The sequence below is a fragment of the Gammaproteobacteria bacterium genome, from assembly GCA_011682695.1.
Lineage (GTDB): Bacteria > Actinomycetota > Acidimicrobiia > Spongiisociales > UBA4744 > BMS3Bbin01.
Genome location: JAACED010000009.1, coordinates 1 through 57,671, shown reverse-complemented (window position 1 = coordinate 57,671; position 57,671 = coordinate 1). Strand labels below are relative to the sequence as shown.

At 64.2% G+C, this 57,671-nt stretch carries 55 protein-coding genes and 1 tRNA gene (1 of these 56 running past the window's edge); 13 read left to right on the top strand and 43 right to left on the bottom strand.

The features are described from left to right. A protein-coding gene (locus tag GWP04_02885; GenBank protein NIA24495.1) for an acetoacetate--CoA ligase crosses the window boundary here: on the top strand, nt 1-1,492 show its 3' portion. 422 nt of this gene lie to the left of the window's left edge; 1,492 of the gene's 1,914 nt are visible here — the last part of the coding sequence; its start codon lies off the left edge, out of view; its stop codon occupies nt 1,490-1,492. On the opposite strand, the gene GWP04_02880 is transcribed toward GWP04_02885, so the two are convergent. Beyond that, entirely contained in the window at nt 1,452-3,119 is a 1,668-nt protein-coding gene (locus tag GWP04_02880) for a hypothetical protein (GenBank protein ID NIA24494.1), read from the bottom strand. The genes GWP04_02885 and GWP04_02880 overlap by 41 nt on opposite strands. 51 nt (nt 3,120-3,170) lie before the next feature. Beyond that, nucleotides 3,171-4,085, bottom strand: coding sequence for a hypothetical protein (locus GWP04_02875; protein ID NIA24493.1), 915 nt, complete (start codon nt 4,083-4,085; stop codon nt 3,171-3,173). A gap of 133 nt (nt 4,086-4,218) precedes the next feature. Between GWP04_02875 and GWP04_02870 the strand changes: the two genes are divergently transcribed. Both GWP04_02870 and GWP04_02865 read left to right on the top strand, forming a co-directional pair. Beyond that, a complete protein-coding gene (locus GWP04_02870; GenBank protein NIA24492.1) occupies nt 4,219-6,906 on the top strand; it encodes an HAD-IC family P-type ATPase in 2,688 nt (895 codons plus the stop codon). Between the two features lie 127 nt (nt 6,907-7,033). Then, nucleotides 7,034-7,657 carry a YbhB/YbcL family Raf kinase inhibitor-like protein gene (locus tag GWP04_02865; protein NIA24491.1) on the top strand — a complete coding sequence of 208 codons (624 nt, stop codon included), beginning with the start codon at nt 7,034-7,036 and terminating at the stop codon, nt 7,655-7,657. A gap of 5 nt (nt 7,658-7,662) precedes the next feature. On the opposite strand, the gene GWP04_02860 is transcribed toward GWP04_02865, so the two are convergent. Together GWP04_02860 and GWP04_02855 are read right to left on the bottom strand one after the other, a co-directional pair. Next, nucleotides 7,663-8,301, bottom strand: coding sequence for a methyltransferase domain-containing protein (locus GWP04_02860; protein ID NIA24490.1), 639 nt, complete (start codon nt 8,299-8,301; stop codon nt 7,663-7,665). Between the two features lie 13 nt (nt 8,302-8,314). Next, nucleotides 8,315-8,403, bottom strand: a tRNA-Leu gene (locus GWP04_02855). A 119-nt stretch (nt 8,404-8,522) separates the two neighbouring features. Here GWP04_02855 and GWP04_02850 point away from each other — a divergent pair. Together GWP04_02850 and GWP04_02845 are read left to right on the top strand one after the other, a co-directional pair. Further along, complete coding sequence (locus GWP04_02850; GenBank protein ID NIA24489.1) at nt 8,523-9,002, top strand: HIT domain-containing protein; 480 nt, start codon at nt 8,523-8,525, stop codon at nt 9,000-9,002. Nucleotides 9,003-9,048: 46 nt separating this feature from the next. Then, complete coding sequence (locus GWP04_02845; GenBank protein NIA24488.1) at nt 9,049-9,897, top strand: VOC family protein; 849 nt, start codon at nt 9,049-9,051, stop codon at nt 9,895-9,897. Nucleotides 9,898-10,019: 122 nt separating this feature from the next. Here the strand turns inward: GWP04_02845 and GWP04_02840 are convergent, their stop codons facing one another. The 13 genes from GWP04_02840 to GWP04_02780 form a co-directional block, all read right to left on the bottom strand. Then, nucleotides 10,020-10,547 (bottom strand): DUF501 domain-containing protein, encoded by a 528-nt coding sequence (locus GWP04_02840; GenBank protein ID NIA24487.1) that lies wholly within the window; start codon nt 10,545-10,547, stop codon nt 10,020-10,022. Further along, nucleotides 10,544-10,933, bottom strand: coding sequence for a hypothetical protein (locus GWP04_02835; GenBank protein NIA24486.1), 390 nt, complete (start codon nt 10,931-10,933; stop codon nt 10,544-10,546). Before GWP04_02835 ends, GWP04_02840 begins: the two co-directional genes overlap by 4 nt. Then, nucleotides 10,933-12,204: a phosphopyruvate hydratase gene (locus GWP04_02830; GenBank protein NIA24485.1), complete on the bottom strand. Its 1,272-nt coding sequence runs from the start codon at nt 12,202-12,204 to the stop codon at nt 10,933-10,935. The genes GWP04_02835 and GWP04_02830 overlap by 1 nt, the downstream gene beginning before the upstream one ends. Before the next feature lie 22 nt (nt 12,205-12,226). After that, complete coding sequence (mazG, locus tag GWP04_02825) at nt 12,227-13,687, bottom strand: nucleoside triphosphate pyrophosphohydrolase (GenBank protein NIA24484.1); 1,461 nt, start codon at nt 13,685-13,687, stop codon at nt 12,227-12,229. Then, entirely contained in the window at nt 13,687-14,595 is a 909-nt protein-coding gene (locus GWP04_02820) for a hypothetical protein (GenBank protein ID NIA24483.1), read from the bottom strand. The genes mazG and GWP04_02820 overlap by 1 nt, the downstream gene beginning before the upstream one ends. 64 nt (nt 14,596-14,659) lie before the next feature. Continuing rightward, nucleotides 14,660-18,040: a transcription-repair coupling factor gene (gene mfd, locus GWP04_02815; protein ID NIA24482.1), complete on the bottom strand. Its 3,381-nt coding sequence runs from the start codon at nt 18,038-18,040 to the stop codon at nt 14,660-14,662. Between the two features lie 268 nt (nt 18,041-18,308). Beyond that, nucleotides 18,309-19,277, bottom strand: a complete 969-nt coding sequence (locus GWP04_02810; protein ID NIA24481.1) for an NAD-dependent epimerase/dehydratase family protein — start codon at nt 19,275-19,277, stop codon at nt 18,309-18,311. Then, a complete protein-coding gene (pgsA, locus tag GWP04_02805) occupies nt 19,274-19,816 on the bottom strand; it encodes a CDP-diacylglycerol--glycerol-3-phosphate 3-phosphatidyltransferase (GenBank protein NIA24480.1) in 543 nt (180 codons plus the stop codon). The genes GWP04_02810 and pgsA overlap by 4 nt, the downstream gene beginning before the upstream one ends. A gap of 88 nt (nt 19,817-19,904) precedes the next feature. After that, nucleotides 19,905-21,281: a tryptophanase gene (locus GWP04_02800; protein NIA24479.1), complete on the bottom strand. Its 1,377-nt coding sequence runs from the start codon at nt 21,279-21,281 to the stop codon at nt 19,905-19,907. A gap of 81 nt (nt 21,282-21,362) precedes the next feature. Further along, a complete protein-coding gene (locus GWP04_02795) occupies nt 21,363-21,764 on the bottom strand; it encodes a universal stress protein (protein ID NIA24478.1) in 402 nt (133 codons plus the stop codon). Between the two features lie 7 nt (nt 21,765-21,771). Further along, nucleotides 21,772-23,388 carry a glycerol kinase GlpK gene (gene glpK / locus GWP04_02790; GenBank protein NIA24477.1) on the bottom strand — a complete coding sequence of 539 codons (1,617 nt, stop codon included), beginning with the start codon at nt 23,386-23,388 and terminating at the stop codon, nt 21,772-21,774. Beyond that, complete coding sequence (locus GWP04_02785; protein ID NIA24476.1) at nt 23,300-23,884, bottom strand: aminoacyl-tRNA hydrolase; 585 nt, start codon at nt 23,882-23,884, stop codon at nt 23,300-23,302. Before GWP04_02785 ends, glpK begins: the two co-directional genes overlap by 89 nt. Before the next feature lie 8 nt (nt 23,885-23,892). After that, nucleotides 23,893-24,540, bottom strand: a complete 648-nt coding sequence (locus GWP04_02780; protein NIA24475.1) for a 50S ribosomal protein L25 — start codon at nt 24,538-24,540, stop codon at nt 23,893-23,895. Nucleotides 24,541-24,751: 211 nt separating this feature from the next. Between GWP04_02780 and GWP04_02775 the strand changes: the two genes are divergently transcribed. After that, nucleotides 24,752-25,252 carry a methyltransferase domain-containing protein gene (locus GWP04_02775; protein ID NIA24474.1) on the top strand — a complete coding sequence of 167 codons (501 nt, stop codon included), beginning with the start codon at nt 24,752-24,754 and terminating at the stop codon, nt 25,250-25,252. 93 nt (nt 25,253-25,345) lie between these two features. Here the strand turns inward: GWP04_02775 and GWP04_02770 are convergent, their stop codons facing one another. The 15 genes from GWP04_02770 to cpaB form a co-directional block, all read right to left on the bottom strand. After that, nucleotides 25,346-26,239 (bottom strand): ribokinase, encoded by an 894-nt coding sequence (locus GWP04_02770; protein NIA24473.1) that lies wholly within the window; start codon nt 26,237-26,239, stop codon nt 25,346-25,348. A gap of 106 nt (nt 26,240-26,345) precedes the next feature. Beyond that, the gene (locus GWP04_02765; protein NIA24472.1) at nt 26,346-27,383 is read right to left on the bottom strand and encodes an SIS domain-containing protein; all 1,038 of its coding nucleotides are present in this window, start codon (nt 27,381-27,383) and stop codon (nt 26,346-26,348) included. A 4-nt stretch (nt 27,384-27,387) separates the two neighbouring features. Continuing rightward, nucleotides 27,388-27,882 carry an AAA family ATPase gene (locus GWP04_02760; protein ID NIA24471.1) on the bottom strand — a complete coding sequence of 165 codons (495 nt, stop codon included), beginning with the start codon at nt 27,880-27,882 and terminating at the stop codon, nt 27,388-27,390. A 29-nt stretch (nt 27,883-27,911) separates the two neighbouring features. Then, nucleotides 27,912-28,997 (bottom strand): Gfo/Idh/MocA family oxidoreductase, encoded by a 1,086-nt coding sequence (locus GWP04_02755; GenBank protein ID NIA24470.1) that lies wholly within the window; start codon nt 28,995-28,997, stop codon nt 27,912-27,914. A gap of 7 nt (nt 28,998-29,004) precedes the next feature. Continuing rightward, a complete protein-coding gene (locus GWP04_02750) occupies nt 29,005-29,784 on the bottom strand; it encodes an MBL fold metallo-hydrolase (GenBank protein NIA24469.1) in 780 nt (259 codons plus the stop codon). Continuing rightward, nucleotides 29,781-30,704, bottom strand: coding sequence for an SMP-30/gluconolactonase/LRE family protein (locus tag GWP04_02745; GenBank protein NIA24468.1), 924 nt, complete (start codon nt 30,702-30,704; stop codon nt 29,781-29,783). Before GWP04_02745 ends, GWP04_02750 begins: the two co-directional genes overlap by 4 nt. A gap of 46 nt (nt 30,705-30,750) precedes the next feature. After that, complete coding sequence (locus GWP04_02740; GenBank protein NIA24467.1) at nt 30,751-31,161, bottom strand: hypothetical protein; 411 nt, start codon at nt 31,159-31,161, stop codon at nt 30,751-30,753. After that, entirely contained in the window at nt 31,158-31,550 is a 393-nt protein-coding gene (locus GWP04_02735) for a hypothetical protein (GenBank protein ID NIA24466.1), read from the bottom strand. The genes GWP04_02740 and GWP04_02735 overlap by 4 nt, the downstream gene beginning before the upstream one ends. Continuing rightward, the gene (locus tag GWP04_02730; GenBank protein ID NIA24465.1) at nt 31,547-31,933 is read right to left on the bottom strand and encodes a hypothetical protein; all 387 of its coding nucleotides are present in this window, start codon (nt 31,931-31,933) and stop codon (nt 31,547-31,549) included. The genes GWP04_02735 and GWP04_02730 overlap by 4 nt, the downstream gene beginning before the upstream one ends. Nucleotides 31,934-32,055: 122 nt before the next feature. Further along, nucleotides 32,056-32,223: a hypothetical protein gene (locus tag GWP04_02725; protein NIA24464.1), complete on the bottom strand. Its 168-nt coding sequence runs from the start codon at nt 32,221-32,223 to the stop codon at nt 32,056-32,058. A gap of 13 nt (nt 32,224-32,236) precedes the next feature. Continuing rightward, on the bottom strand, nt 32,237-33,166 hold the full coding sequence (locus GWP04_02720; protein ID NIA24463.1) for a hypothetical protein: 930 nt from the start codon (nt 33,164-33,166) through the stop codon (nt 32,237-32,239). Continuing rightward, nucleotides 33,163-34,038, bottom strand: coding sequence for a hypothetical protein (locus GWP04_02715; protein ID NIA24462.1), 876 nt, complete (start codon nt 34,036-34,038; stop codon nt 33,163-33,165). The genes GWP04_02720 and GWP04_02715 overlap by 4 nt, the downstream gene beginning before the upstream one ends. Then, nucleotides 34,035-35,306 carry a CpaF family protein gene (locus tag GWP04_02710; protein ID NIA24461.1) on the bottom strand — a complete coding sequence of 424 codons (1,272 nt, stop codon included), beginning with the start codon at nt 35,304-35,306 and terminating at the stop codon, nt 34,035-34,037. The genes GWP04_02715 and GWP04_02710 overlap by 4 nt, the downstream gene beginning before the upstream one ends. Then, on the bottom strand, nt 35,303-36,349 hold the full coding sequence (locus tag GWP04_02705; GenBank protein ID NIA24460.1) for a hypothetical protein: 1,047 nt from the start codon (nt 36,347-36,349) through the stop codon (nt 35,303-35,305). Before GWP04_02705 ends, GWP04_02710 begins: the two co-directional genes overlap by 4 nt. Before the next feature lie 89 nt (nt 36,350-36,438). Further along, complete coding sequence (cpaB, locus tag GWP04_02700; GenBank protein NIA24459.1) at nt 36,439-37,086, bottom strand: Flp pilus assembly protein CpaB; 648 nt, start codon at nt 37,084-37,086, stop codon at nt 36,439-36,441. Between the two features lie 98 nt (nt 37,087-37,184). On the opposite strand from cpaB, the gene GWP04_02695 reads away from it, so the two are divergent. Then, nucleotides 37,185-37,694, top strand: coding sequence for a hypothetical protein (locus tag GWP04_02695; protein ID NIA24458.1), 510 nt, complete (start codon nt 37,185-37,187; stop codon nt 37,692-37,694). 37 nt (nt 37,695-37,731) lie between these two features. Here GWP04_02695 and GWP04_02690 read toward each other — a convergent pair whose 3' ends face one another. Continuing rightward, complete coding sequence (locus GWP04_02690; protein ID NIA24457.1) at nt 37,732-37,950, bottom strand: helix-turn-helix domain-containing protein; 219 nt, start codon at nt 37,948-37,950, stop codon at nt 37,732-37,734. Nucleotides 37,951-38,184: 234 nt separating this feature from the next. Here GWP04_02690 and GWP04_02685 point away from each other — a divergent pair, with 234 nt between their 5' ends. Both GWP04_02685 and GWP04_02680 read left to right on the top strand, forming a co-directional pair. Next, nucleotides 38,185-38,643 (top strand): DUF2587 domain-containing protein, encoded by a 459-nt coding sequence (locus GWP04_02685; protein ID NIA24456.1) that lies wholly within the window; start codon nt 38,185-38,187, stop codon nt 38,641-38,643. A 72-nt stretch (nt 38,644-38,715) separates the two neighbouring features. Continuing rightward, on the top strand, nt 38,716-41,400 hold the full coding sequence (locus GWP04_02680; protein ID NIA24455.1) for a PAS domain S-box protein: 2,685 nt from the start codon (nt 38,716-38,718) through the stop codon (nt 41,398-41,400). Between the two features lie 12 nt (nt 41,401-41,412). On the opposite strand, the gene GWP04_02675 is transcribed toward GWP04_02680, so the two are convergent. Genes GWP04_02675 through GWP04_02665 form a run of 3 tightly spaced genes read right to left on the bottom strand, consistent with a single transcriptional unit; the run spans nt 41,413 to nt 45,014 of the window. Next, nucleotides 41,413-41,598 (bottom strand): hypothetical protein, encoded by a 186-nt coding sequence (locus GWP04_02675; protein ID NIA24454.1) that lies wholly within the window; start codon nt 41,596-41,598, stop codon nt 41,413-41,415. 20 nt (nt 41,599-41,618) lie between these two features. Then, nucleotides 41,619-43,613 carry a CBS domain-containing protein gene (locus GWP04_02670; protein NIA24453.1) on the bottom strand — a complete coding sequence of 665 codons (1,995 nt, stop codon included), beginning with the start codon at nt 43,611-43,613 and terminating at the stop codon, nt 41,619-41,621. Between the two features lie 54 nt (nt 43,614-43,667). Next, nucleotides 43,668-45,014, bottom strand: coding sequence for a tyrosine phenol-lyase (locus tag GWP04_02665; protein NIA24452.1), 1,347 nt, complete (start codon nt 45,012-45,014; stop codon nt 43,668-43,670). Between the two features lie 339 nt (nt 45,015-45,353). On the opposite strand from GWP04_02665, the gene GWP04_02660 reads away from it, so the two are divergent. Continuing rightward, complete coding sequence (locus GWP04_02660; GenBank protein ID NIA24451.1) at nt 45,354-46,712, top strand: glutamate dehydrogenase; 1,359 nt, start codon at nt 45,354-45,356, stop codon at nt 46,710-46,712. 46 nt (nt 46,713-46,758) lie between these two features. Here the strand turns inward: GWP04_02660 and GWP04_02655 are convergent, their stop codons facing one another. Continuing rightward, complete coding sequence (locus GWP04_02655; protein ID NIA24450.1) at nt 46,759-47,808, bottom strand: NYN domain-containing protein; 1,050 nt, start codon at nt 47,806-47,808, stop codon at nt 46,759-46,761. A 36-nt stretch (nt 47,809-47,844) separates the two neighbouring features. Between GWP04_02655 and GWP04_02650 the strand changes: the two genes are divergently transcribed. Beyond that, on the top strand, nt 47,845-48,615 hold the full coding sequence (locus GWP04_02650; protein NIA24449.1) for an HAD-IB family hydrolase: 771 nt from the start codon (nt 47,845-47,847) through the stop codon (nt 48,613-48,615). A gap of 34 nt (nt 48,616-48,649) precedes the next feature. Here GWP04_02650 and GWP04_02645 read toward each other — a convergent pair whose 3' ends face one another. The 5 genes from GWP04_02645 to GWP04_02625 all read right to left on the bottom strand — a co-directional run bounded on the left by GWP04_02645 (nt 48,650) and on the right by GWP04_02625 (nt 52,438). Then, nucleotides 48,650-49,393 (bottom strand): hypothetical protein, encoded by a 744-nt coding sequence (locus tag GWP04_02645; protein NIA24448.1) that lies wholly within the window; start codon nt 49,391-49,393, stop codon nt 48,650-48,652. Then, on the bottom strand, nt 49,390-50,316 hold the full coding sequence (locus GWP04_02640) for an ATP-binding cassette domain-containing protein (GenBank protein ID NIA24447.1): 927 nt from the start codon (nt 50,314-50,316) through the stop codon (nt 49,390-49,392). The genes GWP04_02645 and GWP04_02640 overlap by 4 nt, the downstream gene beginning before the upstream one ends. 8 nt (nt 50,317-50,324) lie before the next feature. After that, entirely contained in the window at nt 50,325-51,218 is an 894-nt protein-coding gene (locus GWP04_02635) for a hypothetical protein (GenBank protein ID NIA24446.1), read from the bottom strand. Beyond that, a complete protein-coding gene (locus GWP04_02630; GenBank protein ID NIA24445.1) occupies nt 51,215-52,117 on the bottom strand; it encodes an ATP-binding cassette domain-containing protein in 903 nt (300 codons plus the stop codon). The genes GWP04_02635 and GWP04_02630 overlap by 4 nt, the downstream gene beginning before the upstream one ends. 96 nt (nt 52,118-52,213) lie before the next feature. Further along, a complete protein-coding gene (locus GWP04_02625; protein NIA24444.1) occupies nt 52,214-52,438 on the bottom strand; it encodes an SHOCT domain-containing protein in 225 nt (74 codons plus the stop codon). A gap of 215 nt (nt 52,439-52,653) precedes the next feature. Between GWP04_02625 and GWP04_02620 the strand changes: the two genes are divergently transcribed. Beyond that, nucleotides 52,654-53,751 (top strand): DUF222 domain-containing protein, encoded by a 1,098-nt coding sequence (locus tag GWP04_02620; GenBank protein NIA24443.1) that lies wholly within the window; start codon nt 52,654-52,656, stop codon nt 53,749-53,751. Between the two features lie 341 nt (nt 53,752-54,092). Continuing rightward, nucleotides 54,093-55,982 carry a hypothetical protein gene (locus GWP04_02615; protein ID NIA24442.1) on the top strand — a complete coding sequence of 630 codons (1,890 nt, stop codon included), beginning with the start codon at nt 54,093-54,095 and terminating at the stop codon, nt 55,980-55,982. Nucleotides 55,983-56,259: 277 nt separating this feature from the next. Here the strand turns inward: GWP04_02615 and GWP04_02610 are convergent, their stop codons facing one another. Beyond that, nucleotides 56,260-56,592, bottom strand: coding sequence for a hypothetical protein (locus tag GWP04_02610; GenBank protein NIA24441.1), 333 nt, complete (start codon nt 56,590-56,592; stop codon nt 56,260-56,262). Between the last annotated feature and the right edge of the window lie 1,079 nt (nt 56,593-57,671).

The window sequence follows — 57,671 nt, the reverse complement described above, 5'->3', positions numbered from 1 at the left end:
CTCCGTGTTCGCTGTGGTCGGGCTGCTGGCCACCGCTGCAATCGGTGCGATCTGGTCATCGTGCTCACCCGACTTCGGTCCGCTCGGCGTCATCGACCGGTTCGGGCAGATCGAACCCAAAGTATTCATCACCGCAGACGGCTACCGGTACAACGGCAAGACCCACATGCTCGCCGACACGGTGCGGGCGGTGACCGCACAGCTTCCCGACCTGAAACGGCTCATCCTCATCGACTTCGTGGGCGAGCCATGGAGCGTCGACGGGGTGCCGACGATGACCTGGTCGCAGCTCGCATCCGGAGATGCGACCGAACCGCGCTTCGCTCAGCTCCCCTTCGATCATCCGCTGCTCATCATGTACTCGTCGGGCACGACCGGATCTCCCAAAAGCATCGTCCACGGAGCCGGCGGCACGCTGCTCAAGCACCTGTCCGAGCATCAGTTGCACTCGGACGTGCGCAAGGACGACGTGGTGTTCTGGTTCAGTACCTGCGGATGGATGATGTGGAACTGGCTCGTGACGGCGCTCGCTTCCGAAGCATCGATCGTCGTCTACGACGGCAGTCCGGCCCACCCCGATCTCGAGGTCCTCTGGAAACTCGCCGAGGAAATCGGGATCACACACTTCGGCACGAGCCCGAAGTTCCTCTCTGCGAACGCCAACGCCGGCGTCGTGCCGGCCGAAATCGCCGATCTGTCCGCCATGCGATGGCTCGGCTCGACCGGCATGCCGCTGAATCCCGACCAGTTCGACTGGGTGTACGCGAACGTGAAATCCGATGTCCAGCTCGCATCGATCTCGGGAGGAACCGACATCATCGGGTGTTTCGCCCTCGGATCTCCGATCCTGCCGGTGCGACGCGGCCAACTCCAGGCCCGTGCGCTCGGCATGGCGGTGGAGTCCTGGGACGAGGAGGGCAACCCCCACATCGGCCGCAAGGGCGAACTCGTGTGCACCCAACCGTTTCCGTCCATGCCGGTGTCGTTCTGGAAGGATCCCGATGGAGAACGCTATCGCTCGGCGTATTTCGACGTGTATCCGGGGGTCTGGACGCATGGCGACTTCATCGAGATTCGCCCGCAGGGCGGCGTGATCATCTATGGCCGTTCGGACACGACCCTCAACCCTTCCGGAGTGCGGATCGGAACAGCCGAGATCTACCGGGCGATCGAGACCATGCCGGAGATCGAAGACTCGATCGTGGTCGGACATCAGACCTCCGACAACGTCGATGTCGTCCTCTGCGTCAAGCTCGCACACGGGGCGACCCTCGATGATGCGCTGCAACGAGCGATCAGAGACCGGATCCGCTCCGAGACCTCACCGCGCCACGTCCCCAAGTACATCTTCGCCGTGGACGCGATCCCGTACACGATCAGCGGCAAGAAAGTCGAGAAGGCCGTCCGCAAGACGCTCGCGGGAGAGCCGGTCACCAACAAGGATGCGCTCGTCAATCCCGAGTCGCTGGAGCAGTACGAGGATCTGCTCTGACCGGAGTTCCTTCCCCTGGTGGTTCCGGCGCCGCCGGCTCGGGAACACCCCCATCGACCTCGGCTCGTTCCTCACCTCGGCCACTTCCCCCTGAGGGGGAAGAAAGGGACCGACCGGCGAGCGTTGCAAGGGGGAACGGTTCGGGCTCGGTGACTTCCGGGAAGAATTTCGAGAGACCGGCCACCTGCACTCCGAGAGTCGCCGGAAGACCCGTGCCGATCAGCCTGCGGGCGATCCGAATCAGCTCGTCGTGCACCATCCGGACGAACTCGTCGGCGCTTCGCTCATCGACGGGGATCTCCTTGAGCTCGAAGTACTCCGCAACGCTCTGGGGCCCTTTGAGGATCAGAATCGGATCGTGATCGTCGTTCTCTTCGAGACGGCCGCGCACCGTCGCCTCATAGAACATCGGCAGCAGGTCCTCGTGCCCGATATTCCAGAATCGTTCGTACGGCTTGTGTGAGAACAGCTCGAGACGACCGTCCTCGGCGATACCGATCGCGAAGATGCACCCCGGATAATCCGAGTCCGACTGCTTGTAATCGGCATAGATCTCGTATCCACACGTCCCTTCGGTGTCTTGGGCGACGGGAACCGGTTTCACCGGGTGCGTCGCCACTCGTTCCTCCTCGACAGAGGCGATGTCGTACTGCTTGCAGAGGGATCCTCTGCGGGGAGGAATCGGGACGCCCTCGAGATACGGGAGCCGAACCGCGACCGTCGTGCCCTTCCCGAGTGCACTGTCGATGGACACCCGCCCGCCGAAGTCGGCGACCGTCTGGCGCACGAACACGAACCCGAGCGAGTGCAACTCACCGTCGAGGGTCTCACGATCGGTGAGCAGCTGGCGAACCTTGTCGGGACTCATGCCCGATCCGTCGTCACGAACGGTCAGCACGATCTCGCCGTCATCGGTCCGTTCGTCGATGCGAATCACCCCGAGCTTCTTGTCTCCCATCGCATCGACGGCATTCATGATCAGGTTGAAATACATGCGCCGGAATCTGAACCGGTTGCCGCTCACGACCGCAGGATCGAGGTCCCCGATCTCCAGCTCGACACGCGCCGAGCTCTTCTCGGTCACATACCCATAGATCACGTTGCGCACGTAGTCTTCGATGTCCCCCGCGACGTCGAAGACCTCGTTGACGTCTTCATCGCGCTGCTCCGCCCAGAAGTGCTCGATCCGGTAGTACACCCCGCACAGCCAGCGGATCGTGTTGCGGTAGTGACTTCGCGACCGCACGGTCCTGGACTCGGCAGGGAGCAGAGCCATCGCCTCTTCGATGTGGCTCCAGAGAGGATGCAGGATCAGTTCACAGAGGCTGTGAATCAGCCGGATGTACTCGTTGCCAACCGCAAGCACCACCGACGGCTCCGCAAAGCCCCGTACCACCTCGCTGTATTCGTTGTACGCCGCCCGCAGCTCGGCGGCTCTCGCTCGGAGGGCGAGCAGGTCCTCCCCTGTCGGCAGGTCGAGGTCCTTGATCGAATACAGCTCGAGATCGGTGTCCAGTCCGACGTGGAAGTGGATGACGTCATCGATGAACCGTTCGACGCGCAGGTCGTGAACGAGGAACTTGACCTCTGCGACGTCCCTCTTGATTCCCTGTGTGTGATCGGACATCTGAACCTTCACAGATGATAGGCGCCGCATCAGCGTCCAGGCAGGGAACGTTCAGGGCACCTTCAGCCCCTTGAGTACCCGCGACACGGCCGCGATCAGGACGACGAATCCTGCGGGCATCGTGAGCAGATAGAACACCGCAGCAGTGTTGGAGACGACGTTCGCGGACTGCAGCGCCGCATATACGACCACCGCGGTTGCTGCGGCGATCAACGGGGCCGTCAATGCGGATGGCCGGATGGGCTCCTCGGGAACGAGTTCGGACCCTTCGTAATTTCCCCGCCCGGTTTTCATCACTACGACGACCACGCCGACCAGTACGGGCAGTACGACGGCGATCGCTCCCGCCTGGATCGCTGCGGACAGGGCCGGAAGAGTTGCTGCGCCAAGGATCAGCCAGCGTTGAGGACGCATCGGCAGGTAGGTCCGCTGCCACACGACGTACCCCATGGCAAGCACCGCAGCCGAAGCGAACGCAAAGAGACCGAACGACGAGACGGACGTCCAAGAGCCGTCTTGCACTCTCCAGCTGATCGCCCAGATGCCCCATGCCGACCCGACCAGAACCGACCAGCGGATGAGTCTCCGCAGCGGCCACGTGGCGAGTGCTCGAGGAACGAGGAACCAACCGAAGACAACGGTGAAGAGTTCATGCCAGGCGAGCGCGGTCCACGAGATGCTCCACGGAAGGTCTTCGTACAGCGTCACCGCCACGGCTCCCTCGACGAGCCAGCCAAAGACCGCGCCGGCGAGAGCAATCCCGAGCGCGCCGCGAAGGCCGAAGTGTTCGATCGCGGTCAGCGCGAAGAAGGCAACCAGGCTGTAGGCGGCCCAGGTGACCAGATATCCGCCCACGCTGTCGTCGGGTCTCCATCGCGCCCAGAAGAGCGCCTCCGAGTACACGACCGAAATGGCGCCGAGCGCGCCGATCGCCACCGTTCTTCTGAGGAATCGGGCCGCGTTCACGAGAGGAGACTTTACGGCACCCAAGCCACCAAGTCGCCTTCGCCGACACGCCGTCTATTCCACCTCATGCGGCCGCATTGTTCTGCACGTCCGTGAGCTGCCACCGACAACCGGTAACCTGCGCCGCCACAGCATGGACACAGAGACCGCGACCGACTGGCACGCCATCTCCACCACGGAGGCCGTTGCCCGACTCGACACCGACGAGCGAGACGGCCTCAGCCACGCCGAGGCAGCCGCCCGACTCGAGCAGCACGGAGCGAACCGCATCCAGGAAGTCCCCGCTGCACGCCGGTATCAGGTGCTCGCACGCCAGTTCACCGACGTGCTCATCATCATCCTGCTCATCGCCGCCGCGGTCTCGTTCGTGGTCGGCGAAGTCGCCGACGCCATCACGATCCTGGTCATCGTCGTACTCAACGGCGCGCTCGGGTTCGTTCAGGAGTGGAAGGCCGAGCAGGCGCTCGAAGCCCTTCGCAGCATGCTCTCACCGACCTGCAACGTGACCAGGGCCGGGCAGCCGATCGAGATCGACAGGACCGATCTCGTCCCGGGCGATCTCGTCGCCCTCGAGATCGGCGACCAGGTCCCCGCCGACCTCCGCCTGGTCGAAAGTCTCAACCTCAAGGTCGACGAGTCGGCACTCACCGGCGAGTCGGCCTCCGTGCACAAGGGCACCGACCCCGTACCCGACGACACACACCTGGCGGAGCGCACCTCCATGGTGTGGATGGGCACCAACGTGACGAACGGCAGGGCGCTCGGCGTCGTCATCGCCACCGGCATGGCCACGCAGTTCGGCAAGATCGCGGAACTCACCCAGAGCCTCGGCCAGGAACCGACGCCACTGCAACGCAAGCTGGCGGTGCTCGGCAAGCAGCTCGGCGTCATCTCGATCATCATCTCCGCCGGTGTCGGCCTCGTCGGCTTCCTGTTGGGCAAGCCCCTCCTCGAGATGTTCCTCACCGGTGTCTCCCTCGCCGTCGCCATCGTGCCCGAAGGCCTCCCCGCCGTCGTGACGATCACCCTCGCACTCGGGATCAGGGCGATGGTCAGGCGCCACGCCCTCCTTCGCCGCCTTCAGGCCGCCGAGGCCCTCGGTTCGGCAACGGTGATCTGCACGGACAAGACCGGAACCCTGACGAAGAACGAGATGACGGTGACACAGATCTGGATGCCGACAGGCCCCGTGCAGGTCACCGGCGTGGGCTACGACCCGCAGGGGCACTTCCGTGCCGACGGTGAGCGGCTGGACCACCGGACCCGACCGGACCTGCTCGCCCTTCTCGAAACCGGCCTGATCTGCAACCACGCCCGAGTCACCAAGACCGACACGGGGTGGCGTCAGCTCGGTGAACCGACCGAGGCGGCCCTCATCGTCGCCGCCTACAAGGCCTGGCTGCATCCCGACGATGGCGGCACGGGTGTCACCGAGTTCTCGTTCAACTCGGTCCGCAAACGCATGACAGTCGTGGTGCGCCGGCCCGAAGGACTCGTCGCCTTCGCGAAAGGCGCCCCCGAGGTGATCCTTTCGCGCTCCACCCGGATCCTCGATGGGACGACCGAGCGGGACCTGACCGACGAAGATCGCACCGCCTTCGAGGACGCGTACCGGTCCCTCGCCGAGCAGGGTCTACGCACGCTCGCCCTCGCACGCAGGCTACTTCCGGCCGGCATCGAACTGGACGAGGACGAGGTCGAGAGCCACCTGACGTTGCTCGGTGTCGTCGGGATCATCGATCCGCCGCGGCCCGAGGTGCCCGACGCCATCACGCTGGCGCGTCACGCGGGAGTCCGTCCGATCATGATCACCGGCGACGCTCCGGAGACGGCGATCGCGATCGGCCGACATGTCGGCATGCACGTCGAACGCGCCGTGACCGGTGGAGAGCTCGACGCGATGGACGACAGGGCGCTCGACGAGATCCTCACCCACGACATCCTGTTTGCACGCACCACCCCCGAGCACAAGCTGCGGATCGTCACCCACCTCCAAGACCAGGGGAACATCGTGGCGATGACGGGTGACGGCGTGAACGACGCCCCGGCCCTGAAGAAAGCCGACATCGGCGTCGCGATGGGTCTGCGCGGCACCGACGTGGCCAAGGCCGCGTCCGACATGGTGCTGACCGACGACAACTTCGCTTCGATCGTCGGAGCGGTGGAAGAAGGGCGTCGCCAGTACGACAACATCCAGAAGTTCGTCCGGTACCTGCTTTCCTCGAATACGGGAGAAGTCGTCGCCGTGTTCGTCAACATCCTGCTGAAGGGACCGCTGATCCTGCTGCCCGTCCAGATTCTGTGGATGAACCTCGTCACCGACGGCATGACCGCCGTCGCTCTCGGCCTCGAACCGGGATCGAAAGACCTCATGGGCCAGCCACCGAGAGGAGCCAGAGAACCGATTCTGAACAAGTACGGCGCTGCGCTTCTCCTCGGACTCGGGGGCTACATCGGCGTCGGGACCCTGTGGCTCTTCCACCACTATCTCGCCACGCTGGGACGCAGTCCCGAGGCGATCGCCACCGCCCAGACGGTGGCATTCACCGGCATCATCCTGTTGGAAAAGATGAACGTCTTCAACTTCCGGTCGCTGCGCCGACCTTTGCACCGCATCGGCTTCTGGACGAACCCGTGGGTACTCGGGGCGTGGGTGCTGACCGTCGGCGCCCAGGTCGCGGCCGTCTACGTTCCGTTCCTGCAGAAGGTGCTCCACACCGTTCCGCTGGGATGGAACGACTGGCTGCTCATGTTCGCCGTCGCGATCCCGATCTTCCTCGTCGTCGAAGCAATCAAACTCCTGCGAACCCAGGGTTCGTAGGTACCCATAGGGTACCCCTGAGCCCAGGGTTCAACTGGAACGGGCTCAACCGGGCTCACCGAGGGGCCGCGATCGGTGTTCCTGCCCGACCGGCGACGACGCTAGCCTCCGGCGTGGAGGTGATCTCATGCGACTGAGCAGTTCGAGTTTCGAAGACGGTCATCCGATCCCCGGCGATTTCGCCTTCTGTGTACCGCATCCCGACACGCACGCAACGTTCGGACCGAACCGGAATCCGGCACTGACGTGGACGGATCTTCCCGAGGGAACACGGTCGCTGGCGTTGATCTGCCACGACCCCGTCGTCCCGACCAAGCCCGACGACGTCAACAAAGAGGATCGTGAGGTGCCACCGGACCTTCCGCGCACCGACTTCTTCCACTGGGTCCTCGTCGACGTCGACCCGAACATGGGCGGGATCGCCGAGGGCTCCTGCTCCGACGGTGTCGTGCCTCGCGGCAAGGAGCCGGCGGCGCCGTTCGGTCGCCACGGCATCAACGACTACACGAACTGGTTTGCCGGTGATGAGGACATGGGCGGGGACTACTACGGATACGACGGGCCGTGCCCCCCGTGGAACGACTCACTCGTGCACCACTACGTCTTCACCGCGTATGCGCTCGATGTCGACCATGTGCCCGTCGACGGTGCGTTCACCGGCGTGGACGTGCGCAAGGCGATCGATGGCCACGTCCTGGCAAGCGCCTCGACCACCGGCACGTACACGCTGAACCCCCGGCTGCGCGAGTAGGAGACTCAGCCGGCAGCCAACAGAGACACGCCGATGGTTCCCCCACCGGCGATCCGCTGCTCGCGAACCGAGAGGTGGTGCGCGTCGGCCAGCGCCGCCACGGCCCCGCGAGCGAGGAAGTCCCGGTGGTTACGCCAGTGGTCACCTCCGGCACCGAACTCGATGGCGACGATCCCGGACCGCACGAGGAGTCCTTTGATCCCTCGGTAAGGGCCTGGCAGGAAATCGACGATCAGGATGCGCCCTTCGGGCTTGAGGACCCTTCGCATCTCTCCCACGATGGCCACGCGGTCGGCGGCCGGCAGCTCGTGCAGCACGAACGAGATCGTGGCGAGGTCGAACGTCCCGTCCTCGTAGGGAAGTACGGTGCCGTCTCCTTCTTGGATGTCCGCTCCGTCGCCGAGCCGTCGCCGGGCAACACTGAGCATCGCCGAGGAGGGATCGACGCACGACACGCGGCAGCCTGCCTGCTGATATGTGGCGAGCTGGGCCCCCGTGCCGCAGCCGACATCGAGCACCGTCATCCCCGGCCGGGGTGGGTACAGCTCGAGACCGATGCTGCGCAGCCGGCGCACGAGCGGTCCGATGAAACGGTCGTACCGGCGCGCCGCACGCGAGTAGGCGTCGTCGCGATCGTCGGTCATGTGTGGTGCCTCCTGGTGCCCGGGGTGGGAATCGAACCCACACGCCCTCTCAAGGGCAGCGGATTTTAAGTCCGCCACGTCTACCGGTTTCGTCACCCGGGCAATGACAAGAGGCTAACAATCTGCGAACCCTGGGCTCAGGGGTACCCTCAGGGTACCTACGAGCCCAGGGTTCGCAGTGTCTTCGAGGGAGCGAGTAGCCTCCGATCATGCCCTGGGACATGCTGTGGGCCGGTTGGAGAAGTGAATACATCGCCACCGCCGGCGAACCCGATGCCGATGGATGCCTCTTCTGCCGGCTGCCCGCCGGCGCCGACGAGGAGGCACTGATCCTCGAGCGGGGATCGTTCGGGTTCACGGTGCTCAACCGGTACCCGTACACGACCGGTCACGTCATGCTGGCCCCGTTCCGCCACGTCGAGGGACCCGCCGACTTGAGTGCCGACGAGCAGGCGGACGTCTGGCGGCTCCTCGGCAGCGCCATGGACGCCATCGACACGGCCATGCACCCTGACGGCTACAACCTCGGCGCCAACCTCGGCCGGGTGGCCGGAGCCGGCGTGCCGGGCCACTTCCATCTCCACCTCGTGCCCCGCTGGTCGGGAGATGCGAACTTCATGACCACCGTCGGAGACACCCGAGTCCTCCCCGAGGACCTCGCGGTCACCTGGGCGCGGTTGCGAGCCACGATCTCCACCTGATTCGCCGGGCCGATCGGGTAGGTTGGAGTCGGGAACCTGCCGGGTGATGCACAGTCGTCGAGACGCGCGCCACGCGTCACTCGGCGGGATCCTGAGTCGACGCAGGGAGGATGTCATGGCCGAGTTCTCGTCCTACCCGCCCGGTACGCCATCGTGGGTCGAGCTTGCGACCACGGACCTCCAGGGGGCGAAGGACTTCTACCGGGCGATCTTCGGGTGGTCGTATGAAGACGAGCCGGCAGGCGAGGAGAGCGCCTCCACGATGTGTCTGCTGAGAGGCAAGCCGGTCGCCGCGCTGTTCCAGATGGGACCTGAGCAACGCGAAGCCGGCACTCCCCCGCACTGGATCACCTACATCACCGTGGCGAGCGCCGACGAGGCGGCTGCGATGGCGACCGACGCGGGCGGGACCATCTTGCTCCCGGCGTTCGACGTCGAGGACGCAGGCCGCATGACGATCGTCAGAGACGCCGCCGGAGCGTTCATCTCTTTCTGGGAACCGCGCAAGCACTTCGGCGCGATGCTCGCCAACGAGCCGGGAACCCGCACGTGGAATGAACTCCAGGTGCATGACGTCGATGCAGCAAAGAACTTCTACGCGGCCGTCCTGGGGGTGACAACCCACACCGAGGAGATGCCGGACGGCCCGTACACGACCTTCAACCTCGCCGGACGGCCCGTCGCCGGGCTGATGCAGATCAAGGAGCAGTGGGGTTCGGTCCCGCCGCACTGGGACGTCTACTTCGCCGTCGCGGACACCGACGAGACGCTCGAGAAGGCTGTCGCCGCAGGTGGCACGGTCGACGTCGCAGCGAGGGACATCCCCGACGTGGGGCGGTTCGCCGGGATCACCGACCCCCAGGGCGCCATGTTCTTCGTTCTCGCCGGGTTCTGAGCCGGCAGCCTGCGAACCAATCGATCCGTTCTCGCGACGCTTCACGGGAATGATCCCACGCAGCCGTCACGAGAACGGGTGAGAACGCAGCGAGCGAGAATGTGACGCGTGCCGCCGACAGCTCAGCGCGGCTCCGACCACCTTGGGTTCACCGCCGCGGCACCGTCGGGTCCTTCGATCACGCACGGCTCGGTACAGTCGAGCGGCTCGACCCACGGCGCGACCAGCTCCCCCACCGGGTTGGTGTTGCCTGCGCGATGATCCGCGTAGTGGGCGTGGAGACACTTCACGCCTCCTGAACCGCCCGCGACGCCGCCGGACGGTCGAGGCGTCACCTCGTCGGGGATCAACGCATCGCGTTCGGCCGCATAGCGTCGGTTCGTGTCGGCCATCGCGGCTGCGAACGCCGTGTCGTGACGTATGCGACGGTCCATCGCCCTGACTCCGCCCGCCGACTCGATCCTGCCGACACGAGCAAGTGCAGCGGGACAGGACAGCCAGTAGCGCGTGGGAAACGGTGTCCCGTCGTCGAGCAGCGGTGGCACGGCGATGACGACCGGCAGACCAAGCGGGCATCGGTACACGACCTCGACCGCGGCACGCAGCGGGCGCTCCAGTTGCAGCGCGACCACCTGCTGGTCGTCCATCATCCCGTCAGATCGTGACCGGTGACGAAATCCCAGACTTGTTGCCACCACGGCCGCGGCTGCTCGGGTTTCACGGCCGTCTTCGGCACCTCGGGCGTAAAGCCTTTGTCGTCGGGGTCGACGACCACGTAGGCGGTCTCACCCGGTCGAACCAGTCCGAAATCGCGCCGAGCGACCATCTCTACACCTGCGTCCGAGGAGAGAAACTCGGCGGACGCCTGCAGACGCGCATTCGCTTCCTGCAGTGCGCTGAGCTGTTCGCGGGCAAGCTCGACGCGCCGTTGCTCCGCCACCAGACTGCGGATGGGCAGGACGTTCGTCACGAGGACCGCGCCCACCACGACCAGGCCGACAACGGCCAGGATGGCGACGCGCGATCCCCTCGTCATCAGCGCTCCATCCACGACCAGCCGGCGTAGCGTGCGCTATCGCCGAGCTCTTCTTCGATCCTCAGCAACTGGTTGTACTTCGCGGTGCGCTCACCACGAGCCGGGGCGCCGGACTTCATCTGCAGCGCGTTCGTCGCCACCGCCAGGTGCGAAATGAACGAGTCTTCCGTCTCGCCGGAACGGTGGCTGATCATGCGCCCATACCCGGCCCGCTCCGCCGTCTCCATCGTATGCAGCGTCTCCGACAGGCTGCCGATCTGATTCACCTTGATCAGCACCGAGTTGGCGACCTTCTCACGGATCCCACGGCGCAGCATCTCCTCATTGGTGACGAAGATGTCATCACCGACCACCTGGACCTTCTCGCCGAGACGCTCGGTCAGGACCGCCCATCCATCCCAGTCGTCTTCGGCGAGACCGTCTTCGACGAGGACGAGCGGGAACTCGTCGACAAGGCCCTCGAGGTAGTCGACCATCTCGACCGATGTCAGTTTGCGCCCTTCCAGCACGTAGGCGCCGTCGCGGTACATCTCCGACGCCGCCGAATCGATGGCGATTGCGACGTCCTCGCCGGGCGTGTAGCCCGCCGCGCCAATCGCTTCGACCAGCAACTCGATCGCCGAGCGGTTGTGCGGCAGATTGGGAGCGAACCCTCCCTCGTCTCCGACGCCGGAGGCGAGTCCTTTGGCGGCAAGCACCTTCTTGAGGGTGTGGTAGATCTCGGCTCCTGCCCGCAACGCCTCACGGAACGTCGGCGCTCCGCCGGGAACGAGCATGAATTCCTGGATGTCGACCGAGTTGGCCGCGTGCACACCGCCGTTGAGAACGTTGAGGAACGGCGTTGGAAGCACCCTGCCTTTCGTCCCGCCGAGATAGCGAAACAGCGGAAGGCCGAGCGCTCCCGCACTGGCGCGCGCCACAGCCATCGATACGCCGAGGATGGCGTTGGCTCCCAGCCGCGACTTCGCCGGGGTACCGTCGAGGTCGATCATCAACTGATCGAGCCCCTCCTGATCGGTCGCATCGCGGCCAATGACCACAGGTGCGATCTCGTCACGTATGTTGGTGAGAGCCCGCAGTACACCCTTACCGCCGTAGCGGTCTCCGCCATCTCGAAGCTCGTGCGCTTCGAGCGCCCCCGTCGATGCTCCGGAGGGAACCGCCGCCCTGCCGAATGCTCCGCCGGCGAGGAACACCTCGGTCTCAACGGTCGGGTTTCCCCGGGAGTCGAGGATCTCACGGGCCTTCACCGCGCTGATCGTGGTGTTCATCGGCCCTCCTTGTGGACTGAATCTAGTCATCTGCTGCCTCCGCTTCGTGCTTTTCTGCCGCCTTTGCCGCGGCCCACATCGTGTCGAGCTCTTCGAGCGTTCGACCACTCATGTCGAACGACTCCTCCATCCATCGGAACCGGGCCGCGAATCGATCGACGGCCCTGCGCACGGCGACCTCCGGGTCGAGGGAGAGGTGCCGGCTGAGGTTCACGACCGAGAACAGCAGATCGCCGAGTTCGTCCTCGGCTGCCGTCCGGTCGGTGAGCACCGCCTCCAGTTCTGCCGTCTCTTCACGGATCTTGTCGACGACGCTCTCGACGTTGTTCCAGTCGAAACCAACCGACGCTGCACGCCGCTGGATCTTGGCGGCCCGCTCCAACCCCGGCAACCCTGCGGGAACGTCATCCATCAGTGACGTCCGCTGCTTCTCTTCCTGCTTGATCTCCTCCCAATTGCGGAGCACCTCGTCGACGCCGGCGACTTCGACGTCTCCGAATACGTGCGGGTGGCGGCGCACGAGTTTTCGCCGTAGCACCTCGGCGACGTCTTCGATGTCGAAGGCCCCTGCCTCACTCGCCATGACGGTGTGGAACACGACCTGCAGGAGCACGTCGCCCAACTCCTCCTCGACGTCTGCGTAGGCCCCGTAGTCGGGTTCCCCGCCGGGAGCTTCGACCGGAAGCACCGAGAGCGCGTCGACGAGTTCGTAGGCTTCCTCGACCAGATTCCGCACCAGGGAATGGTGTGTCTGGCTCCGATCCCAAGGGCACTCGCGGCGCAACCGTCGCATCGTGGTGATCAGCCCCGGCCAGCCGGCCGGTCCGGGTTCGAGATAGAGCGTGGTACGCAAGCCGGCCATCGACGTGTCGAGTCCGCTGAGCGGCACACGAGCGATGTCGGTATCGGCCGTCCCGAGGTCCCGTGCCACGACGATCTCGGTGTCGTCCGAAAGCACCGAGAGGAGACGGTCCCGCACATCGGCGAGCACCATGGGCACGTCCACCTGGGCGATCACCGTCGGAAGGTGCAGGAACAGCGGGTCGGGCAAGTCTCGTCCATCGAGGATCTGGACACCGAGCAGGTCGATGCCGACCTCGGCGGCGAGGAGGTCCAGAAACGACTCTCCCGCCAGCACCTCGACAGAGATGGCGGCGGCCTGAGCGGCTTCGAGAACCAAGCCGGTCGTCCGTTCGGCCATCGATGGGCTGCCCGGGAGTGCGAGCACGACGTTGCCGGTTGCCGCAGCCTCGATGACACGCCGTGCGAGTCGCTCGTACACCTCATCGAAATCGGCGGCGGCCTCATAGAGGTCGTCGGCGACCTCCACGGGTCGCAGGTCGGCGAGTTGACGGGCAGCGGGATGCTCGAGCGTGCGGACGATGACCGTCCGCGACGGGTCGAGCAGAATCTCGGCTGCCCGGCCGGCAACCCGACTGAGGTCGCCGGGACCGAGGCCGGCAACCGTGATCTGCCCGGCCATCAGGCCTGTGGGCTGATCGTGTAGTCGGGCGCTCCCGTCCAGGTGCCGTACTTGGACTCGACTTCGATCGTGGCGGCGTCGAGCTTGCTCGTGATCCAGTCGGTGAACAACGCTGCGCCTTGCTGGCGTTTGATCTGTTCTTCGAGCTGGCTCTTGAGCTCCTCGAATGCGGGGACATCACGTGAATCGACCCTGATCACGTGGAACCCGTACTCCGATTCGACCGGTCCGTACAGCTCCCCGACGGGCGCTTTGAGAATGGCGTCGGCGAACGTCGGTACGTAGGCCGAAGGAGCTCTGCAACCGAGGTCGCCGCCCTGCTCACCGGATCCCGGATCCTTCGAGACCTCGACCGCGACATCTTCGAAGGTCTCGCCTGCATTGATCCGATCGATCACGACGTTCGCCTCCTCCTCGGTGTCGACGAGGATGTGGTGAACGCACACGTTGGCCTGGGCCTGCTTGGCTCCCTCGTAGGCGTTCTGCAGGTCTTCATCGGAGATCGGTCCTATCTGAGCCGAAAGCTGCTCGTCGATGGCTGCGCCGAGCACCTGCTGGATCGCGACATGACGAAGCGTCGCTGTCGTGACACCCTTGCCGGAGAGGTATTCATCGATATCGCCGTCGATGGAATTCACCATTTCGTCGTATCGGTCGTCGATGGCGCCGGAGTCCATCGTGATGCTCCACTCTTGCTCTGCGGCCTGCAGAACGACCTGTTCGACGATGAGGTTTCTCAGGTTGTCGTTGAACGTCGTGGTGTCCATGGTGTCGCTCGGCGGAGCAAGCTCCCCGACTTCGGCAAGACTGATCGGAACGCCATTGACGGTCGCCACGGCCTTGCCCGAACCGGAGCATGCCGAGGCCACGAGGGCGACGATGAAGAGGAGGACGAGGAACTTGCGCACGGATTTCACCTTTCTGACTGTTGAATAGTAGGCAGGGGAGACGACAACCAGGAAAGTGAGCAGCTCACTTCTGCCGGGTCGTGTCGTCGTGAGTCTCGGGCCACATCTGACGGACGAAGGCACTCAGCGTCTCGACGATCCGCTCGGGTGGTGGGGAAGGCAGGAACAGCGCGTTCTCGGTGGCACGCAGCACCGCCTTCGGGGCAATGCGCTGCAGCCTGACCTCTTGTGATATCGACAGGTCGACCGGGGCGAGTCGCACCTCGCGTCCGAGTGAGACGATCTCGCTGAGACCGATCCGCAGCGCCTCTGCACGTAGTTCCGCCACCGCCAAGAGCGCATCGACGGCCCCCGGCCATGGCCCGTAGCGATCTTTCCACTCGGCGGCGACATCGGCCACCTGACTCACGGTCGTGGCGGTGGCGAGACGACGGTACGCCTCCAGTCGGGCTTCCTGGTCGGGGATGAACTCTTCGGCCAGGTAGGCGTTGACGGGGATCTCGATGCGGACTTCTGCCGGGCGATCTTCAGACGCCGGCCTCCCTTCGAGCTCCCCGACCGCTTCTGCGACGAGTCTCGCATACAGGTCGAAGCCGACGGCGGCGATGTGCCCGGACTGCACTTCGCCGAGGATGCTTCCGGCCCCCCTGATCTCCAGGTCCCGCAGCGCCACGTCGAATCCCGACCCGAGTTCGGTGTGCTCGCCGATCGAGCGCAGCCGCCGCCGTGCCTCCTCGCTCAAAGACTGCTCCGGCGGATGGAAGAGGTAGGCGTACGCCCGCTGACTGGACCGCCCGACCCTTCCTCTGAGCTGGTACAGCTGGGCGAGACCGAGCAGGTCTGCCCGCTCGACGAGCAACGTGTTGACCATCGGCAGGTCGAGACCCGACTCGATGATCGTGGTGGCGACGAGTACGTCGTACCGGTGATTCCAGAAATCGAGCATCACCTGCTCCAGCTGACCTTCGCTCATCTGCCCGTGGGCGACGGCGTAGCGAGCGTTCGGAACCAGCTCGCGAAGTCTGGCGACGGCCCGGTCGATCGACTGCACCCTGTTGTGCACGTAGAAGACCTGTCCCTCCCTGAGCAGCTCGCGCCGAATCGCGGCCGACACGGACCGCTCCTCCAGCGGCCCCACGTAGGTGAGGATCGGGTGGCGGTCTTCCGGCGCGGTCCGAATGTGGCTCACATCCCGGATGCCGGTGAGTGCCATCTCGAGGGTGCGAGGTATCGGTGTGGCCGTCAGCGTCAGCACGTCCACGCCGACGCGCAGGCCTTTGATCGCATCCTTGGCTCCGACGCCGAACCGCTGCTCTTCGTCCACGACGAGCAGGCCGAGGTCCTTGAAGTGGATGTCTTCGCTGAGTAGCCGATGTGTTCCGATGACCACATCGATCTCGCCGGTGGCGAGTTTGCGTACGACGCTCTTCTGCTCTCTGGCACTGAGGAAGCGGCTGAGCATGGCGACGCGTATCGGGAACGAGTCGAACCGTTCGGCGAAGGTCTGGAAGTGCTGCTGTGCAAGCAGCGTCGTCGGACAGAGCACGGCGGTCTGGCGTCCTCCGGTGGCCGCGCGGAACGCTGCCCGCACCGCGATCTCCGTTTTTCCGAATCCCACATCGCCAAAGACGAGCCGGTCCATCGGGCGCTCGGACTGCATGTCCGCTTTGACGTCTTCTATCGCCTGCAGCTGATCGGGAGTCTCCTCGAATGGGAACGCTGCATCCAGTTCCCGCTGCCACGGCCCGTCGGGGCCGAAGGCGTGGCCCGACGCGGTCGCCCTCGCACGATGCAGGCTGACGACCTGCTCGGCGATCGCCGCGACCGCCTTGCGTACTCTGGCCTTGGTCGCCGACCAGTCGGCTCCGCCCATCCTCGAGACCCTCGGCTTCTCACCGCCCGTGTAGCGGCGGATCGCATCCAGTTGGTCCGTCGGCACGTACAGCTTGTCACCGGCCGCATAGGCAACGATCAGGTAGTCGCGCTCAACACCTGCGACCGTCTTGGCGACGAGGCCCTCGAATCTGCCGATGCCGTGCCGGTAGTGCACGACGTAGTCACCCTCTCGTAGATCTCGGAAGGTAGCCGTCTCGGCGACAGAAACCCTCCTGCCGACTCGGCGGTGCGCTCTTCGACGGCCGGCAATCGATTGCTCCCCGAACACGGCGACGCCGGTGTCGACGATGCGGAACCCGTGATGGATCCCCGTGCCGAGCACCGCCGACTCCGCGACCTCCAAGCAGTCCCTTCGCGGCAGATCGATTCCGCCGGCACTCAAGACTCTGGCGACCCGATCGGCGGCTGCATCACCGTCCATCGCCACGACGGTGGTTGTCCCGGACGCGATGAGCCGGGAGAGCGCCCCGACCACGGACTCGACATCACCGGGCGTCGCATCGAGTCCACTCACCCGCATCACGGTGTCGTCGGGACCCGTGGCGATGGGCGGAGCGAGCAGCGCGCGATGATCCTCGATCGGCAGATGCAGATAGAGCGGCGGATGGTCGGCCGGGGCGCTGAGACCCCAGGTCGGCGCGAGCGCCTCTGCAAGGTCGCTCTCCTCCGCTGCAAGGTCCCTCGCCCGGTCCATGACCGCAACCGGGTCGAACACGACCATGGTCCCGCCGGGCGGCATTTCGGACAGGATGGTCCGCTGAGGAGCCAGCCATGGGAGCCACGACTCGATTCCGGGGAAGATCACCCTCTCGGCGATGCGGTCCCATGTCGCTGCGGCCCACGTCTCGGTACCGACCAGATTGGCTGCGAGCGCGACCATGTCTCCGTCCGGACGCACCTCTCGGCACGGAAATGCGACGAGCTCGTCCGCGTCGCGCTCCGAACGCTGCGACGACACCGAGAACGTTCGCACGCTCTCTACGTGATCTCCCCAGAAGTCGAGACGGATTGGCACGCCCCCCTGGGCGGGAAACACGTCGATGATGCCGCCACGAACGGTGAACTCTCCGCGAGCCTCGACGCGGGCCACCCGCAGGTAGCCCACAGCACCCAGGTCGGCGACGAGCTGGTCGAACGGCAGGTCATCACCGGCACGGGCGACGATCGGGGCGACGGGTGAAGGACTGAGCCGCTGCGCAGCGGCTCGCGCCGAGGCGATGATGACGGCCCCGCGTGTCCCGTGGATCAGGGTGTGGCGAGCCTGCGACCGTCTCGCCATCGTCTCTTCATTCGGGGAGACATGCTCGAAGGGGAGGGTCTCCCACGCGGGGAGGAGCACGACGTGCTCGGTGAAGAGGCCGAGGTCGTCTGCGAGTTCTTCAGCCTCTCGTTCTCCCGGCACCAGAGCGAGCACCGGACCGGAGGCACGCGAGGCAAGCCCGGCGAGCATGAAGGCGCGCCCAGCCACCGCCACCGCGACTCGGCCGGGGACCGGAGGCATGAGTTCGGGGCGCCAAGCGCGTACGAGAGGTGTGAGTGGCGCCGGCATCGTTTGAGACAGGGTAGCGAGACCGTATCCGGGTTTCGTCGGCTCGGATTTCCACCGCGACGGAGCACTTGTCGGGTACCGTATCGCTTGGCGGCCATCCGAGTCCCCAGAACTGAACCGAGTCATACTTCGCAATGCCCCCCAGCGACGGTTCAGCCTCCCAGTCGGGTGGCCGCCACTCTTCCTCTGTTCTCGTCAATGCTGGCAGTACTATTTGCTGCCAGCATTGACGAGAACCAATGGATTGGGGCTGCCGACCGGAAACTGGTTACAGATAGCCGTTCTCGCGGTACCACGCGACCGTTCTGGCGATGGTGTCGTGCGGCGTGGTGTAGCGAAGACCAAGCTCTCGTGTCGCCCTGGATCCGTCGTACGCATGTCCGAACCGGATGACGCGCGCCATCTCCGTGCAGAACACCGGCGTCCGTTTCCGAAGCCGACCGACGGCCTCGGTCGCCAGGCCGGCCAGACTCGCCAACGACGCGGGCACCGTGCGTACACGAAGTCGAACACCGGCCACGTCGCCGAGTATGCACACCGCATCCTCCATGGACATCGTGAACCCCGACAGCACGTATCGCTCACCGGACGCTCCTTCGGTCTCGGCGAGCAGATGGCCTCGTGCACAGTCGGTGATGTCCACGAGGCTGATTCGGGTGTTGATGATGAACGGGAGCCTGCCGTTGAGAAGAGCAAGCAGCAGACGGCCGGTGCCGGTGACGCGCCCCGGCCCCTGCACCGATGAGGGGTTGACGGCGACCACTTCGACACCGTTGCGCTCGCCCAGCGCGACTCTTTCGGCCTCGAACTTCGTACGTTCGTATGCGGACAGGAACCATCCGCGATGGCGGCTCGACTCGGAGCCCGTCTCCCCCTTGCGTTCACCGAGAGTCACCGCCGATGAGGTGTACACCACCCTTCGCACTCCTGCGGCCGCCGCGGCGCGAATCGCGTTGCGGGTGCCGTCGACGTTCACGATCCGCATCGGTTCCCGATCCCGGACGCACATGGTGTTCATCCCTGCAACGTGGAAGACCGTTTCCGATCCGCGCATCGCGTTCACGAGGCCCGGATAGTCGAGTATGTCTCCCCGGATCGTCCGGGCGCCGAGGCCATCGACAACGCCGGCCGATGCGTCGGATCGGGCCAGCGCCCGAACGTCCCTTCCACCGGCGATGAGCAGTCGGACGACTTCACGACCGACGACGCCGGAGCCGCCGGTCACGAACACGCTCACCGATCGACCCTCCCGACAACGGAGCGGAACGCCTGCAGGTAGCCCAAGCCCGAGGCGAGCGTCAGAAGCACCGCCACCCACATCACCCATTCGTCGAGGAACAGCGGCCCCAACGGCTCGAAGAGACGAAGCATGGCGAGCACGATGGCGATGTACTGCACGTTCGCCTTTGCCTTGCCCCAGATCGACGGCCTGACGAGTTCACCTTCGATCGCGACGACACCACGCAGCGTCATCACGATGATCTCCCTGGCGATAATGATCAGCGCCGCCCACACCGACACGCGATCGACGGCGATCAGCGCCAGGAGCGTGCCGGTGACCAGCAGCTTGTCGGCGGTCGAGTCGAGGAAGGCGCCGAGAACGGTCCCGATGTCCCACCGTCTGGCGAAATACCCGTCGAGGAAATCAGTGAACGCTGCGATCACGAACAGCGCTGCGGCGATGAGGAACCCGGCTCGACTGTCGGTGAGGACCAGTGCCATCACCACTGGGGTCATCAAGATTCGGATGACACCAAGCAGGTCGGGTAGTGACACGGGTTCTCCTTCTCTCGACGCGATGCTACATCCTTGCGTTCTCGTGAAGCCGCCGGGAATGATCCCACCCGACCGTCACGAGAACGGGTTAAAGGGGTTCGAAGCGGGCGGTGAAGTGACGCAGCCACGGCGCCTGCTCGACGATCTTGTACCCGCGTATCCTCTCGGCATGCTCCGCGACGGAGATCACCACTTCGCCGACGTAGTCGATGTGGCTCTGGGTGTAGGTCCGACGCGGTACGGCGAGTCGCACCAACTCCAAGTCCGACGGGATCTCGGTCCCATCCGCCTGTGGCTTGCCGAACATGACCGAGCCGATCTCCACGCCTCTGACGCCGCCGTCGCGATACAGCTCGATCGCCAGCGCCTGCGCCGGATAGGCGCTCGCTGGGATGTGCGGCAGGAACGCCTTGGCGTCGAGGTAGACGGCATGACCTCCCGGTGGCCGAACGATCGGTACACCGGCCGCACGCACCTTCTCTGCGAGATACGCGGTCGAACGAATCCGATACCGCAGGTACTCCTCGTCGAGGACTTCCTGGAGTCCGATCGCAATCGCCTCGAGGTCGTACCCGGCCAAGCCGCCGTACGTGGGGAACCCTTCGGTGAGGATCAGCAGGTTGCGCGCCTCCTGCGCCAGGTCGGGATCGCGCAGTCCGATGAAACCGCCGATGTTGGCGAGGCCGTCCTTCTTCGCCGACATCGTGCAGCCGTCGACGATCGAGAACATCTCCTGTGCGATCTCCAGAGGTGTCTTGTCGGCGTACCCTTCTTCGCGCTGTTTGATGAACCAGGCGTTCTCGGCGAAGCGGCAGGCATCGAGGAAGAAACGGATCCCGTGGCGGTCGCACACCTCACGCACGGCCCGCAGGTTCGCGAGCGACACCGGCTGTCCGCCACCGGAGTTGTTGGTGACCGTGACCATCACCATCGGGATGCGCTCGGCGCCGACCTCTTGGATAGTGGCTTCGAGCGCCTCGATGTCCATGTTGCCCTTGAACGGCGCAACGACCGTTGGATCGTGCCCTTCGGCGTTGAGCAGATCCCTGGCTTCGGCGCCCTGATGCTCGATGTTCGCCCTCGTCGTGTCGAAATGTGTGTTGTTCGGCACGACATCGCCCGGCCCGACCATCGTGCTGAACAGGATGCGCTCGGATGCCCGCCCCTGATGGGTCGGGATGATCTCGGAGAAGCCGGTGATTTCGGTGATGACGTCTCGGAAACGGTAGAAGGAGCGACTCCCGGCGTAGGACTCGTCGCCGTCCATCATCCCCGCCCACTGGCGTGAGGACATCGCACCGGTCCCCGAATCGGTCAGGAGATCGATGATCACCTCGTCGCCACGCAGCCCGAACAGGTTGTAGCCGGCGCGCTGCAGCGCGGCTTCGCGTTCCTCACGGGTCGGGAAGTTGATCGCCTGAACACTGTGGATCCGGAACGGTTCGATGATGGTCCGATAGGGCATGGAGGCTCCTTGTTCTCGATGATCAGACGACGCAGGTACTCCGTACCCGGTACCAGGTACGGAGTACGGAGTGCGAGGTACTCAGTATCTCGCTTTGACGGCCAGCACCGGGCAATGGGCGCCGAGGAGAATCTCCTGGGCGTTGCTGCCCAGGAGCAGCTTTCCTACTGCTGAACGCTTCCGCAGTCCGATCACGATCAGGCCGGCGCCCTCATCGTCGGCAGCCTTGATGAGATCTTCCGAGGGTGACAACCCCCGCACGTATTCATGGACGCTGTGGGCAATGCCTTCCTTGTCGAGACGTGCCTCGACTTCGTCGAGTTCCTCCCGATACGCGAGCACCTGCTCTGCTTTCTCATGGTCGCCACCCATCATCGAATGCACCACGACCAGTCCACCGTTGCGCAACTTGGCCTCATCGATTGCCGCCTGTAGCGCCGCCTCGCCCTCCGGGGTCTTGATAAAGCCAACCACGATCTTCATGCTGCTCCTACTCCTTTGCCGCTCTTTCGAGGCTACCAGCCGGCACCCACCCGAGCGTTCTCTCGACCGCCTGGTTCCATCGTGCGTACAGCGCGTCACGCCGTTCCTGGCCCATCGCCGGTGTCCATCGCGAACCCTCGCCCCAGTTCGCCCGCAAATCCTCCAGTCCGCCCCAGTACCCGACGGCCAGCCCGGCCGCATAGGCGGCGCCGAGCGCCGTCGTCTCTGCGACCTCCGGCCGGATCACGGGCACCCCCAGGACGTCGGCCTGGAACTGCATCAGCAACTCGTCGACGACCATACCGCCGTCGACTTTGAGCTCTCTCAACCGCACACCGGAATCTGCGCGCATCGCGTCGAGCACTTCCCGGGTCTGAAATGCCGTCGCCTCGAGCGCTGCCCGCGCGACGTGTCCCGAGGTAGCGAACCGGGTGAGTCCGACGATCACTCCTCGTGCGTCGGCACGCCAGCGGGGGGCGAACAGCCCGCTGAACGCCGGGACGAAGTACACGTCCCCGTTGTCGGGCACCGTCTTGGCCAATGCCTCGATATCGTCGGACTGCTCGATCATGCCGAGATTGTCCCGCAGCCATTGGACGAGGGCGCCGGCCACGGCGATCGAGCCCTCCAGCGCGTACACGGCGGGCTCCGACCCGATGCGGTAGCCGACGGTGGTGAGCAGACCGTTCTCGGACGGCACCGGCCGCTCGCCCGTGTTCATCAGCATGAAGCAGCCGGTTCCGTACGTGTTCTTGGCGTCGCCCGGGTCGAAACACGTCTGTCCGAACAGAGCTGCCTGCTGATCTCCGAGAATCCCGGCGACGGGAACTCCCCGAAGGGGACCTTCTGCCGTCCCGAACACGCCGACAGAGGATCGGATCTCGGGAAGCATCGCACGCGGAATACCCATCTCTGCGAGCAGGGTCTCGTCCCACTGGAGTGTCTCCAGGTTCATCAGCAAGGTCCGGCTTGCGTTGGTGACGTCGGTCGCGTGCACACCGGTGAGCTTCCAGAGCAGCCACGAGTCCATGGTCCCGAACAGCACATCGCCGGATTCGGCGCGAGCCCTCAACTCGGCCGACTGGTCCAGCAGCCATGCGATCTTCGGGCCCGAGAAGTAGGTGGCGATGGGCAATCCGGTGCGGGACCGGAATCGGTCGGGCCCGTCTTGCCCACCAAGGCGGCCACAGAGTTCCGCGGTCCGTGTGTCCTGCCACACGATCGCGTTGTGGACCGGCATTCCGGTGGCTCTGTCCCACAGGACGGTCGTTTCGCGTTGGTTGGTGATCCCGACCGCCGCCAGGTCCGACGTGATGAGACCGCCGGCCGAAAGGGCGTCTTCGATGACCCCGACCGTGCGATCCCAGATCTCGGATGCGTCGTGCTCGACCCATCCCGGCCTCGGGAAGATCTGTTGATGTTCCTTCTGTGCAGACGAGATGACCGTTCCGGCCCGGTCAAAGACCATGCAGCGGCTACTCGTTGTTCCCTGATCGATGGCGGCGACGAACAATCCGACCTCCTTCGCCGTCACCCTACCGAGGATCCTCCGGCCGTCGTCGACCGGCGGCCTGCACGGCGCCCTCGGGATCGACGAGGTACTGCTCGACGACGTCCGCTGCATCAGTGACGAGCAGGTCGATCTCGGGACGTTCGTCTTTGTCGAATCTCTGCAATACGAATGCGGCAGGGTCCATACGCCCCGGCGGACGTCCGATCCCGATCTTCAGTCGGTAGAAGTCCCGGCTGCCCACGGCGGCGACGATCGAGCGCACCCCGTTGTGGCCGCCCGTCCCTCTCCCGTGGTGCAGGCGAAGTCGTCCGAACGGAAGATCGATGTCGTCGTGAATGACGAGGAGATCGTCGGTGCTCGCACCGTAGTAGCGCAGGACCGACGCGACCGCCGGTCCCGAAACGTTCATCGAGACGCGGGGAAGAGCCAGGATCACGTCGACCCCATCGATACTCCCCTGGGCCACGGAAGCAGCAACGCGCCGCGGGCCGCGACGGAGACGGAAGTTCCGTCGCTCCGCGATGGCCTCGACGACCTCGCCTCCGACGTTGTGTCTGGTCCCGTCGTAGCGGCGCTCCGGGTTGCGAAGGCCGACGATCACCTTCATGGGGACGGCTACTCGCCTTCCGGCTCTTCGCCCTCTTCGCCCTCTTCGAGTTCCTCGCCCTCTTCGAGTTCCTCGCCCTCTTCGGCCTCTTCGGCGACAACTGCCGCAGGAACGACGATCGTGACGACCGGGTCGTCCGGGTCGTCGAGATACTCGGCGCCTTCGATGACGGGAAGGTCGGAGATGCGCAACGTGTCGCCGATCGTCATCTCCGAGATATCCACGACGATCGACTGTGGAATCTCGGTCGGCAGGGCCTCGACTTCGACGCTGTTGCGAATCGTCTCGACGATGCCGCCCTCCACGACGCCCACGGACTCGCCCGTCAGCTCGATGCCGACTTCGACCCGTGTCTTCTCCGTCAGCGAGATCGTCACGAAGTCCATATGCGTGATCTCACCGCGGACAGGATGCCGTTGCAGCTCACGAGCCATGGTCAGATGGGAGGCGTCGTCTTCGATCTCGAGGTTGATGAGCGCGTTGAGGCCCGCATCCGAGTGCAGCACCGAGTACAGCTCGCGGGCGTTTACGGCGATCGCGATGGGCTCCAGGTTCTTGCCGTAGACAACGGCGGGGACCATGCCCTGGCGCCGCAGCCGCCGTGAGGACCGACTCCCTCGCTCGCGCCCTGTTTCGGCGCGCAGCGTGACTTGCATGACGTAGCTCCTTGAAAGAAGAGGTAGAACCGTGATTATGCCTCGTTCCGTCGGCTTCAACAAGGCGAGCCGACGGGAAGCGGCCGGCGGCCGGCGGCCAGCTTCCTGCTGGCTACTGGTTACTTGAGGCCTGTATGTGATCGTCCGCGTGGCCGTAATCCCGTTCTACGGAGTACAGCGCCCGGACTTGTTCGCGATCGAGCGGCGTGCGATGGATAGATCCGGGCTCGTGATCGAGGCGCTCGCCGGAACGTTCCCAGTGGAAGCCAGGGTCGTTGACATTGGAGCCGGGGATGGATTTGTGGCCGAGCGCCTGACGACCCCGAGCCGCAAAGTGTGCCCGGTTGAGCCTGCCAGAGGCATGCTCTGGACTGATAGGCGCCTGAATTGGGTCCATGCTGAAACTGGGCATCTGCCCTTCGCAGACGGAGCTTTCGATGCGGCGTACGCGACCTGGGCCTGTTTCTTGTCACGGAACTGGGACCCTGAACCAGGACTGCGAGAGCTGCATCGGGTGGTCCGGCTTGGGGGGCCGCTGTTGATCGTGGAGAACCTCGGGTCGGACGAGTTCAGCTCCCTGGCTCCTGGCGACATCACAGTCGACGTCGCCCACTGTGAACCTCCCCGGCTAGTGCGCAGGCTCCTGACCTTGCGAAGATCGAGCTATGACAGAGCAGCGGAGACCGGGGAAGTACCCGGCAGAGATGCGTGATCGGGCGGTGCGGATGGTCTTTGAGGCCGAGGCGCATTGCGATTCGCAATGGGAAGCGATCCGTTCCCCACCGACGGGGCTGGGTCTCTGGTTTCAATATTGGATATCGAGGTCGGTCGATGTCGGCAGTGATGGCTGCGCACCGAGTCTGGTGGCTGCGATCGCCCCCGCGGTACAAGCTCGGCTGAGCGCATGTTCGATAGTCCGTCCTTGTGCCAGTTCAACGACCAGCGTGCCACAGAACGCGTCTCCAGCCCCTACCGTGTCGATAGCGTCAACGCGTGGCGGATGGGCAGCGACCACGCGCTCGTCCCTGCGGAATGCCTCAGCTCCTCGTGCGCCATGGGTAACAACTAACAGCCCCCCGTAGCTGTCAAGCTGACTCTTCAGGCTGTGCTGTTCGATCTCATTCACGACGATCAGATCTGCCCGCTCAAGAAGTGGCTCTGGAAAAGGTCGAGCCGGTGCAGCGTTGAGGCAGAACAGGGCCGTGCTCTGACGGGCTGCTTCGAGGACCGTATCGTCTCGTATCTCGAGTTGGCACAGGACCGCGTCGAACCCCTGGGCATCAACGTCGCCGGGTCCAAGATCATGGTTGGCACCCGGAGCAACCACGATTTGGTTCTCGCCTCTCTCATCTACCACGATCAGGGCGACACCTGTGGACCGACCTGTCACTGTGGTCAGTCGCGACAGATCGACGCAGCCCTCTCGAAGGAGTTCCAGCGCTTCCTCGGCAAGAGCGTCATCGCCGACCGCAGCAACAAGGGTGACATCTGCGCCCTGCCGACGCGCCGCGAGTGCCTGATTGGCCCCCTTTCCACCCGGATGACGGCTGAAGATCGCCTCACCTACGGTCTCACCTGGTGTGGGCAGATGGGAGCAACTGGCGACAAGGTCGAGGTTGACGCTCCCAACCACACAGATGCGGACGGATCCCTGCGCGTCGAAACTGGACGGAGTATCCGAAGCAGCCAAACGCGTCATATCGAGTCTCGCCTGATGACCGCGTCAAAGAGCCGCAACTCCCTAATCTGCTTGGCGCACGGCGAAGCGATGTCTGCGCTGCCCTCTGGGTGATACTCCACGGCCGTCACCAGGTTCTGGTCACTTTGCTGAGACCCCGGGGTCGTTCCGGGTCCAGGCCTTTTGCCACTGTGAGATGGTAGGCGAAAAGCTGGCCGCCAACGATCGCGGGGATCGGTGTGATCCACTCCGGGACATTCACTGGGAGGCGTATGAACGATGCTGCCAGTTCTAGTGTCGCTTCCACATCGCTGATAACCACAAGGTCCGCCCTCTGCCCCCTGACGAGCGCCTCCAACAGGGCGTGATAGTCGTCATGGGGGGGACCAGACGGTGCTACTGCCAGGATTGAAAGGCCTGGTTCTACGAGGGCCAACGGACCGTGGAGGAAATCGGCAACCGAGAAAGGCTGGGCCAACACATACGCCAACTCCTGTAGCTTGAGCGCCCACTCGAACGCCGTCGCGTAGTTGAAGCCACGGCCAAGTACGGCGCAATGTTCCAGTGATGAGCGTGCGCGAGCCATCTCGGCAATGTCATCCGATTGATCAAGCAGGTACTCGACGTGGGATGGTAGAGCGACCAGCTCATGTTCCATCCCTGCCTCGTCGTTGAGTGCGGCCGAGAGCAGCAACACGGCGGCCAACTCGGCTGTGTACGTCTTGGTCGCGGCAACCGCCTCCTCCGACCCGGCGCGCAGCAAGATGACATGATCAGCGTGTTCTGCAAGAGGCGACGAAGCGTTGTTGGTGATTGCGAGGGTTGGCCTGTGTTGGCGCCGGGCTTCGATGAGCACCGCGGTAATGTCCGGGGACTGCCCCGATTGTGAGATCCCAACCACGATCGCGTTCCCCAGCGCCGGAGGACTGTTATACAGGCTGTAGAGGGACGGTGCGGCGAGGCAGACCGAGAGACGATTCCGTGCTCCCCAGACGTATTGTGCGTAACGTGCGGCGTTGTCCGACGTTCCGCGGGCTGCCACTACGACTTGGTCGATCTTCGCTCTCCGCCAGGTTTCGGCGACCTGTTCAGCAGTCTCCCAGTTCTGGCTGACGACCCGCTCCAGCGTCCCTGGTTGCTCGAAGATGTCGTTCCACAGCGCCATTCCACTACCTTCCTTCGGCCGGTGGCAACAACTGGGAGAAGATTCCAGCGATGACTGTGTCAACGATCGTATCTACGGACCCGGCGACATCGAAGACGACCGCCTTATCCGGTTCCTCGAGGGCGTCCAGTTGGCTGTCAAGCATGCCCGGGTCCATGTAGTGACCGTGTCGGTTCTCCATGCGATGTCGGATGAGATGACGGTCGCCGCGGAGGTACACCACCATGGCGTCGGTTCCTTCGAGGAGCTGATCCCGGTACGCCGCCTTCAGTGCCGAGCAGGCGACCACGACCGGCTCGCCACGACGGAGGCTATCCGAAATTAGGTCGTGAAGGGAAGCGAGCCATGGAGCGCGGTCCTCGTCGGTCAGCGGCACACCGGATGCCATCTTGGCGACGTTTCCTGGTGGGTGGTGGTCGTCTCCGTCGTAGAACGTCCACCCGAGGACTGCGGCCACGGCCCTCCCGATCGTCGTCTTCCCGCTTCCGGCCACGCCCATGACAAGGACTGCCCGTGAGCGCGGCATGCTCATTGCATCACCGGGAATGCGACGGGCCCGCGGATCTCCTGTGAGCGATAGATCGCAGTGAATAGCTCCACGGTCTTTCGCCCTTCGAGCCCGGTGACCAACGGTTCACGATCCTCAATCACAGCGCTAAGGAAGTCCTGGATCTGGATTCGGTGATAGTGCTTGATCGGATCCGCCTTCATGAAGTCTTGTCGGTCTTCGGCCTGCCAGTGCTCAAGTTGGTCTTCTTCACCCGGCACCGTCCAGAGGTCGGTGATAGGGGGTCCGAGGATCTCGGTCACCCCGGCGATGAACATGGCACCACCGTCGGTCTGTACGCCGACCGAAGCACCGTTCTCGCCGTGCACATGCACCTTGCCGTACAACCCCGGCTTCTGGGAGTTGCTCACGACGACAGAGCCCATCCCACCGTTGCGGAATCGCAGCACCGCGACTGCGGTGTCTTCCACCTCCACTCTGGGGTGGTTCAGATTGCCCCAGTAGCCATACACCTCGTCGATCGGTCCCATGAACCACTGAAGCAGGTCGAGCTGATGAGGAGCCTGGTTGACGAGGACACCGCCCCCTTCCCCCCGCCAAGTTCCGCGCCAAGGATCCGATGCGAAGTACTCGTCGTCTCGCCATCCGAGCATCACTACGGTTCCAAGCACCGGGCGCCCGATCTTCCCCTCATCGATTGCCCTCTTGACCCGCTGCACCGGTTCGTAGAGGCGCCGCTGGCTGATGACACCAAGCTTGACGTCTGCGGCTCTGGCGCTCGCGATCACCTCGTCACAGTCGGCGAGGGTGACGGCCAAAGGTTTCTCCACAAGGACGTGGGCTCCAGCCGTGGCTGCTGAGATGGCCGGCGCCGCATGGGCACGATGGGGTGTGGCTACGCATACGGCCTGTACCTGTTCTTCACTCACCATCTCGGCGACGTCGCCGTAGGCGCGCACTCCGAAGCGTTCGGCGAATGCCTCGGCGCTGTCTTTGTCGCGGTCACACACGGCGCGAAACCGTGATGTGGGGAGATCGCGCAGGGCCGAGGCATGGATCTCACCTGCTTTGCCGCAACCGACCAGTGCTGTCGTGATCTGGTCCATGGTTCGGTTACCGCGCCGGCTCCAGCGTCAGCCACTCACCTGGCGTCAGAATGACCGGCTTGGGAGCGTCGGGATTCTTTTCTCGGGCAGCGGTGAGCAACTCGTTGAATCTCTTTATTTCCGGAAGATCCGGATCGTCATGATGGCAGGGGATGGCATAGTCAAGTCCGAGCCAGTTGCAGGCCAGTGCAGCCTCTTCTGCAGTCATCTCACCTGTGAGGTAGACCTTGATGCCGTGCTTGGCTCCGCGATGGTCGCCGGGAACACCCACGTTGATGAGGCCGACGGTGGGCCGGTATAGATCCCCGTACAGTTTCATGTCGCCGTATATCGTCGTGTCCCCGGCGTGGTAGATCCGCTGACCCTCACCGGCATAGACGATGAAACCGAGAGGGATGCTGGAAAAGACCTTGCCGTCCTCGGCCTGGATGTACGACCAGTGGCGCGAGTAGACGGGGCGAACCTCGATGCCTGCGCCTTCAGTCATCATCCCCCACGGGATGGCGAGCAACCGTTCGCCTTCGATCCCCCTGTGCATCAGATAGCCACGCACATCCGCACCACAGATCAGCGGCAGATCAGGCAACCTGCGCATGATCTCGTACGCATCGCCCAAGTGGTCGTAGGCGGCGTGGGTGACGAGTAGTAAGTCGACGTGTTCCAGGTCTTCCACCTTGTAGGGGCTGACCCCGTTGTCGTCGAGATATGGATCGATGAGAACCCGCTTGCCGTTAGCGGTGATGATCTCGAAAGCTGCGGTTCCCAGGAACCGGATGGACACCGTCATCTGATCTCTCCTTCGTCGTGCGAGGCAGGCACCGCCCCAGTCGTGTTTCCATCGAACAAGTCCAGACGCGGGGCCGGCACCTCGACCATGACGAGCTGGCCAAAAGACCCCTCGGTAAGCAGCAACCGACGTTCCCCTGCCCCGGCAAACGCCACGTTGGTCGGGAGGTCGCCCGGGACCTCCAGGTAATGCCGGACGTCCCCCTCGGTCTCAACAACGGCGATGTCTCCCTGGCCGAGTACCGTGACGTAGAGGCGCCCTTCTTCGTCAAAGGCCATGCCGTCTGGACCTGCAGTGCGCCCGTACGACTTGGGCGCACTGCGCATCACATTGGCGAACAGGTTCCGTTCGCCAACCAGGCGAGCTCCCTCCAACTTGTACCGATAGATGTTGCCGGTCAGCGTCTCCGACACATAGAGCTGGTGACCGCCCGGGCCCCAGGCAATGCCGTTGGCAAACTGCAGGCCGCGGTCGAGTACCTCGCACTCGCCCGATACGGGATCGATGCGGTATACGCGGCCGTCCACCGAGACGTCGTACGCTGCCTCGGGCGGGTCGATCCCTTCGAACGCAGCCAGCGGCACGCCTGAGTCGGTCATGTAGAGAGCACCGTCCGGCCCGAAGCACAGGTCATTGGGCCACAGGAACGGCAGATCGGAAGGTCCTCTGGCAATGGTTGTGATTTCACCATTGGGACTCACGCGCAGCAGGGCCTGATCCTCCGACTCTGCCACCCACAGGTTGCCATCGGTGTCAAGGGCCAGTCCGTTGGGCCGGCCCGTCTTGGCGACCGTCCAGCGTACGGATCCGTCGGCACTGAACTCCGTGATGGAGCCAAGATCCATCTCGGTAACGGCCCAGGATCCATCGCCGAGTAGGACGGGTCCCTCGGGGTTGGCAACATCCCTCGCGAAGATCACTTGAGGCCAAGGGGGAACTCCAAAGCCGGCCGCTGGTAGCTATCCGTCAGCTTCCGCGTTGGGGGTGGGCCGTGGCGTGCACGCGAACCAGGAGCGGTTCGTCGCCGGGAGCCATGATCTTGAGCAGGGTCAGGTCTACGTCGCGCTCCACGGTCACGGTGATCTCGTCCGAGACGACCTGCACCCGCCAACGCAACGACGCAGCATTCGACTCGGCGGCGATGACCCGATCGGCAAGTGCACGGGCTTTCGAGGCATCGAGGCGCAGTACCCCGTTGCGCCACGCCGTTTCATCGATACCGGATGCGCCGGCAACCGCTGCGGCATCCGCTACGGCGGCGACCGCCTTTCGCACGACCAGTCCCCGCCACAAGTCCAGCGACAGCCCCCCGAGCGCCATCACCATGATGACGAGGCCCAGCACCCAGATCGTGATCGATCCACGGTCCCTGCTCACGGGAAGCTCCGGTACAGATCCACCTGTTCGGTGTGGTGAACGGACCAGGTCACCGATCCGAACTCACCGACTCCGGGAATGACGATTGCCGGCATGCGGACATCCACCGTTGCCGTGACGAGCCCGCCGCGTCCGACATTCCCGCTGAGGGCCACGGCGACATCCTCACGATCGACGCCATAGTTGAGGGCGGCGCGGCTGACCAGATCTTCGGTGTCGGCAAGCTCCGCGGTGACGGCGGCGGTGCGAGCGGCGTTCCGGGCGATCTCACGCGCCATCATCTGACGCTCCACCCACGGCGCGAAACTCAGGACGAGCAAGACGGCAGGAACGAGCAGGAGGCCGACGGCTGCAGCCAGTTCCAGAGGCGCAGATCCGCGATCCTTCACGGCACAGGCTCCTTGACGCTCTGTGCCGACACGGTGAACGACCAGTCGGGCACTCCGGGAATCCACGAGCGAAACGTCACGTCCGCGTCGGCGCTCACCAGCACCCCGTCGGTCGCACACCACGCATCGACCCCCTCTCCCATGGTTCCTCCGAGCAGGTCGCCAAGCGTGTCTGCAAGAGCCCGTTCGCAATCCCCGAGTCCGGCTCCCGACCGGGCGCCGGCCCTCACCCCTTCGTTGAGCGCACCTCGGACAACTCCCTTGCCGTACTGAAAAACGATCATGTTCGCCATGAAGACGAAGAACATCAGCGCAACCCCGGCGGCGAGAACGAACTGCGGGGTCGCGAAGCCGCACGACCGGTCACACACCGCCTTCAGCACACCCTGCCCACCACCTCGCTGCTGCGTCGCGCACCGGTGCCCGCGACCGGGAACATCAACCGCACCCCGGAGTGAGCGTCTCGGCCTCCGCCCACGGCTCATCCCATCGATTGCGCGCGCCGTCAGCCGAGCAGCTGCGCGCGAATCCATGCAACGATGTCCAGCCCGAGCGCCTGGAGTGCGGCCCAGATGGCAATCAACGCGATGATCGCCAGTGCCGCGTTCCCGAGGAGCTCGGCAGTGTTCAGACCCCTCTCGTCCCGATGGATCATCTCCATGATCAGTTGCATGAATACCCCTTCCCTAGAGGCCGCCGAACACGATGCTCGGCAGCGGTGCCGCCACGAACAGCAGCATGATTGGTGCAAGAATTGCGATGGTCGGAATCAACATTGCGGCGCGTCGCTTCGTCGCAGCACGCCTGATGGCTTCTCGCCGTGCTTCCCGGACGTCTTCCCCGAGGGCCAAAAGGGCGCCCGCCAGATCCGTTCCGCGCTCCTCGGCCGCCGACAACAGCCAGTACGTTCTCGCTGCGTGCGGCTCCGGCGTCGAGTGTGCGATACGTGCAAGTGCCTCCGACGCCGGCACGCCGCTGCGGTGAAGTCGCAAGGCCTCGGCGAGTTCCCCGGCCATTGCCCCCACGCCTCGTGAGACGACGTACTGGACGGCCTGGACGACTCCACCGCCCACTCTCACCCGCATGGAGAGCAACTGGTTGATCGTGTACACCTCGATCCGCAGACGCATCTTGCGGTCTTCGATCGCCTTGCCGAGACGACCCCTCCAGCGAGTCGCTCCCACGATGAACCCCAGGCCTCCCATGGCCAGAGCAGCACCCGTATCGAGCCCCACCACCGTTGCTCCGAGGAACGCGGCACCGGTGGCCAGCGCGGTGGAAAACAGTTGGCGCAGCCGGTACTCGGCAAGCCGGCGTTCCTCATCGACGGTCGGGAACAGGCCCGCCTGGCGTAGCTTGCGTCGCATCTCGAGTTCGCTCGAGCCGTCCACGATCCGGCCGAGTCGCCGGCCCGCTCCTTCGAGCATCATCTTGAGGATCCTGGCAACCGAAGCCTGGTTGGCCCGACCCAGTTCCGGCGTTCCCCCGAGACTGACGGTGCTCGCAACACTGTAGGGACGGACCCGCGGGCCGAGCCGGGGCATCGGCTTCACGACCAGAGACACTGCTGCAACCGCCGCGATCCCCGTGCACAGGGCAACACCCAACGCGATCACTGGGCACCTCCTGCGGGGGCGAAGACCCTCGGCTCGTCAGGTTCACGCCCGAGACGGGCGACCAGCCACATCCCGAGGGCGCTCAGCGCCGCCCCGACGGTCACCACGAGGATGCCCGCCGGGCTCCGGTAGAAGTCCCGAAATGCTCCCTCGCGCAACGTGAGGGCCACCAAGACCAGCCACGGCAGCACGAACACGGCACGGGCATTGATCTTCTGCTCGAGCGATTCGGTCCTGATCTCTTCCAGCGCCCACAGATCGCGAGTGGCGGCCTCGGCAAGATCCTCCAGAATCTCGGAGACGGCAGAGCCTCCACGTTCTTGGGCGAGTATGAGCACCTCCAGCACACGATCCGACGTCGGATCGGCCAGCTCGGCCTTGACGATCTCGAGTGCAGCGACGACCCCGACCGTTCGCGCCATGAGCGGGAATCCCGCAAACGCAGCCCGCAGTGGAACCGGCCCTCGCTCGGAGAGTCGATCGAGAGCGCGCGCGAGTGACATGCCCGAGGCAACCGACGCGACGAGGTCCCTCAGTCCGTCCGGCCACGCCCCATGCACCTCTTCCATGCGGCGGGCCCTACGACGCGACACCGAGAGCACCGGCAACGACGCCACGGCGATCGCCGGGAACACGGCGACGATCGGACTTCTCGTGGCCGCTATGAACACGGCCAACGCAACGAAACCGAACGCAGCGATCGCACCCATGAACGAGAACGGCGCGAGGTCGACCCCGGCCTGGGTGAGCCACAGCCTCGTCCTGGTGAGATGACCGGCTTTGCGGCGGGAGCGGACCGGGGTCACTCCCCCGAGCGCGGCGACGACCAGCACGACGAACGTGCCGGTGGCAAGGGCGGCAAGCAGGATCACAGCGGAGACCGTCTCCCCTCGAAGATCGCACGCAGCGTCATGCCCTCTGGAAGGGACCGCTGGATGCGCCTCGTGAGATCGTCGGGTGGGAACGCCCCGGTCCATTCGAGCGGCCCGCCCAGATCGTCCCGGAGAAAGATCGGTTCCGTCGTGAAATCGTCGTGGAGCGATGGAACGACGGAGAGCACTTCCATGACTTGTCGTCGGAGGCCACGGTCCGACCGCACCGACGCGTCCCTGTCGAGGTGCACGACGAAGTCGATGGAAGAGGCGAAGACGTTACGAACGACTGATTCGGTGACGTTCTCTCCCGCCATCAGTGCCGCGTTGACGAGAGCGGAGAGCGCCTCACGTGCAGAGTTGGCATGCACCGTGCAGGAGAACGCGCAGCCTGCGTTGACCGCCCGGGTGAGTTCGAAGGCTTCGGCACCACGAACTTCCCCGACGACGATGCGATCCGGCCGCATCGCCAAAATGATCTTCACGAGATCTCGCAGCGCGATCGCCCCCGACCCGTCGAGAGACGGCGGCCGGGCCTCGTAGTACGAGCCGTGAACGATCGGGACATGTAACTCGCGAACCTCTTCGCAGCTTCGCAGGCAGTCTCCCGGCGGAATGGCAGCGATCAACGCGGCGAGCATGGAGGTCTTGCCCGCTCCGGGAGGCCCGGAGACGATGATGCTCGACTTTGCCTGTGTCGCGGCCCACAGGAACCCGGCTGCCGGCGGTGTCATCGAGCCGAGTTCGACCAGTGACGCGAGGGTCTCTCTGCGCAGCGCATACCTGCGGATCGTGACCGAGAGGCGATCGGCGATCGGCGGCATGACTGCGGTCAATCGGGCCGAGTCTCGTAGGACCCTCGCTTGCACGATCGGATTCGCTACGTCGAGATGACGATCGGTGTCCGCAAGGAGCCGGTCGACCACCCGCCGGTTCTCCTCTTCGGTGGTTGGACGGCTCAGCGCGTGCAACCTCCCATCGCCGTCGATGGAGGACACCCGGTCACCTTCGATGAAGATCTCTTCGACCCCGGGATCGGTCAGTATGTCGGTGAGCGGGCCGAAGTCTGCGACGGCGTGAAAGACTCGCTCGATCATCTCTGCAGGATCGAGCAAGGCCTTGCTTCCACCATGATCGGCCTGTCGCTGGTAGGTCCCGACTGCCTCGGTCACAGCGGCGCGCGTCAGCTCGCGCTCGGCCTGAACGTCGAGCTTCCGTCGCTCAATGATCTGAACCGCGGCGGAACGAATGTCGTCGTAGGCACTCATCCCGCACTCCCGATCAGCGGCGCGTCGGCGGCCAAGGCTGCCACGCCACGGCTGAACGCTCCCTTTCGCACGAGACCCCCGGCCCAAGACGCCTGTTCAACGCGCCGGTCCATCGGCAAGAACCTCAGTACCGACGGTTCGAAGACCCGCTCGATCTCTCGGGCGACCTCGCTCCGCAGAAACGCTCCTCTCGGAGTTCTGTTGACGACCAAGAGCAACCGAGCGTGCTCGTTCAGCACCTTCGCCTCGGCCACCCAATCCAGCAGCCGGGACACACCGAGCGGTGTGGGAACGCCGACACCGATCAGAATACCCGCCATCGAGATGAGCCTTCTCGCGAGCCGGTACCGGCCATCACCGGGAAGTCGCTCGACTCCCGAACTGACATCGAGGACCACACAGTCCGCGGTCTTCGCCAGATCCTCGACGGCGGCGACGACATCCGCCGGACGGAGTTCGAACCAGTCGCGAGGATTGGGAATCCCACAGACAACCCCAAATCCGGCGCTGTCGTCGATGTCGCCTCCAATGTCCTCGCCGTGCCGAGAGTGGTCAACGAGGGTTCTCAGATTCGGTACGAGCGGCAGGCCGAGCCGTTGGGCAATCGACGGAGCGAGATCGTCGGCATCGACGAGGAGCGTCCGCGATCCGCCAACCTGGAGCCGCCCTGCAATGCCGATCGCTATCTCGGTGGCACCGGTGCCTCCAAACGGCCCGCCCACCACCACGATGTCGCCGGACACTGCATGCTGCGCGACCACGCGCGCAGCGCGCGTCACCACTCCGGATCGCATCGCGGCGATCTGGCGAACGAATTCCTCGGTTGTCGCATGCGCGCCGATGACGGCGTCTGCGCCCATCTCCAGAAGTCGCTCGCGGCCCTCGGCGAACTCTTCTTCGTCGTAGACACCGAGCACCTTGCGGCCGCCACCGTGCATCTCGTCGACGAGCCGCCGACTCAGGAATGACGTCGTGTCATCGACCACCAGCACTTCAAAGTCGCCACTCGTGGCCTCCTCCGGGCGCAGGACGCGGACTTTCACGCGCACACCACCATGGTCGGCGGCGTGACGATGCAAACGAGTCGCCCAGTCCCTCGGGGACAGCACGAGAGCGACCGCCGGGTCTGTGTTCACGGCTCGTCATCCGGCGGATAGACCAGAACGGAAGGCGGTGCCGCGCCCGTTGAACGCACGAGGTCGAGCGTTCCTTCGGACAGGGCAGCGGCGACTTCGAGTGCCGATTCGGCATCCAGGGCCACCGTGACCGCGTAGCGGCCGGCGCCACCGAGCGCTCCGCCACTCCCATCGCTGACCATCAGCACCTCGGCCCCGACGAGAACGTACCGGGCGATACCGTCCGCCGACTGAAGGACATCGACACGGTCTCCTGGTCGCAGAGCACCTCCGACGGCATGCTCAGGATCCACCGGAATGCTCATTGCTCGCACGGTCGACGAAAGCATCACGAAATCGCGTCTGGACAGCAGCGTCCCCGACGGGATGGAACGGGCAACCACCATGCCGATGAGGCCGTCCAGCTCACCGGTTCCCACCATCCGATCCTCGACGTCGTTCTGCGCGTGCACCGGTGTGAACCGCACCATCTCCGTAACAAGGCGGGCACCGGCCGGAATGTCCTCGGCTGCAACGGCAACATCGATGGTGTTCTGCTGCGAGCGGAGATAGGCGAAGTTCAGAACCACCGCGACGAGGCCCGCCACCAGCATCACCCAGTGTCCTGTCGAGAACCGCCCCAACGGCCCCAGCCTGGCTCTCACTCCTCCCAGCAGTTCCCTCCCCGTGAGACGGTCATCATATCTTGCCGGTAGTGTGACTTGCCACTGGCTGGTAATTCGTCGAGGTCCTGCGAGGAGTTGTGGATAGCTGGAACGACGATCTCGAGCACACGGTGCGCTCCGAAGCAGAGGAGTCCGAGTCCGATGCTGCAAAGCTGGCAAAGCGTGCGCGTGCATTGGGTGACGTCGCGTTCGACGCGATGACCCGCGGCGACCTGCTGGCGGTGGCCTCTTCCGATCGCTCGTACGTGGGAACGGTGCGGTACGCTCGCGGCGATCTGGTGTCGCTGGAAACCGACGGCGGCTGGATCGATGCCAATCTCGTCGGTCCGCTGCATCTCGTGATCAGGCGCCGCGCCTACTCCGACGGCTTCGACCGCGTCGCCGGCGCGGATACCTTCAAAGCACGGCTCTCCGAGTACGAGCTCACCGGCGAGCTGGTCGAGATCGTCGCCCCGCACGCGGGGGTCTCCATGAAAGGACATATCTCCGCCGTGGCGAAGGACCACCTGATGCTGACCACTGCCGATGGTCAAGACGTCTTCGTCCCGCTGTCGCAGATCGCATTCGTCGTCCGGCCCAAGAGCTAGCGGCTCTCCGAGCAACACACGGCGCGCATGGCCGGCATCACTCACCAGGTTTCAGGTCGGCCTGCAATTCGCTCGCAGGATGCTGTTTCACGAACTCGAAGATCTCGTCGCGAAAGAACCGGAACGTGCGCCCCCCGGGCAACCGGTACGCAGGGATGCGCCCCTCTCTGGCGTACTTGCGTACCATCTGAATGTTCATGCCGAGCAGTTCGGCGACGTGTGCCGTATCGAGAATCTGTGGGTACTCGTCCGTCATACCATTCCTTGCTGTTTGACGATAGTCTACAACACCCAACGGCTCGATGCCAGATGCTGAATCGGCCAGCAGGCAGCGGCCAGCAGCCAGCAGTCATCGGCAACGGGCTCACGTCCGCCCCACGGCCTTGCGTCGATGCTGCACCGCGGTACGAAATACGAAGTACGTAATACCGTCTGAGAACTGACTACCGGCCGCGGCCACCGGCGGGCAACGCACTAGGCTCATCTGGTCATGGACGAACACCCACAGACGGACGAACCGGCGATCGAGCCCGAGGTTGTAGAGCCCGAGGTCGTGGAGTCGGCGGTCACACAGCCAACCAAGCTGATCCGCATCGCGTCGATGACCCGGGCGATGCTCGAGGAAGTCCGCCAGGCCCCCCTCGACGAGGCAGGGCGCAAACGTCTCCTCGCCGTCTACACACGCACCCTCGAAGAACTCAAAGAAGTGCTCTCCGACGACCTGAAAGAAGAGCTGGACGAGATCTTCCTCCCCCTCACCTCGGAGATCCCCTCCGAGTCTGAGCTCCGTATCGCCCAGGCGCAGCTCGTCGGGTGGCTCGAAGGGCTCTTCCACGGCATCCAGGCGAGCTTGTGGACCCAGCAGATGGCGGCACAGGCTCAACTCGCGGAGGTTCGGTCCCGCAAGTCGCTGGAAGCTCCCAACGTGACCCCTGGCCAATACCTTTAGCTCAAGCAGACCGTCGGCACGGCCGATGTCAGCGTCATGGACGGGTACCTCCCGAAAAGTGTTTCGCGGTCATTGCTGCGCCTGCGAGCAATCGGATACGCCATTGCAGTCCCGGTACTCGCTGCCGGCTGGTGGCTGGACCGCTCGACCGAAGTGGGAATCCTCGCCGTCGTAACAACACTCGCCGCGACCTGGAACATCGTACGGCTCCGGAAATCCGACATGGCCTGGGCTCTGGCAACCGACCTCACCGGCACGGCCCTCATCTGGTGGATGTTCGGCCCCGTCTCGGCGGTCTACTTCCTCCTCGCCTTCGTGATCGTCGTCGCAGCGATCGTCTTGGATCGAAAGCAAGCGCTGCGCATGGTCGCAGCAACCCTCGTGCTCATCCTCGGCATGGCCCTGGCACACCTGGTGGCCCACCCACTGCCGTTCTTCCACGGCCCGACAGATAGCTGGATCGACCGGATCGGCGAGCTCGGTCTGCCGCTCGCCATTGTCCTCTACACCACGGTGATCATGTTCAGCATCTCCAGGGTCCTCGATGAATCGCGGAGAGATCTCGCTGCGAGCGAAGAGCGATTTCGTCTGTCGTTCGAGGGTGCTGCCATGGGGATGGCCATGTTCGAACTCGAGGGCAAGATCACCCAGATCAACCCGGCGTTCTGCGAGCAGCTTCGCTACGACAAGGAGACCCTCCTCACCATGACGTGGCAGGATGTCATCGACGAGGCAGATGAGGATGAGACCGAGCACCGACTCCTCCGTGCCCTCGACGGCGTCACCCCCCACTGGCAAATCGAGGGTCGCCTCGTACGGTCGGACGGCTCCGTCTTCTGGGCCGGCATCGTGGCCACGCTGATTCGTGACGAGGAGGGCAACCCCCACTCCTACTTCGCGCAAACGCTCGACATCTCGGAGCAGAAGGCCGCGGAAGAGGCCCTCGCCGCATCAGAGGAGCGGTACCGAAGTCTGTTCGAAGGGATTCCGGCCGCCTTGTACCGGACTACTCCCGAGGGTCACATCCTCGACGCCAACCCGGCGCTCGTCGAGCTGCTCGGGTATCCGGATCGACAGACAATGCTCAATCTCGACGTGCACGACGCGTACGTCCGAGAAGCCCGGAGAAAAGAGATCATCGAGAGGCTCGAGAGCGAAGGCAGGTTCATCGGTGTCGAGGAACAGCTCCGCAGGTACGACGGAAGCACCATCTGGGTCCGGGACAGTTCCCGAGTGGTGTTCGACGACGAAGGCGAGATCGCGTACTTCGAAGGTGCCCTCACCGACACGTCGGCACGCCACCAGGCCGAGCAAGCCCTGCGCGAATCAGAGGCTCGGCTGCAGGCAATCTTCCAGCACGCCCCCATCGGCATCGTTGCCATAGACCTGGACCAACGGATCATCGCCGCCAACGCCGAAATCGCCCGCACACTCGGGAGATCCATCGAAGAACTCAAGACCATGTCCATCGCCGACATCACCCATCCCGAGGACCGGGGAATCGATCTCCCACTCAGAGAACAGCTCCTCGCCGGTGAGATCCCCTCCTACCGATTCTCCAAGCGATACCTGCACGCCGACGGCCGCCCTCTCTGGGTCGAACTCTCGGTCACCGTCGTCCACGACGATCAGGGCGAGCCGGAACTGATGATCGGATTGATCCAAGACATCACCGAGCGACGCCAGGCGGAAGCCGATCGCGACCAGATGATCAAGATCCTCGAGGCGACCCCGGACCTGGTCGGGATCGTCGACGTCCAAGGCCATCTGACGTATGTGAATCGTGCCGGGCGCGAGTGGTACGGGCTCTCCTCCGAGGGTTCTCTACCACCACTGAACGTCGCCGGAATGATCGAGACGGACTCCGGAGAAGGGATCAAGGACATCTTCCGGACGCTGCTCGACTCAGGCTGGTGGACCGGTGATGTGACCTTGCACGCACCAAACGGTGAGACGATCCCGGGATCGGCCGTGGTGCTCGCGCATCGTCGCGACGATGGAACGATCACCCACATCTCCGCCACGTTCCGAGACCTGACGGAGCGCATCGAAACGCAACACCGCCTGGAACGGCTCATCCGGTCCAAAGACGAGTTCGTCGCTTCCGTCTCTCACGAACTGCGCACCCCCCTCACGGCAGTCGTCGGCCTCGCGCAAGAGCTGCGATCTTCGTGGAAGGTCTTCTCCACCGACGAGATCCACGAGTTCATGGACCTCCTCGCCGATCAGGCCTCCGATGTCGCAAACCTGGTCGAGGACTTGCTGGTCGCCGCACGCGCGGAGATCGGCAAGGTGGCGATCGCGCCACGGATTGTCTCGATCACCGAGCAGATCGACAGCGTCGTTGCGGCCCTCGACGAGCCTTCCCAGCGACGCATCACGGTCATTGCAGATCATGCCGAGACGTGGGCCGACCCGGCTCGCCTCCGCCAGGTCATCCGCAATCTCATCACCAACGCCGTCCGGTACGGAGGTCGGCACATCGAGGTGAGTACGGAAGTCAAGAACGGATTCGTCGCTCTCCACGTCTCCGACGATGGCCCAGGGATCAGCGCGGGCCTCGAAGAACGAATCTTCGAACCGTACACACGGGACCACGAACCGGGGTCTCAGCCGAATTCGGTCGGACTCGGCCTCACCGTATCGCGGCACCTCGCCCGGCTCATGGGAGGCGACCTGGTCTACTCGAGGGATGAGCGCAGCACATTCACGCTGACGCTCCCCGAGTCGGCGGCTGCACCGGCTCAAGCGTCCTGAGAACCCGCTGCGCTACTTGGCCGCGTTCGATGATGTCTGAATTGGTACGAGCACGGCTCCGGAGAGTGTGCTGACCCGGCCGTCGTCCCAGCGCACTTCGACGATCCCATCACGAATCGCGACGACGACGCCGGTGCGCCCGACCTGACCGACCTTCTTGGTCAACTCCCGAACGTGCATGCCTTTACGAAGGGTCACAACTCCTCCTTGACACAATTCTATTGCATATCTGCGGAATCTGCCCGGCCAATCTGCTCCATACGAGCCACGAGTTCGTCTCTGGCTGCGGTACTGCCGAACATGGTAATGACATCGCCTGCTTCCAGACGTGTGCTCCCGCGAGGAACGTAGACGGTCGTCCGGCGCCTGACGGAAACGATCGTGCAGTCATCCGGCCATGAGACGTCTTTGAGTAGCTGCCCGCTGAGCCCCGCCGGTACCTGGACCTCATAGAACGAGACGCCGGGCTCGGTCTTGCGCTGCAGACGATCTCTCGCCAGCTGGACACCGGTGGCCGAGCCCAGGGCGACGTGATAGGCGTTGACAATATCTCTCCGCCGGAACATCCCCACGAGATGGGTGGAGTCGTCCTCTGCAACGACGGGGAGCCGGGAAACGCCGAGCGCGGCCATACGTTCCAGCGCCTGGCTCACCGGAGTGTTCGCGGTCACGGTCACGGGACGCTGCGTCATCGCGTCGGCGACCAGACCGACCGACTTCTGCCGAAGAATGTCCGACATGCTCAGCACGCCGATGAGACGGCCGTGGTCGAGGACCGCGGCGCCATGGTGGCCATGTTCATTGAGGATCTCGGTGGCCTCCTCCAGAGTCATGTGTGGAGTGACCGGGGCCTGCCGGGACATCACGTCACCGACCATGATGGTGTCGAGTACATCGACCTCGGAAGCGCGGACCAGTTGGATGCCCTTGCGGATCAGCGGCATCGTGTACACGCTCTCCGGACTCAGCACGTCGGCGATGAGGGTGGCGAGGGACACGGCAAGCATGAGCGGGAGCACGAGCTTGTAGTCCTGGGTGATCTCGAACACGATCAGAATGGAGGTCAGGGGCGCACGTGCGACCGCCGCGAACATGGCCGCCATTCCGACGACGGCGAACGGGCCGGGCCGAAGCGCCGACAGCGTCCACGCGGGCGCCAGGAGCTCGGCGAGGCCGGCACCGAAGGCTGCCCCGATGAAGAGGCTGGGCATGAACGCTCCCCCCGAACCGCCGGAACCGATCGTCGCAGACGTGGTGATGATCTTCAGCACGACGAGAACCATCAGCAGCCACCAGACCTGGGTTCCGGAGACCGAGATGTTGACGATTCGTGCCACGAAGTCCTGTCCGGTGCCGAGCACGTCCGGCTCCACGACGCCGATCAGTGCGATCACGAGCCCGGCAACGACGGGACGCAGCCACGGCCATCTCGAGAATCGTTCCGAGAGTTCCTCGATCGCTCCCAGCACCCGCAGGAACGCCCAGGCGAGCACGGCGATGGCAATCCCGAGCGCGGCGTAGACGAGCAGCTCCTGCCACTCCCTGTGCGGGATGAGGCCGTACGCCGGAGCCCTCAGGACCTCCGCCCCGCGGGTGATGCTCCTGGTTGTCACGGCAGCAGCGACCGAGGCAACGACCACTGCAGAGAGATGCCGAACCGAGAGCGTGCGCAAGATCACTTCCATGGCGAACAGCATGCCGGCGATCGGGGCGTTGAAGCTCGCGCCGATTGCAGCTCCCGCGCCGGCGGCAACCAGGCTCCGGACCTGATCCTCACCCAGGTTCGTATGCCGGGCGATGGACGAGCCGATCGTGGCTCCGATCTGCACGATCGGACCCTCCCGACCCCCTGAACCACCCGCGCCCAGAGTCAACGACGTCGCGATGAACTTCCAGATCACAGCCCGGCTCGGCAGGTATCCGGACCGTATCGTCAGCCCCTCGATCGTTGCCGGAACGCCGTCGCCCTCGACCTCAGGCGACCACCGGCGGGCGACGAACCATGCCACCAGAATCCCGAGTGGGATGACAAGGACCGGCACCCAGCGGCCGAGCGGAATCTGGCCGACGCCGTCGCGTACCCACTGGATCATCGCGATCAGCAGAGAGGCGGCCGCACCGACCAAGACGCCGACGACCACGGCCAGCCCGAGGAAGCGGGCGGTGTCCCACTGTTCGTGAGCGCGGTGCAGTCTGAGGCGATCGAGAACCATGAGCCCCCAACATTACTGCGGGCCTACGATCGGCAGTATTCGGCCTCTCGGAGATCAGCTCTCGATCGGTCGAAACCTCGCCTGGAAGAAACGCAGTTCGGGCGGCTCGTACGTGAACTCGAGACCGCCGATGGCGTCGCGATTCTCATACACGTTGACCACCGTCTCGGCCACCACATCCATGTGCGACTGCGTGTACACGCGCCGCGGAATGGCGAGCCGCACCAACTCGAGCTTCGGGTAGTGATGATCGCCGGTCTCCGGGTCTCGACCGGCGGAGACGATGCCCCGCTCCATGCCTCGGACACCAGAGTCGAGATACAGCGCCGCGGTGAGCGCCTGAGCCGGGAACTGATCCTGTGGGATGTGCGGCAGGATCGACATCGCATCGAGGAAGATCCCGTGACCGCCGATCGGTTCCACAATCGGCACGCCGGCCTTTTCGAGCTGTTGTCCGAGATACTCGACCTGCCCGACCCTTGCCCGAACATGATCGTCGGTGGCAACCATCTCCCTGATCCCTCGAGCGAGCGCCTCCATGTCACGACCGGACATGCCCCCGTAGGTGTGCAGCCCCTCGAAGGCGACCAGCAGGGCTCGGGCCCTCCTGGCGAGTTCCGGGTCACGCAATGCCAGGAACCCGCCGATGTTCACGAGGTTGTCCTTCTTCGACGAGACCGTGGCACCGTCCGAATATGAACAGATCTCGTAGAGGATCTCTTTGACGCTCTTGTCGAAGTAGTCGGATTCCCGCTGCTGAATGAAGTAGGCGTTCTCGAGAGCCCGGGTCGCATCGAGCATGACGAGGATGCCCTGACTCCGGCAGTACTCGTACACCTCCTTCAGATTCGCCATCGATACGGGCTGACCGCCCGCGAGGTTGACGTTGGTCTCCAACGAGATGTACGGGATCTTGTCGGCGCCGTATTCGTCGACGACGGCCCTCAACTTGCCGAGATCGACGTTGCCCTTGAACGGGAACCGGCTCTCGGGCTGATGGGCCTCGTCGACGATGACGTCCACGAACTTCCCCCCTGCGTATTCCTGATGGAATCGGGTCGTGGTGAAGTACATGTTCCCCGGAATGACATCGCCGGGCTTGATCAGGATCTGACTGAGGAGATGCTCGGCGCCCCGCCCCTGGTGGGTGGGAATGAGTTCCGGATAGCCGTAGACGTCGGCGACCGCGTCGACGAGGTGATAGAAACTCCGGCTGCCTGCGTACGCCTCATCCCCGTACATGAGGCCGGCCCACTGGTAATCGGACATCGCGGACGTGCCGGAGTCGGTCAACAGATCTATGTAGACATCCTCGGACCGCAGGAGGAACGTGTTGTATCCGGCCTCCTCGTTCGCTCGCACACGTTCTTCACGTGTGGTCATGCGAATTGCCTCCACCATCTTGATCTTGAAAGGTTCGGCCCAACTCCTCACGAGAACTCTCCTCTCGGCATGCCGCGCAGACCGCCAGTGCCTCGGCAGACAGCCTGCCGGGACACTAGTTTGCCATAGTCACAGGCCGCTCCAGCCGGAAGAACACGCCGCCGCTCGACGAGGCGTCGCGACCACGCATAGGGCGCTCGGCGAGCGGTTGCTCGTTGTGACTTTTCCGGCCCGACAACGTAGACTTCCCGGCGTGCCAGGTCCGGGATCGCACCAGCCGGCTCGAACCGAGACCACGCTCCTTCCCAGGAGCATCTGTTCCGCACACCCAAAGCCGGCATGTCCAGAGGAGACACCATGACAGCGCCCGAGCGCGCCCTCACAGAGGACCTCAACCCGAACCACATTGCTCGACATCAGTTCGAGCAGGTGATCCCGTACATTCGGGAACTGGCTGAGTCCCCCGGTCTTACCGAGTGGCTGTTCGAACCGGAACAATCGGTCAACGTGACCCTGCCCATCCGCATGGATGATGGTCATATCGAGGTGTTCTATGGCTACCGGGTGCTCAACTCGGCAGTCCGTGGTCCCGGAAAAGGAGGCATCCGTTTCCATCCCCAGGTGAGTGAAGATGAGGTCCGGGCGCTGGCGGCCTGGATGACCCTCAAATGCGCCCTCGTCGACATTCCGTTCGGCGGTGCAAAGGGCGGTGTCCAAGTCGACCCCCGCAAGATTTCCCAACACGAGAAGGCCTCGATCACACGCCGCTTCATCGCGGCGCTCGGCTCCAACATCGGTCCGTACACCGATATCCCCGCCCCCGACGTCTACACCGACGCCCAGACCATGGCGTGGATCTTCGATACGTATTCGATGATGCACCCCGGACAGAACAACCGACCGGTCGTGACCGGAAAGCCACTCGACCTCGGCGGTTCGCTCGGGCGCCCGACGGCCACCGCACAGGGAGCCTTGTTCGTGACCGAACGTTTCCTCCATCTCGGCGAACTGCCCGACCTTCCCTCACTCGAGGGGGCAACGGTGGCGATCCAGGGGTTCGGCAACGCCGGTCGGAATGCAGCGATCTTGTTCGAAAGGGCCGGAGCAATCATCGTCGCAGTGAGCGACTCGAAGGGCGGAATCTTCGACCCCAACGGCCTCGACATGGCTCGTGTCGAAGAGCACAAGGACGAATCCGGCAGTGTTGTCGGGCTCGGCGGGACGAAGGAGCTCGCGCCGCTGGAGGTGCTCGAGGTGCCCTGCGACGTCCTGATTCCGGCTGCACTCGAGAATCAGATCACAGCAGCGAACGCGGATCGGATCAAGGCCAAGATCGTCGTGGAAGCCGCCAACGGTCCCACCACGCCGATGGCCGATGAAATCCTTGCAGCGAAGGGAATCCCCGTCCTGCCCGACATTCTGGCCAACGCAGGCGGCGTCGTCGTCTCGTACTACGAATGGGTCCAGAACATCGAAGATCAGCAGTGGGACGAGGAAGAGGTCCACACGAAGCTCCGCAAGAAGATGTATCGGGCAACGGACAAAGTGATCTCGACCCTGGCCGAGGTGCAGGAGGGGATCGAGGAGACTCGAGCCGTATGGTCGGCATCCCATCCGGGAGAGGAAGTTCCTTATCCCAACCTGAGGACCGCTGCGTACATCGTGGCTGCGGGACGGTGCACCACCGCTGCCTCCCATCGCGGCATCTGGCCGTGATCGACCTGACCGAGTGACGAGTGGCGGGCCCGTGAGGGCCCGCTTCTCATTGCGAACTGACCACGTAGTCGCCGGCGTCATCGTCCCAGTGCAGGTCGATGATGCCGCGGGTGCGAGCGGCCTTGCAGAACTGGAGGAAACCGCTGAAGCCGTAGCGTCTCTCCGAGAAACCCGGACTTCGTTTGCGCAGCTGATTCTTCAGCCCGGACAGGAGCGGAGGACTCCCCCCGCTTTCGAGTTCACGCACGACCTGACGTAGCAGACTGAAGGCCTCTTCCTCACCCTTGCCCTCAGTCGTGAAGCTGACGACAGGATCACCCTTCGCCGGACCCTCGCCCAACTCGATCACGTTCCTCGATTCGAGGTGGCGCAGCAACTCGCCGAATCCTCTGAACCCGAAGTCCGACTCGGAGAACGTCGGATCCTTGCGGAGTATCGCCCGCTTGAGGCTCGATGCGACGACGGCACCACCCGACGTGCTCTGCAGCCCGGCGAGCGTCTGGGTGACCAACGTGACCAGATCCTCGATGGAACCGTTCTCACCCGTCTCGGTCTCGGTCTCGGTCTCGACCTCGACCGGCTTCTCTTGCCGGACGGCGCTCTTCTTGCGGGGTCGCGGTTCTTCGACGCCCTTGAGCCGTTCGTAGAAGAGGAACTCGTCGCACGCGGGAGGCAGAAGGGCAGACGTGGACGCCTTGATGCCGACACCAATGACCTGTTTGTTGAGTGATCGCAGTTTGTGGACGAGTGGCGTGAAGTCGCTGTCCCCCGTCCCGAGGACGAACGTCGTCAAGTATCCCCTCTCGAATGCGAGCTCGATCGCGTCGACGGCCATCTTGATGTCGGCGGCGTTCTTGCGCACGGCACCCAGACGCTGCGGGATCTCGGTGAGCTCCACGTTGTGCCGTGTCAACATGCGGCGGTCGTCCGGGAAGGCCGACCACTCTGCATACGCCTTCCTCACCACCACCCTCCCGCGCTCGGCGAGGGCGTCGGCAATCGGTTTGAAGTCGAATTGGAGGCCAACCTCCCTGGCGCCAATGGCCAGGTTCTCGTAGTCGAGGAACAGGGCGATACGTTCTTCTTCTGCTGCCACGAGTCCAGCGTAGCGGCCGCGTGATAGCCTCGTCGTATGGACGACGCAGCAGCAGCATTCTTCGATCTCGACAGAACGCTGATCTCGGGATCTTCGGTATTTGCCTTCGGTATGGCCGCGTGGCGCCACGGCATGGTCACGACCAACCAGCTCCTCGGCGACGCAGTCAACGCCGTCCTCTTCCGGCTCGGGGGATACTCGGACGAGAAAGCAGACGCGGTTCGCGACCGGATCCTCGAGGCGATCAAGGGAAAGCCGGTCACCGATGTCGAGGAACTCGGCGACGAGGTCATCGCTCAACTCCTCGATGGAGTCCGAAGGGAGTCTCAGGCGCTCATCGATCTGCACCACGAAGCCGGCAGGGACACGTACATCGTGTCCGCTTCTCCAATCGAGATCGTTCGGGAGTTCGCAGAAGCGGTCGGCATGACCGGCGGGATCGGCACCGTTTCAGAGATCGCCGATGGCGTCTACACGGGACGGCTCTCGGAACCGTTCTGCTACGGGAAGGGAAAGGCGACCGCCATCTCGAAACTCGCGTCCGAGCGGGGCTACGACCTGCGTCTGTGCTACGCGTACTCGGATTCGGTCTCCGACCTCCCAATGCTGGAACTGGTCGGACATCCCGTCGCCGTCAACCCCGACCGTGCGCTCGAATCGATCGCCTATCACCGAGGCTGGCCGATCATCGAGTTCTCCAGAACGGCAAAACGGGTGATCGGCACTACGACGGCGGTTGCAGGTGCCGCCGGCATCGCTACGGCAACGTATCTGCTTGGGCGAAGCCACGGTCGACAATTGGCGTGAGCCAATCTGCAAGCTACGAAATACGAGGTACCAGCTAAGTTACTTGATCCCGACTTCGCAGCAGCCATGTCGTCAGCACCACGGATGCGACGGCGAGCACACCGGCCTTGATGAACGCACCACCGACGCCCGGCTGCACGGTGCCGAGCATCCTCACGAACTCCTCTGCCGACTCGGCCGGCAACCCGAGATACGCGGACAGTCCGATTCGCCACAGCGACGATGCCGCCACAGTGGTGACGGCCGAGGCCAGGATCGCCTCCCAGAAGAAGATGTAGATCAGACCGATCAGCGTTCCTCGCCTGAACAGGTAGCCGACCGGGATGAACACCGCCCCGTAGGAAAGGGCTGATACGGTCAGCGCGACGGCCGCCGGCCAGCCGATGCCCCATGAACCCGTCACCCAGCCGCCGGCGAGCCAGAGGGCCGCAACCCCCGCTCCTCCGATGCCGAGCGTCGCGACGACCGACCCGACGAACGCTGCACCGACGATGACCGATCGTGGGAGCGGTTTCAGCGTCAGGTACGGCAGCAGATGCTCGCGTCGCTGGTCACCGAGCGCGGCGGTCGAGTTGACGAGGGCAACCACCGGAATCGCCACCGCCAGAAGAACGCCCACCGTCAACCCCTGCGTCACATGTTCGGGGTCGCCTGCATCCCTGCCGATCAACGCGACGATGATCGCCGGCAGGACGGTCAAGAAAAGCAGGCCGGTGACCCGCCGACGACCCATCAACCTGCGGAACGTGAACACGCTGATGGCTGAGAAGGCCTTCATCGGCTCACCAGATATCGAAACGTGCTCTCGAGCGATTCGTCCTGTGGCTCCACGGAGACCAGCCGCACATCCGAATCGAGCGCAATACGTGGCAGCACCCGGCCGAACGCTTCGGAATCGAGTGCGTCGACTCCGAGCAGATCCTCTCCCTCGACGGTGACACCCCCCACCGACTCGTGCGCAACGAGCGCCGCGGCGAGGACCCGCGGTCGGTCACAACCGACTCGCAACCTCCTGGGTATGTCGGACATCGCATCCCGCAGCGCGGGAACCGTCCCGGCTCCCGCCACACGACCGTCGATCATTGCCACGACTCGATCGGCCATCCGCTCCACTTCGCCGAGCACATGGGAGGACACGATGACGGTCTTGCCCTGCTCGCCGAGCTCGACGAAGAGCCGCATCAGGTGCGCTCGTTGCACCGGGTCCGTTCCGTTGAGCGGCTCGTCGAGAAACAGCACGTGAGGTTCGTGCACGAGCACGGCGGCCACCTTGGCCCGCTGGCGCATCCCTTTGCTGAACGTCGCCAGTCGCCTGTCGGCCACGTCTGACAGTTCAACCTGCCCCAAAGCCCTGTCGGCAGCGGACGCCGGATCCCCCAGCCGCTGGAGCGTGGCGTTGAAGTGGACGAACTGCCGTGCCGTGAGGAACCCATGAACGGTCTCGTCCTCGGGAACCAGTGCAACCTGCCGATAGATGTCCGGTCGGGATCGCGGGTCGACACCGAGAAGCCGAACCTCACCGTCCGACGGACGAATGAGACCGGTCAGCATGCGCAGCAAGGTGGTCTTGCCTGCCCCGTTGGGGCCGAGCAGACCGGTGACCCCCGGACCGAACCCACAGGTCACCTCCGACACGGCGACCTTCTGCCCGAACCACCTCGAGAGATTCCGGGCTTCGACGGTGAGACCGGATGGTGACAGCGGATCGCTCACGTCAACCTCCGATAGCGTCCCAACACCGCGACGGCGATCATGACGAAGAGAACCCCCACGACGGCGAGCGAGACCCACGGGTCGAACCCCGCCACGCGTGCCGTGTACTCGCCCGTGGTGATGCCGAACACCCAATCTCGCACGATCCGGGGATGCTCCTCGAGCGCCAGCAGAGCCACATAACGAGAGCCGGGGAAGGTGCCCAGCGTGACAACGGCGGAGACGATCTGGTTCAGGATGATCATGATCCCGAGAAACACACCCGCCGCAAGACCGGTACGCGGAACGAATACAGACACTGCGAAGGCGACCGAGGCGTAGCCGATGAAATAGACGAACGCCACAAAGGTGACCTGCCACAGCACGTCGAGATTGCCTCCCAGGTACGGGAAGAACCCTTCCGGAGCAAGGGTCGCGAGCGAGATGTGGAACACGAACTCGGGCACCAGATAGAACCCCATGACGAGAATCCCGAGGCCGGCGAACTTGGCGCCCAGGTAGTCCACGGGGCGCAGCGGACGCGAGAAGTAGACGGCGAGCATGCCTTCGCGGCGATCGGGGGCCAGGAGCTGGGGGGTGACGAACGCTATGAACAGCAACGCGATCATGGAGATGACGTCGAAGTACTCCCCGTACCCTGGGAGCTGCGACGCCACGAGCCGTCCGATACCGGCACGTTGCGCCGCCCAATGCAGGCCGATGAGCGCCGCGACGGAGATGATCGCCATCGCGATGAGCGACCAGGGAAGGATCTTGCGCCTCGCCTTCCGGCGCAAGCCGAGCGCCCGACGCACACTCTCGCGCACGATGGCCGCGATCGCCCCTCTGCAGCCGAGCCGCGGCCCGTCATAGCTGCGGTAGCCGCGATCGACGATGATGGCGTCGCTCACGTCGCCTCCCGCGGCCGAGCATCCTCGATGAACGCGTCTTCGAGGGTTCTCGCCCGTCGGCCCATCCGGTGTACCCCGGTGCAGGTGGCGGCGAGGCCGTCTCGCACCAGGTTGAACGGGTCCCCATCGAAACGAACGCGGACCGACCTCCCGACGGCGTCCGCCTTGGCCCCACGGTCGTGTAACCAGCGGACGAAGGCCACCGGATCGTCCAGAACTTCGACGGTCAGGGCATCTTCGCTCCCCATCGCCGCGATGGGACCGGAGCGCACCAATCGGCCACCGTCGAGCATGACCACCCAGTCGCAGGTCCGCTCGACGTCATCGAGGATGTGCGACGAATACACGACACTGATTCCGAATTCTCCGAGTCGGATGATCAACTCGAGCATGTGCTCCCTGCCTTCGGGATCGAGCCCGGCGGCCGGTTCGTCGAGAAATGTCACTTCTGGATCGTGGACGATGGCCTGCGCCAGCTTCACCCGTTGCAGCATGCCGGTCGAGAAATCGCCGAGGTAGCGGAATCGCTCCTCGTGCAGCCCGACGAGAAACAGGATCTCGGATGCACGGCGCCGCGAGTCCGAGGCAGGGATGCCAGCGAGCTCCGCGGCGTAGGCGACGAAGTCGGCTGCGGTCTGCGCCGCGGGAAGGCACGCCCCTTCGGGCATGTACCCGACACGAGAGCGCAACGCAAGGGTGTCGTGTCGCACGTCGAGGCCGAGCACCCGTGCGTTGCCTCGTGTTGGTGTGAGCATGCCGAGCAGGATGCGGATGAGCGTCGTTTTGCCTGCGCCGTTGGCTCCAACCAGACCGATCCTGCCGGACGGGACGTCGAGGCTCAGATCATCGAGCGCCACCACATCACCGAACCGGTGAGTGAGTTCCGAGGTCTCGATCAGGCTGGGCATACTCGAAACGGTAGCCGTGCTCTGACTCCTAGCTCCCGGCCGTCACCCTCGGCACCGGATACCTGCAAATCATCGGCCCGCGCGATGTCAGCTCTCGAGGTCGGCCTTGCGCTGCAGATACTCGTCGCGCTCGATTTCACCTCTGGCGTATCGCTCGTCGAGCAACGCCCTCGCGCGGGACGGCGAAGCCGACGGTGCGCTCGTGTCGTCACGCCGGCCGGCCAACGAGACGATGAACCACACGAGCAGAGCGATGAACAGCGCGGCCAACATACCCATGAAGACTGCGGCTCCCCAGCCCCAGCCTTCCATGTGATCGAGCCCAAATCGGATGGGCTGTGCGAGTGTCGTTACGGCCAACATGGATACCTCCTTAGGGACCCCAAAGATACGCCGGCTCCATGAGAAGGGCATGAGAACCAGACATGAAACCGGTGAGTTTTGCTTGGGAGAGTCTTGTCGCGTTTTGTTTCGTTACCGGTCGTTATCAACCGTTTTCTGTCACGCCCAGCTGATACGGTGACAACATGGACACGGTGACGAACGAGTCGACGGATCGGATCGAGACGGACCTGATCGAGATCGAAACCACGATCGGGCGCCTGCGTGCCGTCCAGGCGGACCTGCTCTGCGAAATCGACCGCCGACAAACCCCCACGGCGGACGCGTGCCGTTCGCTGGCCGAGTGGGTCGCTTCCCGCCTCGACGTCGCCCCCGAAACCGCCCAAGCGTTGACCCGCATCACCCGCAGCGACACCAACGAAGTGAACGAAGCACTCGCGAACGGCGACGTCTCGTTCGACCGGGCCGTCGAACTGACCCGCCTCGCCACCGTCGCACCCCATGACAACCTCGTCGAACGGTCGCAGGGCTTCGACATCGCCGGGCTGCGACGCCGCATCGCCCACCACCGACGCATCACCCCTTCCCAAGAACACGACGCCTTCACGAACCGGCACCTCGTCATGCAGCCCAACCTGGACGAATCCACATGGCGCCTCTGGGGAACCCTGCCCGGATATGAGGGCGCCATCGTCGACAGAGCCCTCACCGAAAGGGCAGACCGATTCCCTCCCCTGCCCGACGGGACCCGACCCACCATCTCGCAACGAAAAGCCGACGCACTCGTCGCAGTCTGCAACGACACCGCAACCGGAACAGAAACAGGACATGGCCCTGTCGTCACGATCTTCGTCGACGCCACCCAAGCAGCCGCCACCAACGGCCAGGGCGGCGTCACCATCGCATCCGGGCCACGCGTCGGACCCCGCACCCTCCAAGCCATCCTCTGTGAAGGCAGCATCGAGGTAACCGCCACCACCAAGGACGGTCAGATACTCGGCATCGGAAACCGAACCGCCACCATCGCACCCCGGGTGCGCCGCTATGTCCTCTACAGAGACCAAGGATGCACGGCAGACGGCTGCACCTCCCAATACCGCCTCCAACCCCACCACATCAACTGGCGGGCCTCCGGAGCCGACAACGACCCCGACAACCTCACCACCCTGTGCTGGTACCACCACCACGTCATCATCCACCGCCTCGGATACCGCATCGACCCCGACACCCCACCCCAACGCAGACGATTCCTCAAACCCCCACACGACCCCGACCCCCCATAACCACCACCCACCCGCCAAGACGCTACGAGAGGCCTGGCTGCCTACCCCGCCGGATCCTCGTTGTTGAACACCGCGCAACGGCACAGATCGACGCGAGCCATGATCGGATAAGTGTCCGGCGTCGGCGACGAGAGCGCTATCGGGCAGTGGGAACCGTCATATTGTCGTGGCGTCTGCCGGCACGGAACGTCCCGAACAGATGCGTAGGCACGCCACAGACGCTCACACATGGCGACGAACCTTCGAGAACCGCCTCGTATGTCACTCGTTATGATGCGCCACATATCTCGATCAGGACCATCAGACCCACTGCAATCAGCCCCGAAAACACAGAGGACATCATGAGCAACCAACGCAGCTTCATCGCGCTCGCCATGGCAATCACCCTCACCGCGTGCACCCTGCAGATCGATGTCCCCACCCGTCAGATCGGTCTCTCTTTCGGGAAGACAACCCAACCCGGCACCGCCACCACCGTGCCCGAAGGTTCCGACACGCAAGGCCAGGCGACTACGCCAACCACCACCGCCGGCGCGCCCGCAGGGAACGGTGGTGTCGGAACCGGTTCTCTCATCACCGACCCGCAGGCCGCATCCTCGGCCGTTGTGCGTATCCTCGCCGGCGGGTTCGTCAACCCGCCCGGCGTGGACGACACGATCCTGGGCTCTGGAACAGGATTCATCATCGACCCGCGCGGATATGCGGTCACCGTCAACCATCTCGTCGCCGGAGCGACCGCCATCGACGTGTTCGTCGGTGACGACTCTCAGGCCCGCTCTGCAGTCGTTGTCGCCGTCGACGAATGCGACGACCTGGCCATCATCGACATCGACGGCGACAACTACGACTACGTCCACATAGACACCTCCTCCGGACTCGCCGTGGACCAGCAGGTCACCGTCGTCGGATATCCGTCAGATCTGCCCGCCTACACCGTCACCGAAGGAACCGTCGCCGACGGGCTGAAGAGCACCGGGTTCGTCGAATCGTTCACCCCCAATGAAATGATGGAACTCACCAACCCCGCGTACCTGGGCGAGTTTGGAGCGCCCGTGTTCGACGATCAAGGCACCGTCGTCGCCGTCGGGTACCCGGCGCCTCTGGACGGGTTCTTTGCGCTCCCGACGGTCCTCGTCTTCGACATCATCGAAATGCTCGCCGGTGGCACGTCGCTGTCCACCGTCGGACTCAACGCGCTCGCCTACCAATCCCCCGACGGAAGCTTGCCCACCGGCCTGTTCGTGCGTGCGGTCATCCCGAACAGCCTCGCAGAAGCGGTAGGGATCAAGCCCGGGGATATCGTCGTCGACGTCGAAGGAGCACCCGCCTACACCGACCTCGACGGGATCAGCCAGTACTGCGACACGATCCTCACTCACAGCACCGCCGTACCGACCCTTCTCAAGACCTACCGTCCGTCAGAGAACCTCTTCTACGAAGGTGACATCTCTTCCGGTGTCCCCTTCATCTCCACAGGACAGACGTGGTCCGCAGCCGGCGCCGCAGCCGGTACCGCAGCCGGCGCCGCAACCGGTACCGCAATGATTACGACAACGACGTCCAGGCCCCTGCCTCCTGCCACCACAACGACCCTGCCGACGATCGGGACGCCGCCAGGAGATGCCACCGGCGGGTTCGACTGGATCAAGACCACAGGCTTCTACCTGGTGGCCACCGAACCGTGGCCGGGGGAATACGTCGATCTGGACGACACCCACGGTGTCATCCACACCGTCAAGCCCGACGACTTCGATGTCGAACTCACCGTCGATGCGACACCCCTGTACGCGTCGCCGGACGGACCGTACGGCACCGGCATAGAGCTCTACGCCGTCGGCAGCTACGACATCACCGATTACACGACCAACTGGACTGCGCCCGGCTTTCAGATCGGCATTGCGCACAAGACCCCGTACGACTCGTGGACGCCGGAACTCTGGATCCGTTCACACAACAGGTCGGACCGCTGCATCGGCGGCACCGACCGTGTCAGCGGCATGACGGGCGTCTATGACGACGGCACCTACAACGGCCTGTACAACTTCTGGAACCACTGCACGACCGACTACATCGACGGAACGAGGCTCGACATTGCCGCCTGGAACGATGACCACAGCGTCATCATCTGGATCAGTACCCTCATGTTCGCCGAAGTAGACTATGACTCCTTCGCCATGGCACTGCGTGAGCTCACCTTCGACGAAGCGCAGCTCACCGCGCAAGGCTATTAGACGCCAAAGTGGTTCGGACCCTGTCCGAAACGACCGGCACCATGGCGCCATGTCGATGAGCATGCCGAAGGTCGACACGGGAACCTCACCTCGGGAGCATCAGCGGCCGGCTCTAAGCCGGCCTCCACAACGGGCGAGCCCGGACTGCTTGGCCTACGAGTCGCAGCATGTCGTGCCGCAATGAAGAACCGAAGGCCGCCACAGAACTTCGACGAAGACGGGACATCCTCTCCCGGTCGCAACCTCGCTCAACACAAGCACAGCCCGGCGCCAGATCTCACGGTTGTGGACACACCCGGTTCAACCGATCCCACTCACGCTGATCGAGCGTCTTGGGGATCGAATTGTAGGGAAGCCAGGGATCAGTGAAGTAGGTCTCGACGAACTCATCGACCGACGGTGGAGCTTCGATGGCGTACCCGTCGGCTTCCAGACAATTACGTTTCTCGAGGTAGCGATCATAGAGATCCCGAAGCTGGAGATCTGTCGGTCGTTGGGAATCTGGCTGCAAAGACAGGCCTGCGCACGTTTCTCGAGCCTCCCGCGCAGCGTCCGCTTGCGCCGTCGGAAACCGCATGACGATGCCCCCCATCGGCGTCGAGATTGGCATCGAATCCCTTCTGTTGGATGCAACGCACCACCTCCAATCCGCGGACATCAGCATCGTCGACCACTCCCGCAAATGATGTCGTCGTGCTCGCCTCAGACCCGCCAACTGGTGTACACCCGATCACAAACACAGCGGGCACTACGACACTCAAACTCCACCGGCCCATCACACTCGCCTTCTGTCGGAGAGCACCCATCCGATCAACCAGATCTTCTCATGCAGGAAGAAACAGGACCAGTACGCCCAGACGATGTCTCCACCCTCGAACGTGCCTGTGCCTGAACCAGTGGTCATCGCGAAATGTGTGTACCTCTTGATCTGATACGTCCACGTACCCACCCCCAGAACTTCGACGAAGTCACGTAGAAGTCCGACACGTCATGATACGCGCACATGGCTGTCTTGGAGTTCGACGTGACATCATGTGGAGAGGCCCAGGGCCCCTAACTGCCCGTCCACATCTCAGCCATCGCCGGTACCGCTGGCTTCACGATGAACAGCGTCAGCACCAACACCGTGATCATGGTCGCATGATCCCTCCTTTTCCCCGGGCCCCAGGAGCCTCCTGACTACGCCCTCGCGGTGGACGCTCTCCCAGCCGGGTGCTGTCAACGGATGAAGGAACCCAGGGTTTCGCGTCCTCGAGGGACGCGCAGGATCGAGATTGAGTCTCGCCACGCGGCGACGAATGCAGGGGGATGCCTGCGATTCAACTCGGCAACACGGCACGCGGAAGGGCGTCTAGCGCGCCCCAGAACCGACCCCACGAGGCTTTCTGTTCTCTCGACTCGATCCTCCAACCTCACCAGAACGATGTGCCGAGCCCAGACCAGGTTTGTCACCACGTTTGTCACATACGCCCGCCCGCGTGGGACGTAGAGAAAAGGCATTCCCATCGGCTCTCCGACAGGTGCCTGGAACGCGTTTCGGCCGATCCTGGAACGAGGACGCGCACTGGGACTGAGTCAAACATCCCAACTCCACCAAACCCGGGCTGCGTCAAAGTCTCCAACTTCTCCAGGGTGCCTCTGTGTTTGTCAAGCTGCCCGGGTCTGGGTGTGGGTGGTCTGGTGGATACG

Excerpts from the sequence above, each read along its gene's own strand:
- GWP04_02880 (NIA24494.1), bottom strand. The coding sequence starts at position 3,119 with ATGTCCGATCACACACAGGGAATCAAGAGGGACGTCGCAGAGGTCAAG.
- GWP04_02870 (NIA24492.1), top strand. The coding sequence starts at position 4,219 with ATGGACACAGAGACCGCGACCGACTGGCACGCCATCTCCACCACGGAG.
- GWP04_02865 (NIA24491.1), top strand. The coding sequence starts at position 7,034 with ATGCGACTGAGCAGTTCGAGTTTCGAAGACGGTCATCCGATCCCCGGC.
- GWP04_02860 (NIA24490.1), bottom strand. The coding sequence starts at position 8,301 with ATGACCGACGATCGCGACGACGCCTACTCGCGTGCGGCGCGCCGGTAC.
- GWP04_02850 (NIA24489.1), top strand. The coding sequence starts at position 8,523 with ATGCTGTGGGCCGGTTGGAGAAGTGAATACATCGCCACCGCCGGCGAA.
- GWP04_02845 (NIA24488.1), top strand. The coding sequence starts at position 9,049 with ATGCACAGTCGTCGAGACGCGCGCCACGCGTCACTCGGCGGGATCCTG.
- GWP04_02840 (NIA24487.1), bottom strand. The coding sequence starts at position 10,547 with ATGATGGACGACCAGCAGGTGGTCGCGCTGCAACTGGAGCGCCCGCTG.
- GWP04_02835 (NIA24486.1), bottom strand. The coding sequence starts at position 10,933 with ATGACGAGGGGATCGCGCGTCGCCATCCTGGCCGTTGTCGGCCTGGTC.
- GWP04_02830 (NIA24485.1), bottom strand. The coding sequence starts at position 12,204 with ATGAACACCACGATCAGCGCGGTGAAGGCCCGTGAGATCCTCGACTCC.
- mazG (NIA24484.1), bottom strand. The coding sequence starts at position 13,687 with ATGGCCGGGCAGATCACGGTTGCCGGCCTCGGTCCCGGCGACCTCAGT.
- mfd (NIA24482.1), bottom strand. The coding sequence starts at position 18,040 with ATGCCGGCGCCACTCACACCTCTCGTACGCGCTTGGCGCCCCGAACTC.
- GWP04_02800 (NIA24479.1), bottom strand. The coding sequence starts at position 21,281 with ATGCCCTATCGGACCATCATCGAACCGTTCCGGATCCACAGTGTTCAG.
- GWP04_02795 (NIA24478.1), bottom strand. The coding sequence starts at position 21,764 with ATGAAGATCGTGGTTGGCTTTATCAAGACCCCGGAGGGCGAGGCGGCG.
- glpK (NIA24477.1), bottom strand. The coding sequence starts at position 23,388 with ATGCAGCGGACGTCGTCGAGCAGTACCTCGTCGATCCCGAGGGCGCCG.
- GWP04_02785 (NIA24476.1), bottom strand. The coding sequence starts at position 23,884 with ATGAAGGTGATCGTCGGCCTTCGCAACCCGGAGCGCCGCTACGACGGG.
- GWP04_02780 (NIA24475.1), bottom strand. The coding sequence starts at position 24,540 with ATGCAAGTCACGCTGCGCGCCGAAACAGGGCGCGAGCGAGGGAGTCGG.
- GWP04_02775 (NIA24474.1), top strand. The coding sequence starts at position 24,752 with ATGGATAGATCCGGGCTCGTGATCGAGGCGCTCGCCGGAACGTTCCCA.
- GWP04_02770 (NIA24473.1), bottom strand. The coding sequence starts at position 26,239 with ATGACGCGTTTGGCTGCTTCGGATACTCCGTCCAGTTTCGACGCGCAG.
- GWP04_02765 (NIA24472.1), bottom strand. The coding sequence starts at position 27,383 with ATGGCGCTGTGGAACGACATCTTCGAGCAACCAGGGACGCTGGAGCGG.
- GWP04_02760 (NIA24471.1), bottom strand. The coding sequence starts at position 27,882 with ATGGGCGTGGCCGGAAGCGGGAAGACGACGATCGGGAGGGCCGTGGCC.
- GWP04_02755 (NIA24470.1), bottom strand. The coding sequence starts at position 28,997 with ATGGACCAGATCACGACAGCACTGGTCGGTTGCGGCAAAGCAGGTGAG.
- GWP04_02750 (NIA24469.1), bottom strand. The coding sequence starts at position 29,784 with ATGACGGTGTCCATCCGGTTCCTGGGAACCGCAGCTTTCGAGATCATC.
- GWP04_02725 (NIA24464.1), bottom strand. The coding sequence starts at position 32,223 with ATGCAACTGATCATGGAGATGATCCATCGGGACGAGAGGGGTCTGAAC.
- GWP04_02710 (NIA24461.1), bottom strand. The coding sequence starts at position 35,306 with ATGAGTGCCTACGACGACATTCGTTCCGCCGCGGTTCAGATCATTGAG.
- GWP04_02690 (NIA24457.1), bottom strand. The coding sequence starts at position 37,950 with ATGACGGACGAGTACCCACAGATTCTCGATACGGCACACGTCGCCGAA.
- GWP04_02685 (NIA24456.1), top strand. The coding sequence starts at position 38,185 with ATGGACGAACACCCACAGACGGACGAACCGGCGATCGAGCCCGAGGTT.
- GWP04_02670 (NIA24453.1), bottom strand. The coding sequence starts at position 43,613 with ATGGTTCTCGATCGCCTCAGACTGCACCGCGCTCACGAACAGTGGGAC.
- GWP04_02665 (NIA24452.1), bottom strand. The coding sequence starts at position 45,014 with ATGGTGGAGGCAATTCGCATGACCACACGTGAAGAACGTGTGCGAGCG.
- GWP04_02660 (NIA24451.1), top strand. The coding sequence starts at position 45,354 with ATGACAGCGCCCGAGCGCGCCCTCACAGAGGACCTCAACCCGAACCAC.
- GWP04_02650 (NIA24449.1), top strand. The coding sequence starts at position 47,845 with ATGGACGACGCAGCAGCAGCATTCTTCGATCTCGACAGAACGCTGATC.
- GWP04_02645 (NIA24448.1), bottom strand. The coding sequence starts at position 49,393 with ATGAAGGCCTTCTCAGCCATCAGCGTGTTCACGTTCCGCAGGTTGATG.
- GWP04_02625 (NIA24444.1), bottom strand. The coding sequence starts at position 52,438 with ATGGAAGGCTGGGGCTGGGGAGCCGCAGTCTTCATGGGTATGTTGGCC.
- GWP04_02620 (NIA24443.1), top strand. The coding sequence starts at position 52,654 with ATGGACACGGTGACGAACGAGTCGACGGATCGGATCGAGACGGACCTG.
- GWP04_02615 (NIA24442.1), top strand. The coding sequence starts at position 54,093 with ATGAGCAACCAACGCAGCTTCATCGCGCTCGCCATGGCAATCACCCTC.
- GWP04_02610 (NIA24441.1), bottom strand. The coding sequence starts at position 56,592 with ATGCCAATCTCGACGCCGATGGGGGGCATCGTCATGCGGTTTCCGACG.